This window comes from Methylobacterium sp. AC690 (assembly GCF_979256535.1).
Map to the genome: position 1 here is coordinate 171431 of NZ_CEEDOX010000009.1, position 49873 is coordinate 221303.

The following is a 49873-nucleotide window of genomic DNA, read 5'->3' on the forward strand; positions in this document are numbered from 1 at the left end:
CACGCGGCGCCATGATGGGGGCATGCTGAACCTCTCCCCGCCACGAGCTATCACGTTCCTTGTTTCGCTCGTTCTGATCGGGCTCGCTGTCGCCAGCCTCTACCTGCGCATCCCGACGATCGGCCTCACGGTTGTGAAGTTTCGGACGTGGTTCTTCATCGGCGCGTACGTGGTGCTGGCGCTCGGGGTTGTTTCGAGGAGCCTTTGATCACCCCGCATGCATCCGATCCTTTCGGAGATGGATCACTGCTGCGCAGAAGCCGGCACTGCGCGCTGAACCCGTTCCTGGATGTCGCTGTCGTAGGTCCCAGGCTATCGAAGTCAAATGTGTGAAGTTGTGCCGGTCTGATGCCAAAAGTGTTTCTGGACTGCGATGGCGTCCTCGCCGACTTTGATGCCGGCGCATCCAAAGCCTTTGGGATGCCACCGGAGGATTTTGAGCGCCGCTTTGGCCTCAAACGCTTCTGGGGCAAGCTCGCCTCGCTCGACAGCTTTTTCGGCGAGCTTCCGCTGCTGCCAGACGCAATGGAGCTGTACCAGGCCGTCCGGCACCTCAAGCCGATCATTTTGACCGGTCTGCCGCGCGGGAACTGGGCTGAGCCACAGAAGCGTCTATGGGCGGAACGTCACTTCCCTGGTGTCGATGTGATCACCACCACCGCCGCGTTGAAGCGGGAGCATTGTCGCCCTGGTGACGCGCTCGTGGACGACCGGGAGAAGTACCGGCACCTGTGGGAGCAGGCAGGCGGTCTCTTCATTCATCACCGCAGTGCGCAAGAATCGATTGAGGAATTGCACAAACACGCGTTTATCTAGCGCGAGGGCCGCATCTGTGTTGAAGTGTGACTAGACACAGATAGCTTTCACACCATATGATGTGCTTCCGCTGCTGGCGCGCTTTGCGCCGCTGAGCGGATAATTTTCAGGATCTTGTCATACATGAAGCGCCGTAGCGCGCGACCGTTCACGGTCGAAATCAAGCATACCCGTACATCCCGCGTTTCGCTCATCGATGCCACGGCCCGTACTCGGACAAGCCAGAATGTCTGGGGTGCAGAGCTGACCGCTGCGGCGAACGCGACCGCTGAAGTTGAACCTACGTACGTGCCGCGTGCCGAACCTGTTCGTGCCGAAACGCCGGCACGACGAGTGCTGCCGAGTCTTGTGCCGATGTTCGCTATGCCCGTTGAGCCAGAAGGCTTTGAGGTGCGCGAGACCCCTGCTGAGGAGCGGTTGCCGCGGGTACGCCGGGTAAAGCCGGCCGCCGAACGTACGAAGACCTCGGGGACCGCCGATAGAGCCACGCCGGTTTCTGATGAGGCCCAGGCTCAACGACAGATCGCCCCTCCGGCTGTTAATGCTATCGCTGAAGCCGATCCCGCCGTAATCGCCTTGCCCGTCGTGGCGCAGGTGCGTTTCGCGAGGCGGACGCAGCAGGTCGCCACCTTGAAGCCGGGCGAGCGCTGGAAGCGCCGGCTTCCTCGGGCCCTCTGGTGACCCCTGGTTTCCGTGATACCTGATCCTCGTGAGGTTCAGGTCCCAAGGAGCGCGGATGGCCATCGAAGCTGGCAAAACGGACGATCTGGTGGAACTCACCACGCAGATCGTCACCGCCTACGCCGCAGGCAATCATCTCCCGGCCGCCGAACTGCCAGGGTTGATCCGAGGCGTTCACGCGAGCCTTCAGGGGCTCACATCTAAGAACGCCCAGCCCGTTGAGAAGCAACGCGTGCTGACGCCCGCTGAGATCCGGCGCTCGATACAGCCTGACGGTCTGATCAGCTTTGAGGATGGCAAAGCGTACAAGACGCTGCGCCGGCACCTCGCCAGGCTCGGCCTCACACCGGAGGCCTACCGGGCCAAGTGGGGTCTTCCTGTCGCTTACCCGATGACCGCCTCGGCCTACTCAGCCCAGCGCTCGCAGCTCGCACGCGATCTCGGCTTGGGCAAGTCGCGGGGTGCTGCGCCCGAGGCGCCCTTCTCTGCGGCGGACGACGGGTCCACAGACAGAGATGATTCCTCGGCTGACGCAGAGCAATCAGTGACGCAGGACTCGATCCCAGAGCCTGAGCAGGAAGATATAGCCGATGCTTTCGAGGAAGAGATTACCCGCGAGCCGTTCGACGAGGATGGCGTAGAGCCCTGAGGCTGCCTTCATAGGTCACGGCTTCAGGAGGACGCCTGCTGAAGGTGCTGTCCAAGGAAGTGTGCGACCCGTGCCGCGGCATCGAATTGCGCGGCACCCGTAAAGCGGTGACCCTGCCCCTCGTAGATCTTGATCTCATATGGGGTGCTCTGCTCCCGCAGAAGACGCTCTATCGCGTGAGCATGGGAGACCGGCACGATGCGATCCGAAGCACCGTGCAGGATTAGAGTGGGTGGTAGCCGAGGACGCTGGCCGGCGAGCTCATCCGGCAGCGGGCCCGAGTAGTCAACAATCGCTCGCACACGTGGCTCCTCCGCCGCTGTCGCGAAGGCCAGCGCCGCTCCAAGCGATAGGCCCACGATGCCAAGCCTCTGTGCGTCGACACCAGCCTGGCGCGCCAGCCAGCTCACCGCATCGCGAATGGTGTCCCTCCAAAAGGGGAAGTCCTGCCGCAGCCGGGCATAGGCCACGCGCTGGTCACCAGTCCGGTCGAGGTAGTGCACGAAGGCCACGTGGTAACCTGATGCTGCGATGGTGCGAGCGGCGAGGCGATATCCGTCAGCGAATGTGAGACCGTCCGCACCATGCAGGAGCAGAACTGCCGGTCTTCCTGATGACGGTCCCTCCCCTGCGCTCATGACGCTGGACGCAGCAAACCATTCCACGGCGATCTGCTGCCCACCGCTCCTAAAGCTCTGCATGCCTGGATCTTCGTTTCTGCGCTCTGCTGTACGGCCATGCTCGCCACGCGTGAGCCCATGCCTGCTCTACGAAGTTGGGAAGCAGGTTTGCGCAGAGGAATATGGCAATCCGTACCCCAGCCTATTTAGTCTGCCTTACCCTGCTACATCGATTTGAACGACGAGATGATGGGTGCCGCGGTGGAGGTGCTCTAACCGTGTGAATCCACCCTCAGACTTCACGACTTTTCAATTAAGTGGCGCCACGATCGCTTCCTCTCGATCCCCTCATTGGGATGAGAGCCGGTAGTGTTTGAATCAGACGAAGGTTATTCGACCTTAGGTTGGTAGGGGTAGTGTAGCATGGTGCTAAGCATGAGTGATGAAGCCGACACCTGCGAGCTATGGGCGAACAATTCATGGACGCCGGTCGACGTATCGAGCGTACTTCAAAAATACACGGGGCGTAAGCTGCGCTGTCGGGAATGCTACGGGGCAGTACGAGCTCATAGTGCCAGCAAGGATGGCATGCGTCCGCATTTTGAGCATCTTATCGGCCACCCAGGGTGCTCTCTCGGCCACTATTTCGATGGTGCGAAGACCCGTCATCACAAAGCCCTGGCGTGATTGCTTTCTGCGCTTCCCGGATCCCAGCCGGGTCACAGTCAGATCCGAAGCCCACGCGATGCATGTCAGTACGAAGGCTGAAGCGCCGGAAGCGCAGGCTTCCACGCGTGCTCTGATGACTTGACCTAGGCTGCCGCGGCGATAGCGCAGCGGCGCGCAGGTCTGGCTATCGAAGGGCATGGATGGCTGCTCAAGCGAACTTGCGTCGCTTGAGACTGAGCACATAGAGTCTGTCCAACGGGGGGGCAGACGTGCAGGACGACATCATCCAAATTACGTGCGAGACGACCGAGCACGTCAGCCTCGCCTATCACGAGAATGCGGTCCCAGTGATCCGCGAGATCGTCATTCGCAACGGCTCCGAGGCAGACATTCGTGATGTCGAGCTCAAGATCGAGAGCCGTCCTTCTGTCGTTCAGCCCCTAACACTTCGAATTGACCGCGTTCCAGCAGGCGGCACCCATCATATCGAGACACTCGATGTTCGCCTCGATGCGGCGTTGCTCGCTGGCTTCACCGAGGCCAGCCGGCTCGAAGTGACGGTGACTCTCGCCGATCTTAGCGGCGAACGCGTCCGTACTGTTGCTGAACTGCGCCTGCTGCCTCCCTCGCATTGGGGCGGCGGTCGGAGCGCACCAGAACTCCTGGCGGCTTTCGTCCGGCCGAACGACCCAGCCGTTGACGTCATTCTTCGCGATGCTGCGACGAAGCTTGGAGAAGCCGGCCGCGAGACTGCACTGAATGGGTACACGACAGCCAAGAAGTCGCGTGTCTGGGAGCTTGCAGAGGCGATCTGGGCTGCCATCGCCGATCGGCGGATCGCCTATGTGCTGCCGCCCGCAAGCTTTGAGCAAGCGGGCCAAAAGGTTCGCGGTCCGAGCGACGTGATCGACCGCAAGGTTGGCACCTGCCTCGATCTCTCACTGCTCTACGCGGCCTGTCTCGAGCAGGCCGGGCTTAACCCTGTGCTGGTTCTGACAGTTGGGCATGCCTTCGTCGGGCTTTGGCTCAAGGACGAGGATTTCTCAAACGCCGCCGTCGACGACATGCAGCTCCTGCGCAAGCGGCGTGACCTGCAAGACATGATCTTGGTCGAGACGACGCTTCTGACCCACAATCCGCCGGCATCCTTCACTGCGGCAGTCGGTCAGGGCAGCAGTCAAGTCGAGGAAGCCGCTCCGGCTGCCCTCGAAGTCGCTATTGATGTGCGTCGCTGTCGGCTTCGCAAGATACGGCCAATGGACCTCGGCGGGCCGAAACCAACTATCCTATCAACGCCTGAGACAGCCCCATTGAACCAGGGCCTGTCGGCTCCTCCGGTATTCCAAGAGGAAGAGAAACAACAGACGGATGAAGTCGCAGACGGGCCTGTCGACCGGCTTGATTCGTGGAAGAGAAAACTTCTCGATCTGACGCTGAAGAATAAGTTGTTGAACTTCAAGCCGGGCAAAGGCTCGGTCCAGCTCGAATGTGCCGATGCGGGGGGCCTGGAGGATCGCCTCGCCGCTGGCCGCACCTTCCGGTTAATGCCCGTCTCTGACGTGCTCGACGGATCGGATGCGCGCAGCGCAGAACTCTACGCTCGGCGTCATCATGACGATGGACGCCGCAGCTATCTCGCGGCGGCCTTGGGGCGCGATGAGATCTACACGACTTCGACCGAGATTGATCTCGACCGGCGCTTGCTCGATCTCTACCGCTTAGCCCGTAATGGCTTCGAGGAGGGCGGAGCCAATATTCTGTTCCTCGCCATCGGATTCCTTTCATGGACCCGCAAGGACGAGGAGGCCGCCCATCGAGCGCCACTTCTTCTGGTCCCCGTTGCTCTTAAGCGCTCGAGCGTGCGTGCCGGCTTCCGCCTTGCTCTTCATGACGACGAGATCCGCATTAATCCAACACTTCTGGAACTGCTCCGCGAGGACTTCCGCTTACGCATGCCGGAGCTCGAGGGTGAGTTGCCGCGGGATAGCTCTGGGATCGACGTCGACGGCATTTTCCGGATCATCCGGAGCCACGTGCGTGACCTAAAAGGCTGGGAGGTGGTGCCCGACGTAGTCCTCTCAGCCTTTTCTTTTACCAAATACTTGATGTGGAAGGACCTCGTTGATCGAGCCGAGCTCCTTAAGCGCAACCCAGTCGTACGCCATCTACTCGACACGCCAAAGCATGCCTATGGCGATGGAACGGCCTTCCCGGAACCCTTCCGGCTCGACATAGAACATCCGCCCGCGACGGTGTTCGCGCCGCTGTCCGCGGACTCCTCGCAGCTCTCGGCCGTCATCGCGGCTGCGAACGGCAAGGACTTCGTGTTGTTCGGACCACCCGGAACCGGCAAGAGCCAGACTATTGGCAACATGATCGCGCAGTGTCTTGCACAGGGCCGTACTGTCCTCTTCGTCTCGCAGAAAACGGCTGCGCTCGAGGTGGTCCAACGCCGTCTGCAAGAGATCGGCCTCGGCGACTACTGCCTTGAGGTGCATTCGACCAAGGCGCAGAAGTCGAGCGTACTCGCCCAACTCCGGCGCGCTTGGCACGAGCGGGCTACCCCGACCCAAGATGACTGGGACCGAGCAACAAGCGAATTGACCCAGGTTCGTGACGAACTTAACGCCCTTGTCGCTGCTCTGCATTGCCGGCGAGAAAATGGCCTGACGGCCTACGAAGCGTTCGGACACGTGGTTGCGTCTGGAGATGCCGAACCGCCCATTACCCTGACGTGGCCGGACCATCGAGCACATGACGAAGCCATGCTCTCGGTGTTCCGTGCGGCCTGTCGCGAGCTGCGCCCGGTTCTCGCCGCCGTCGGCTCGCTAATCGATCATCCCCTGCAAGGGGTTGAGGCGACGCAGTGGTCACCGGTCTGGCGCGGCGACATGGTCGCAGCGATCAAGGCACACGAGGACGCCCTCAACGCCCTTCGCACCAGCGGCCGTGCGTTTGCGGAGGCCGTTGGTCTTTCGGGATTGCTGTCCACATGGTCGGGGACCCGCGGTCTTCTCGTACTCGGAGCCTATCTCGTTCGTCCGGAAGCGCGCTGTGGAGCGGCCTTTCTCGCCGATCAGTCGGGAGACTTACACCTTGCCGTCGCTGCACGTGAGCGGTTCCAGACCATCAAGGCCGAGCGCATGGGACGGCTTTCCGGGCGCTACCGTGCCGGCATCCTGGACCAGGATCTGCCCACACTACTTTCTGAATGGATTACGGCGCAGGGCGCGAACTTTCTTGTCCGAGGTGGCCGGATCCGGCGTGTTCAGCTTCAAGTGCAGCCCTACGTCGAGGGTGAACTGCCTTCCGATCTCGGCGCGGACCTCACCGGTTTGATCGAGATCGTCAAGCATGTCCGGGCTGGTTGCGCCGAGGAAGTTCAACTCGCTGCCCTTGGTGCTCCGTGGGACGCGCCTGAGACGCTTGCCGACGCATTTCAGCCGCCGATCGAGTGGGCTGAGAAGGTTGAGCAGTTGCTCGAGATCCTGGGACCACAGAAAGGGGGGGCAACCGCGTTGCGCACCCATGTCGTGCAGCTGATCCGACAAGAAAGCCGAGCGCTGGCCGTCGGTGGACGCATTGCGCAGGCTTACCAGGTCTTCAGCCAGGATCGCGCGTCGGTGGTCGCGTCGATGAAGCAGCTCAAACAACTCGCTGGACGAGCCGACCTCGATGAACCGCTCGCCTCCAGCGTGAGCTGGATCGAGGACAGCCTGGCTCAAACTCGGCGGTGGACCTCCGGGCTTGGACGAGCCCAGGGCTGGTGTGCCTGGCAAGCAGCCGCTCAAAACGCGAGAAAGGCAGGTCTCTCACCGCTGATTGAGGGGCTTGAACACGGCAGCGTCCCGCTGAACGGTGCCGAAGCAGCCTTCGAACTCGCCTATGCTCGCTGGTGGATCGACCGGGTGGTCAGTGACGATCCCGTGCTGCGCGGATTTCTCCCTGAACGCCATGAGGACGCGATCGAGCGCTTTCGTGCTGCGGACATCCGGGTCGGTGAGTTGTCAAAGCGTGTCGTCCGTTCACGACTGGGCGGCGGCATCCCGCAGCCAACCGCGTTCGGAGCCGATCCCGAATGGGGTACGCTGTCGCGCGAGCTCACCAAAAAGGCGGCACACATGCCGTTGCGTAAGCTGTTCGGCAACATGCCAACGGCGCTGACCCGGCTCACCCCTTGTGTGATGATGAGCCCGCTCTCGATTGCGCAGTACCTGCCGCCCGAGAAGGAGCCCTTCGACGTCGTCATCTTCGACGAGGCCTCGCAGATTTCGCCTTGGGACGCAGTCGGTGCGATCGCCCGCGGCAAGCAGGTCGTAATCGTCGGTGACCCTGAGCAGTTGCCGCCGACCAATGTCGGTGACCGTGGCGTCGACGACATCGAGGACGGATCTGACGTCAGCGATCAGGAGTCGATCCTCAACGAGTGCCTTGCCGCCAACATTCCTCGCCGCAACCTCGATTGGCATTACCGTAGCCGCCACGAAAGCCTGATCGCCTTCTCGAATGCGCGCTATTACGGCGGGCGCCTCGTCACGTTCCCGTCGCCGGTTACCGATGACAGAGCTGTGCGTTTAACCTTGGTTCCTGATGGCCTCTACGAGCGCGGGACAGGGCGTGTAAACCGGCCGGAGGCGCGTGCCGTCGTCGCCGAGGTCGTCCGCAGACTGCGTGAGCCTGCCTTTGCAAGCGAGCGGCGCTCGCTTGGAATCGTTACCTTCAACGGTGAACAGCAGCGATTGATCGAGAACCTCCTCGACGAGCAGCGGCGTTCGTATCCCGAACTGGAGCCGTTCTTCGATCGCGAGCGCTGGCACGAGCCAGTCTTTATCAAGAACCTCGAGAACGTGCAGGGTGACGAGCGCGACGTCATCATCTTCTCCGTCGCGGTCGGCCCTGATCAGACAGGACGGCCCGTCAGCACGGTGTCGTCGCTCAACAAGGAGGGCGGCTACCGCCGCCTCAACGTCGCGATCACCCGTGCGCGGCGCGAACTCATCGTCTTCGCTTCCCTCCGGCCTGAACAAATCGACCTTGGGCGCACAGGCTCACGAGGCGTGCGCGACTTCAAGCACTTCCTAGAGTTTGCAGAGCGCGGACCGCGCGCACTGGCCGAGGCGTTTGCTCCGACGGGCGGTGATGTGGAATCTCCGTTCGAAGCTGCCGTCATGGATGCTCTGCACGCCAAGGGCTGGACGGTTCACACCCAGATCGGTGTCTCCGGTTTTCGGGTCGATCTCGGGATCGTCCATCCCGATGCACCCGGCCGCTACCTTGCCGGTGTCGAATGCGATGGTGCGACGTACCATAGCTCTGCGACAGCTCGAGATCGCGACCGCCTGCGCGAGCATGTGCTGACGGATCTCGGTTGGCGCATCCGCCGGGTCTGGAGCACCGAATGGTGGATGGATGCAAGGTCCGCGCTGGCGAAGCTCGATCAACGTCTCCATGAGGATCTTGAGGCAGACCGCCAGCGCGTGAGTGCCGCGACAGTGACACCCGAGCTGTTGACCGATGCTACGACAGCAGAAGCAGAGAGCTCTCAGGCTCTGGATGAAGCCCTATCCGTCGTATCGCCCGAGGATGTTGAGCAGGAGCCTGCGAACGATCCACATCCTCCGGCAGACAACATCGAACCGCCACGTCTCTACGCAGATCAGGCCGTGTCTCAGTTAACCCCGGTGCCGCCGCAAGTTGCACTTAATGCAGAAGCCAGTTACCGCATTGCCGATCTAACGAAGCTGCCGTTACCCGTTGAACCGGAGCGGTTCTACGACGCCTCCTATCGGCAGGCCTTGACCGAGATGATCGCGCACGTGCTGGCAGTCGAAGCTCCAATTTACGAGGAGGTTCTCGTGCGCCGCATCGCGCGGGCACACGGCATTCAGCGCGTGGGTCATCTTGTGCGCGAAGCGATCCTGGATCAGGTCGATTCAGCTATTGCACGTACGGATGATGACGGACGAGCCCTTCTCTGGCCGCCTGGACAGGAACCATCGGAGAGTTCGTCCTATCGTCCAGCTGATCCCAGCGTTCGAGGCCACGCTGATACGCCGATGCCCGAACTTGTCGGCTTGGCCGGCACATTGCGACCGGGAGCATCTGAAGCCGAGCGTGTTCGCCTCATAGCCCAGAAGCTTGGGCTGTCGCGCGTTGAAACCTCAACACGAGTAAGACTCGAGCGCGCCAGTGAACTTGCGCGACAAGCCGCGACCTTTTAAGGCGGCGGCCGACCCCTGGCTTCAGAGGCGGCCGGTGCCGCCTCCGAACAACGTCCCACGCCTCACCAGACAGTTGGCTTGGGATTGCGCTCGTCGAACCCCTTCTGGTGCCAGTAGGGATAGATCGGCGTTTCTTGGCTCGCCGCGTCGAGACGGGCGACCTCGGGCGCCAGGGTCCAGCCGATCGTAGCGATATTCTGTTTCAGCTGCTCCTCCGTGCGGGCGCCGACCACGATCCTCAGGGCAAGCACGACTTCAGCAGTGTCGAGCACCAGAGCACACGCCACTTCTGGAAAATCGATTACTTCGACCTGCAGCTCGCTATGCACTCGCTGGATGCCGCCAACCCGGCGGTCTCCGTCCAGATGCTGACCGCAGTGCGCGCCGACCAGTCTAGCCCACTACGCCTTCCCGGCCGCCCTCCGGGGCGGCCCCCACGTCATTCGCGCGCTTCAGCATACCGTCCTTCACAGCGTCGATTGCCTTCCGGTTGCGCCGGATGAACCGGAAGAGATGCTTAAAGGTTGTGGCGCTTGAACGGGCATCCATGAAACGTGACTGCCATTCCGGCAGGGTCTCGAAAGTCGCCAGGGAGTCGATGATCTTTTCCCGCATGATCTCACGGGAATGTTTCCCTAGTAGATTGCCATGCAGCGCCAGGGTCTGCAGCTCAAGGTAGTTCACAAACTCCAAGAAGGCCGCCTCATGGGAAGCGGGCGTATCGCTCGCCTGCAGTAGGGCCTGCTCGCGTTCCGTCACGGTGCGATACATCTCCTGCAGGCACTGTAGATCTGCGGTCTTACGTCCTGCTCTAAGTTGGGCCCCGACGTAGATCAGGGCGAGCAGCGCAATGAGTGCTTGCAGCACCGTGCCAACCGTGGACAGGGCCGCCCACTGCTTCTCGTCAAACAGCGCGTAGATCGTGCTGACCGTCTGCCTGAGTGGGTCGAGGACCGGGTTCACTCCTCGGGCTTACCCTTGGCAGGCTGCGGCGGCTGCGCCGGTGCCTGCGGCCTGTCAGCTTGTGGCGGGGCCACCAGCGCCGCCTGCAGGAGGCGCTGCGGTAGACTGCGCCGCAGGTTGTCGGAGGTCATGCCGCCGTTGAACTTCAAATGCTGGTTGAGCAGGTCATTCAGGTGCGGCACGCTAAGGTTCGGCAACTTGGGGATCATGGCTGGCCCTTATTTCTTCGGCCCGACAGGGGTGGGTGCCGACGCAGCCGGTGCCGTGGCGGGAGAAACTGACGGCGCCGGTGCCGGCCGTAGGGCGCCGCTTAGGTTGGCCGACGTCAGCCCACGCTGGAGGATCGACGATGTCATGCCGTCGTTGGCATGGGTCGGCTGAGGCGGGGGAGAACTGCCGCTGCGCTCCTTGGTCATACAAAGTTCTCCTACTCACGGATGAATCGGCTAATGTCGAAGAACCTTAGCGGAAAATGTTCGCGGAACAAACTGGCAACACGCTACTTTGCTCGTCAACGAAGCAGTAAGGGGGTTAAACCGTGAAAGTGGGGGTTAGCGGACATCAAGCAAGGCCAGGTATCGACTGGGCATGGGTTGATGCGACGGTCCGTGATGAACTGGCCAAGCTCGCAGGCGTCACCCAGGCACTGACGTCGCTTGCCGTAGGCAGCGACCAAGTGTTCGCACACTGCGCGATGGCGCAAGGCATTCCTGTGCTCGCTGTCATTCCTATCCCCAACTATGACCGGTTCTTCGAGGGCGAGGGCCTGACTCGCTATCATGCGCTGCTCGCGCAGTGCGAGCGCCTGAACTTGGCAATCGTGGCGGACCCGGAAGAAGCGTTCTTTGCCGCAGGCCGATACATCGTCGACCATTGCGACCTCCTAATTGCCATCTGGGATGGCAAGCCCGCGGCGGGTCTCGGCGGCACCGGCGACGCTGTCTCCTACGCCACGCGGCAGGGCAAGGACAGCATCATTATCGATCCAATCGAGCGTAGCATTCATCGTACCAAGGATGAAATTTAATATGGCCAAGAAGCGAGTATTCGTGAGTTTTGACTACGACCACGACGAATTCCTCAAGACGGCAATCGTCGGACAAGCCAAGAACGCCGACAGCCCCTTCGAACTGGCAGACTGGTCGATCAAGGAGCATCTGACTGGCGATTGGAAGGCAAAGGCGAGGACGCGCATCCGCAGCGTCGATACTGTCATTGTTATGTGCGGTGAGCACACGCATGCCGCGGCAGGTGTCAACGCTGAGATGAAGATCGCGCAGGAAGAAGCCGTGACTTACTTTCTCCTGAAAGGTTATTCGGGCAAGACATGTACCAAGCCGTTGTGCGCAACCAGTGGTGACAAGATGTACAATTGGACCTGGGATAACTTAAAGTTGCTCATCGGAGGAGCACGCTAAGTGATGAAGAAGGCTCTTGTCGTCGGGATCGACGATTATCATGGGGCCCCGCTCCAGGGTTGCGTGAACGATGCCGCCGCGGTCGCCCAGCTCCTGGAGCGGAACGGCGACGGGGCACCCAACTTCTCCGTGCGGCTACTGACCAGTGACAAATTCGACGTGAGCGCCGAGCTGCTGCTGCAAGCTATCACCGACCTTTTCACGGGTGACGCAGATACGGCGCTGCTTTTTTTTGCCGGCCACGGCATCATCAACCCGGAGACCAATGCAGGCTATATCGTCAGCCAGGATGGGAAGAAGCCGAGCTGGGGGGTGACCCTCGCTGACATTCTTCAACTCGCCAACCAAGCCTATCCGCGCGTCAAATCGAGCGTAATAATTCTGGACAGTTGCCAGTCCGGCTACGCCGGCGAGGTCCAAGGACTGGGCCCGGGCACCCATCAGGCTTCGGTTATCGGCAATGGCGTAACCATCCTGACCGCCTCCCACCGTGAGGGGACGGCTGCGGAACACGACGGTCATGGGCTGTTTACCGGCATTTTGCTCGATGGGCTGAGCGGCGGGTCTGCCGATGTGATCGGACGGATCACGCCGGCGTCGGTCTACGCGCATATCGACCAGACCTTGGGACCATGGGAACAGCGCCCCGTTTATAAGGCCAACGTCCAGACGTTCGTGACCCTGCGCAACGTTGCGCCGAAGATCCCACACGAAGTGCTGCGGCGTCTGCCCGAGTACTTTTCCGACGCGGCCATGATCTTCAAACTCGATCCGTCGTATGAGCCGGACCGGGAGAATGTACCGCAGTGGCTCAAGGGTATTCCTGTTAACCAGAAGAACGCCAGTATATTTAAAGAGCTTCAACTGTGTAACCGGCACAGTCTAGTTGTGCCGGTAGATGCTGAGCACATGTACTACGCCGCGATCAATTCGACGGGCTGCCGTTTGTCCGCGCTTGGGGCGCATTACCGTAAGCTCGCGCAGATGGGTAGGATTTAAGCTGGGACGTTGCCCCCGGTTGCAGTCAAAAGGTGTCCCCAGCCTTCGGCGAGTGCCTGCAGGTTGGGTGCTGCCCTACCCTGTGATCTCCGCCACCCCGGGTCTCGCCGACCGGCAGAAGGTCACTCGCTAAACAGGTTTCCGATTCCCATCCAACCGAGACGTAGAGCGGACGGACGGGTCCCGACCTGTTCCGGTCGTCCGGTTCGGTCTTCTCATGGGCCTGAGAGCAGATGTTCCCAGGGCACGCTATGGGTCACCTTCGGACCTCAATCAGGCCCGTGTCCATTCCGGCCGGAGGCGATCCACAACGCGTTCAAGCCGTACTTGGCCATAATGCTTGTCGATCATCACCAGCGATGTCCGGCAGTTGCGGGCCACATCCATGATCTCAGCTCCGCTGGCCCGGTGTTCGCTGATGTAAAAGTGGCGCAGCGAGTACGGCGTGTGTTTGATGCCCCTGTGGTGCCGCTTCAAGCCCGCGGCCTTGATGGGCTCCCATCGCTGAGTACGCACCTATCTAGACCGGCGCTGCAGTCCGGTAGGGCGAACTCCTGTCCAAGCGGCGAGTTGTCTGGCCTCCATCCAAAGGAGCTCTCATGAAAACGCGCAAGCTCGGAAACTCAGGCCTGGAGGTCTCTGCCCTGGGCCTCGGCTGCATGGGAATGTCAGACTTCTACGCCGGTCGCGACGATGCAGAGTCCATGGCGACGCTGCATTGCGCGTTCGATCTTGGCGTGAACTTCCTTGATACCGCGGACATGTACGGCGTTGGCCGCAACGAGGAGCTCGTTGGCCGTGTTGTGCGGGAGCGCTCCGAGTGGGTGATCGTCGCCACCAAGTTCGGCAACGTGCGTGGCGCCGACGGCAGCTTCCAGGGTGTGAACGGCCGGCCGGAGTACGTGCGCCAAGCCTGTGAGGCCAGCCTGAAGCGGCTCGGCATCGAGGTGATTGACCTCTATTACCAACACCGGGTCGACCCAAACACGCCGATCGAAGACACGGTCGGCGCGATGGCTGAGCTCGTGCGCGAGGGCAAGGTCAAACATTTGGGTCTCTCGGAGGCGGCTCCTGAGACGATCCGGCGAGCACACGCCGTGCACCCGATCGCAGCGCTTCAGACTGAGTACTCGCTTTGGAGCCGCGACCCTGAAGACGGGATACTGCCCACCGTGCGCGAGTTGGGGATCGGGTTCGTTCCCTACAGCCCCCTCGGCCGTGGCTTCCTCACCGGGCAGATCCAACGGCCTGAGGATCTCGCCGAGGACGACTACCGCCGTAGCTCACCGCGCTTTCAGGGCGAGAACTTTCAGAAGAACCTCGATCTGGTCGCAGAAATCCGAGCGATTGCCGTCGACAAGGGCTGCACGCCGGCGCAACTGGCCTTGGCCTGGGTGCTCGCGCAAGGCGAGGACATTGTACCGATCCCGGGCACCAAGCGGCGCAAATACCTGGAGGAAAACCTGGGCGCGCTCGACGTGTCGCTCACCGCCGACGATCTGGCACGGATCAACGCGGCTGTTCCATCGGGCGCGGCGGCCGGCACACGCTATGCAGCCCCGCAAATGCAGGCTCTGAACCGCTGAGGCTTTGGCCGAGGTTGTTTATCAGCGCGACAAAACCGGAGGTGAGTATGTCCGCTGAGAGCCGCTTCGAGCAGGATCAGTTCTTCGCACTGGAGGAGGCGGAGCAGGTGGAGTTCGAAGGAGAAGGCCCCTTCCTGCTCCCACTCTGTGAAGCCAGGGCTGGGATCCTCATGGGTGAAGATGTTGGCATCATCATCCTGAAAACCGCTGAAGGACACCGCTTCGGTGTCCCCCTCGGGCATGAGGCCCTTTCGACCCTCTACCAAGTGATAGGCGAGGCTCTGCGTGATCTGAAGCCCGACGGTGAGACCGTGCAATGAAGGCACGTCAGAAAATCGCTTCCACCGAGCGACGGAGATCGGCATGGCCGACCACAAGCCCTTCCGACCTACGAGTGCTGAGAAAGCATTTCCTGAACCCATCGAGGGAGATTTCATGCTGCCCTTCTGTGTGCCAGGCGCTGAGATATTGATGGGTGAGGACCTCGCCGTGATCGTTGTGCCAACGCAGGAGCGTCAGCGCGTCGGCATTCCTATGGACTTGCAGACGGTCTCCGACCTTCATGCTTTGCTCGGCGAAGCGCTCCGCATGCTGCAGGCTCCAGTGGGTGGATTGGTGCAGTAAGCCTCATCGGATCTCAGCGGGTCAGATCTAACACTCTGGGTCGTCCCTGTGGTTTGCCGCCGTCAGCTGCTGAGGATCAGGCGCGGGTCCATTCCGGGCGCAGTCGGTCCACCACACGCTCAAGCCGCACCTGCCCGTAGTGCTTGTCGACCATCACAAGGGACGTGCGACAGTTCCAGGCCACATGCATCGCCTCTGAGCCATTCGCGTGCTGCTCGCTGATGTCGAGGTGCGCAGCAAATACGGCGTGCGCCTGATGCCGCGGTGATCCCGCTCCAGACCAGCAGCCTTGAGGAGCTCCGTAAAGCCATTACCGACCCAGGTGATGCGCTTGCCCTGCTCCCTCGCGAAGACCGGATCCTTTTGTGACGGAACACTTTCGATGCTCTCTCAGCGGTGACGGCGGCTCATTGCAGTATGTTGCCTGAACGCACCACTTATTAGCTTCCCGCTCACCTCCTCGAAAGTTGGGGAACCTCACCGACAACGCACGGTATACCTCTGCACTGGCTGCTTAAGAACAGGGCATCGCTGCCTGCAGGCAACGCAACATAGTGCCGGAGCGTTAAGCAACATCGGACGAGCGGCTCCGATCCTGGCAAGCCGGAAGGGATGACCCGTATGCTGTACCTGATGCGTGACGCCTGCGATCTGATGCTCATGCCCGCGCGCATGGCAGCCAGCGTTGCCAAGACAGCTTGTCAGAACCCCTTCAACCCGCTTGCCTACACCTCGAGCAGCCGCGCCATGGCTGCCTCTTGCGAGATGTTCGAGCGCACGACCCGCAGCTACGCCAAGCCCAGCTTCAACCTGCCTGCGGCCGAGCGCGTCGTCTGGGAGAAACCCTTCTGCCGCGTCATCGCCTTCGGTGAGCCTTCAAACAAGCCGAAGCTGCTCCTGGTGGCCCCACTCTCCGGCCATTACGCGACGCTGCTCCGAGGCACCGTAAGCGCGTTCCTCGACACGCATCAGGTGTTCATCACCGATTGGGCTGACGCCAAGCAGGTGCCCCAGTCAGCCGGCGCCTTCGATCTAGACGACTACATCGATTACTGCATGGCCATGTTCGAGGCGCTCGGGCCTGACCTGAACGTGATGGCGGTGTGTCAGCCCTCGGTCCCGGTTCTTGCTGCCATCGCCCGCATGGAGGCGGACGATCACCCGTCGGTGCCCCGCTCGGCGGTGCTAGTCGGCGGACCTATCGACACCCGCCGCTCGCCAACCGCAGTGAACAAGCTCCCCCAGGAACACGCCATCGAATGGTTCGAGCAGCACTGCATCCATCCCGTTCCGTGGCCGCAGGTTGGCCACGGACGAAAGGTGTACCCTGGCTTTCTCCAGTTGGCCGGCTTCCTCAGCATGAACCTCGACCGGCATCGGACCGCGCATTGGGACATGTTCGATCATCTCGTGCAGGGCGATGGCGACTCGGCCGCAAAGCACCGCGAGTTCTACGACGAGTACCTTGCAGTGATGGACCTCACGGCGGAGTACTATCTCCAGACCATCGAGAGCGTGTTCATCGAGCATCGTCTGCCGAAGGGCGAGATGCTGCATCGTGGTCGACCGGCGGATCTCACCGCGATCCGCCGTTGTGCCTTAATGGCGATCGAGGGCGAGAAGGACGACATCACAGGCATCGGCCAGACGCGCGCGGCTCTGGAGCTGACGCCGAACCTTTCGCCTGCGAACAAAGCCTACCATCTCCAGATGGGAGCGGGTCACTACGGCATCTTCAACGGCTCGCGTTTCCGGGCCGAGATCGTCCCGAAGATCAGCGCGTTCATCGCGGCTCACAGCAACGGAGCAGAAAGCCGACCGGAGATCCGCCTCGTTTCGGTCGCAGAGGCGGTGCAGCGTAAGGGTGGTGCATTGCCGCTCGTCCCGGCCTTCGTTGCAGGTGCAGCGCACGCCTCCACCGGCGTGCCAGCAGCCCTGCACCTCTGATGAGGTACAGGCCCAAACCGCAGCCTCAGTGAACCGCATGGTCAGTGTAGCGACGTTGGTTGCGGCCAGAAAGCACGCATCCAGGCTGGCGCTGTCGACTGACCGGAAGCCATCACTTCAGTTGTGCGCTGCTGTAGCTGCTCCAGGTGTCGGTCCAGGGTCGCACGCCGCCGCTCGCGCTTCTGCTCAAGCTGATACAGGATCGTCCTCTTCTCAGCGGTAGGGCCGGTCCACTCCTCGAGGCGTTCGCAGTCCATGCGGTACTCGAACTCGACATCGGCCCGCGCGGCCAGGGTAGACTGGAGGTCCCGCGTTAGATCGTCCGCACCGGGTTCCTGCCCGTCCTCGCTAGGTTCGTCCGACTGGTTCTGCCGGCTTAGATTGGTGATCCGAATTAGCTGATTGGAGGCCGCCACCAAGGCTCCGAACGCGTCCCGCAGTGGGGTGGGATAGGGCATGAACGGAATACGTGTGCCATCCGGCCGCTCCAGCACAGCCTGAACGCCACGGACCAATCGCCCTTCCTTGATCGCCACAGCCATCGGGCACTGGTCGAGCGGCAGGGGAGCGCCATCGGTGGTGAAGATGCGCCAAGATCCGCACCAGCGGGTCTTACCGAGTTCCGGGTGGTAGCCCCAAAGCTCGGCCGCCGCATCGTTGTAGTAGGTTAGCCAGCCGTCCGCATCGGTCGTGTAAACAGGCGATTTGAAATGCTTGAACAATTCGGCGCGTGAGGGCTCGTAGTTCCAGCCGCGATCTGGACCAACGAACTCGAACTCGTCGTCATCAGGAAACATGGCGAACTCCTCGACCGGCGGGCACGAAATGCCCGCACCAAGCACTTCGGTCGCCCCCCTCTGTCGCGGGTGCCAGCGAGCCGTTTTGCCCTCATGAGAGCAAAGTGGCTCGTCGGTGACGCGCACTGCGTCGCACTCCAGATCGTCCAACGCTACGAGATTGTGCCTCAGAGCTCCCGGGGGCGGTCGCTCTTCGACGCCATGGCTGGCTCACACCAACCTGGGCTCTCCCGCATCGCTTTGCACGGACATTGCTTCGTTGCACAAACCAGATGCTGCGGCAACGGGAATGATGACGGAATTGTGAGCGATGCACCTTCAAGCATCATCCTTCCCGGCTGCAACAAACCTCATTTATCAATTTTTCGGAATACAATATTCGATTGAAACATCCTCCGAATGGAGGAGGTACTCCGCTCTGAGGTGGCTAGGTTCTTGTAAATCGTTTGACGGGGAGATCCCGATGCGAGACCAGGATCTATCCATTCTGCTTGTGACTACCTGGGGATTCTTCGCGGCAGTCGCGCTCTTCACCCAGTCTCAGATGCCGGCCATCGGATCAACGGTATCCGCTTTGGCCGATGCCGAAAGCCCGTTCGCGATCATTGAGGCAGCGACGCTTGAACGAGATCGTCAGGGCTCACTCGCAGTCTCTACATCTGCGATGACATTAAGATCAGCGCAGACCCAGGTGGGCTCTTCTAGCTCTAAGTAAATTGGCAAAAGTCAAGATACTGCTCAAATTTGAGAATATGATCGGTTTTATATTCAACTATCGTGAAGAGGATTGTCCGATGCGCAGGTCGACTCTGTTCGCAGCAGCGGTGTGTGTGGCTACCATTGCTTTCTGGTCTGTTATGTTCACAAGCCCCCCAATATCGGAAGCAGGAGCCATCCCGGGTATCGATGTTCGAAAACTAACTCTCGCCGCGCAGCCGGGAATGGCTGAAATATGTGACGCATTCTAGCTGTAGATCAGGTTTGCTGGGGCTTCGCTGCTGTCCTGGTCAGGCGCGCGTCCACTCCGGACGAAGCCGGTCCGCCACACGTTCCAGCCGCACCTGCCCATAATGTTTGTCGATCATCACGAGGGATGTGCGGCAGTTGCGGGCTACGTCCATCACCTCAGCGCCGTTCGCCAGCTGCTCGCTGATGTAGAAGTGGCGCAGTGAGTATGGTGTGCGCTTGATGCCCCTATGGTCCCGTTCCAAGCCCGCGGCCTTGAGGAGTTCGGTGAAGCCGTTGGCCACTGAGCTCACGCGCTTGCCCTGCTCACTCGCAAACACCGGATCGGTGTCCAAGGGCTCACGGCCGAGACTCCGCTCGAACAGCATCCACAGGGTGTCAAACCACGGGATCGCCGCCTTCTGCGGAATGGCCTTGCCGCTCTTGCCCTTGCCTCGCACCTGTAGCCGGATGTCCCGCTGATCCACCGGCTTGCCCCTGCCCGCTCGGTAGCCCAGCACGTCACCCCAGGTGAGATTGTACATCTCCGTGGGACGGAGACCCGAGTACGCGCCGATCATCACATATGCGTGCAGCAGTGTGCGATCGCGCCGGGTGTGGTCATCCAGCCGCTTGATACGCCAGCTGCGCCGGTCGGTGGCGTTCACCAGAGCGCCCGTGCCGTCCATGACGGGATCCACCAGCCGGCTCAGGCTCACCGCTTCCAGCCGGGCAAATTCATGGGGCTCAAAGCTGGGCCGCCGGTTATCGGGTGAGCGTCGCGCCTTGATGGTGATCTCCGGTGGTGTCTTCAGGTAGCCCTGCCGCGAGGCCCAGCGTAGCAGCGCACGCAGCACCACCGCCTCACCGCGCTGCCGGCTCAGGGATGGCGCTGAGCGCCGCACGGGCCGGCGCAGACGGTGCCCGTCACGCTCGTACTCGATATGCTCGATGAGCTTGCCGGGGCCCTCGGTCCAGTAAGTGCGCCGCCACTCCGCGTAGCGCTCCAGGTCCGTGTCCGTGATGGCATCAACCGGCTTGGAGCCAAAGAAGCCGATGAAGAACCGCCGAATCATCGCAGGCTCGCTCTTGCCCTGATCCGCTCGGCGCTCGCCCCGCTCCACCTCCCGCAGGATCTGCGCGATGAACTCCTCAGCTACGGCCTCAAAGCCGTGTGCACGGGCGGTGAGACCCTGCTTGGCCCTGTAGGTGGCCTCGTACCAGATGGCATCAGCGCGGCGCTCAGCCTCCCCACGGTCGTCCGTGTCTAGGGATCGCTTCAGCTGCCCCTGCCCTCGCACGCTGAAGCGCATCTGCCACTTCGTGCTGCCTGTGCGCTGGAACAGCTGGTAGCGCTCAGCTTGGGGGCTGCTGGGGGTGCTCACGATGCGCCCTGTCTGGTTACTGCGGTGCGGAGGACTGCGCTAGAAGTGCGCTAGGGTGCTTTCTGAGCCCCCAGCAAACCGTTACGCGCGCACGACAATTTTTTCGGCTGCGCTAGGGCCGCTCTAGGATTTATAGCCTTTTTCCCGCTGCTCAAAGAGCAAAGAAAAAGCCTGCTAAGTCATTGACCTAGCAGGCTTAAATCTTGGTAGCGAGGGACGGATTTGAACCGCCGACACAAGGATTATGATTCCTCTGCTCTAACCAGCTGAGCTACCCCGCCAGACCGCGGCCGCCGAAGAACGTGGCCGCGATGAGATCGGCGGTATAGGGAACCCCGCCGTGAGGTGTCAACGGGGTCCGCCCGGAGAAAATGGCCGGCCCCGTGGGAACGTCAGAGCCGGGTGCCGAGGATCTCGGCGACCTGGGGGATGTCCTTGTCGCCACGTCCGCAGAGGTTGACCACCAGGAGGTGATCCTGCGGCTTCTGCGGCGCCAGTTCCTGGACCTTGGCCAGGGCGTGGGCCGGCTCCAGGGCCGGGATGATGCCCTCCAGCATCGAGCACATCTTGAAGGCTTCCAGCGCCTCGTTGTCCGTGGCCGAGAGATAGGTGACGCGGCCGGCCTCGTGCAGCCAGGCGTGCTCGGGACCGATGCCCGGGTAGTCCAGGCCGGCCGAGATCGAGTGCGCGTCCGCGATCTGGCCGTCGCCATCCTGCAGCAGGTAGGTGCGGTTGCCGTGGAGCACGCCGGGCTTGCCGCCCGACAGCGAGGCCGCGTGCAGGCCGCTGGAGATGCCGTGACCCGCCGCCTCGACGCCGTACATCGCCACGTCGGGATCGTCGAGGAAGGGGTGGAACAGGCCCATGGCGTTGGACCCGCCGCCGATGCAGGCGACGAGGGAATCCGGCAGGCGGCCCTCCATCTCCAGCATCTGCTGCTTCGTCTCGCGGCCGATGATCGACTGGAAGTCGCGCACCATCGCCGGGTAGGGGTGCGGCCCCGCCACCGTGCCGATGCAGTAGAAGGTGTCGGCGACGTTGGTGACCCAGTCGCGCAGGGCCTCGTTCATCGCGTCCTTCAGGGTCTTGGTCCCGGACTGAACCGGCACCACCTCGGCGCCGAGCATCTTCATGCGGAACACGTTGGGCGCCTGGCGCGCCACATCGACGGCGCCCATGTAGACCACGCATTTCAGGCCGAAGCGGGCGCAGAGGGTGGCGGTGGCGACGCCGTGCTGGCCGGCGCCGGTCTCGGCGATGATGCGCGGCTTGCCCATGCGGCGCGCCAGCATGATCTGGCCGAGCACGTTGTTCACCTTGTGCGAGCCGGTGTGGTTCAGCTCGTCACGCTTGAAGAAGATCTTCGCGCCCTGCCCCGGGGCGGCCTGCGCGCGCAGGTGCTCCGTCATCCGCTCGGCGTAGTAGAGCGGGCTCGGCCGGCCGACATAGTGGGTCAGGTGGCTGTTCATCTCGGCCTGGAAGGCCGGGTCCGCCTTCGCGGCCGTGTAGGCCGCTTCCAGGTCCAGGATCAGCGGCATCAGCGTCTCGGCCACGAAGCGTCCGCCGAAGATGCCGAAGCGGCCGCGCTCGTCCGGGCCGTTGCGGAACGAGTTCGGAGGGGGAGCGATGGTCACGGGCATGGTCCTTGTCAGAGCTGCGTTTGTCGATAGGCCTAGACCCGCACGGGGGGCGCCGACAATGCGGCCAACGCGTCGAATCGCGAATTCAGGGCCTTTCGGCGCGGAAAGCAAGGCGCTCACGGGCGCGCGTCCCCTGCCCCCTCAGCCCCGCGCCGCCGCGATGAAGGCGGCGATCCGCGCCGCCGATTTCTCGCCCGGACCGGTCTCGACGCCCGACGAGACGTCGACGGCGCGCGCGCCGGTGCGGGCGAGCGCCGTCGCCACGGTGTCGGGGGTGAGGCCGCCCGAGAGCATGTAATCCGCCGGGAGAACGGCACCCCCCAGAAGGTCCCAGTCGAAGGCGTGGCCGTTGCCGCCGGGCAGCGCCGCACCCGGGGGCGCCTTGGCGTCGAGGAGGATGCGGTCGGCCCGGCCCGCGAAGGCGGTCACCGCGTCGAGATCCGCCGCGCCGGCGACCCCGATCGCCTTCATCACCCGGCGACCCGTCGCGGCGCGGATGGCCGCCACGCGCTCGGGCGTCTCGCGGCCGTGGAGCTGGATCCAGTCCGGGTCGAGGGCCTCGACGGCGGCCGCCACCGCAGCGTCGTCCGGGTCGACGAGGAGCACCACCCGCTCGGTCCGGCCCTTCGCGCGCGCCGAGAGGGCGCGGCCGGTCTCCAGGTCCACGTGGCGGGGGCTCCTGGGGAAGTGCACGAACCCGACGAGATCGGCACCGGCCTCCAGGGCGGCGTCGAGGGTCGCCGCCGTGCTGAGCCCGCAGATCTTGATCGCGATGGCGGACATGGGTTTCGAGGTCTGCGGTTTCGGAATCTGCGGTTTCCAAATCTGCGGTGTCGAGGCCCGCGGGTCGGCCGCCGCGCTCAGCGCGGCGCCGGCAGGGCGACGCGGTCGGAGGCGTTGCGGTAGATGCCGTTCGGCCCCTCATGGGTCGGGGCCGGCGCGTAGGTCTTGAGACGGGCGGTCTCGCCCTCCAGGCGGCGGATCTCGCGCCGGCGCTCGGCGCTGGTGCGGCGGGTGCGCGACTGCCCGAGCCAGGCCCCGCAGCCGCCGAGCAGCACCCCGAGGGCCACCGCGATGAACAGCAGCAGGTAGAGCGGCAGCGTCGCGCTGAAGACCGGCATGTCGGGCGAGAGGGGATCGAAGGAGACCCGCACCGCATCGCGGTTGGCCACCGCGAAGGCGACCACCAGGATCGCCACGGGAAGCAGCACCAAGCCCTTGAGGAAGCGGATCATCGAGTCGAACTCCGAGCAGCGTAGGAAACGGGGCGGATCAGGACGCGGCGGCCTCGCCGTCCCCGATGCCGGCCTCGTTGAGGCGCAGGCGCATCTCCTTGCCCGTCTTGAACACGGGGATGGCCTTCTCCGAGACGGCAACGGCCGCACCCGTCCGCGGGTTGCGCCCGCGCCGCGCATCGCGGCGCTTCACCGAGAAGGCGCCGAAGCCGCGCAACTCGACCCGGTCGCCGCGGGCCAGGGCATCCGCGATGGTGTCCAGGATCGCGTTCACCAGGGTCTCGACGTCCCGCTGGTAGAGATGCGGGTTCTGCTCGGCGATCTTGAGCACGAGCTCCGACTTGATCATGGGAGGGCCTTCACGAAGTCATCCACGAATGGGGTGGCGCGGACCCTCAGCGGGCGGCGTCCGCGGGACCGGGCCGCCAGAGGACCAGGAGTCCGCCCTGGGCCAGGCCCGACGTCTCGTCGCCGACCTGACGCAGGCGCGCCGCGACGCCGTCGAGCCCGACGAGGTCGGCCCCGAGGCCGAGGGCCGACCACAGGCGGAAATCGCTCTTGGCCTTCGGCTTCCAGTCCAGCACGGGCAGGTCCTTGGCGACGCCGCGCTCGGATTCGAGCCAGGCGATGGCCTGCCGCTCGCCGCCGAGGCCGTCCACCAGCTTGAGCGGGACGCTCTGGCGGCCGCTGAACACCCGGCCGTCGGAGACGGTGGCGAGTTCCTTCTCGGTCATCTTGCGCCGGTCGGCCACGAGGCCCTTGAACCACGCATAGGTGTCGCCGACGACGGCCGCGAGGGCGGCGCGGGCCTCGGGCGAGGTGGGCGTGAAACCCGACGGCTCGGCCTTGAGGGGCGCGGACTTCACGGACTCGACCTTGACCCCGACCTTGTCGAGGAGGCCTGACAGGTCCGGATACTGGAACAGGACGCCGATGGAGCCCACCAGGGCGGTCTCGCGCGCGACGATGTGGTCGGCGGCGATGGCCGCGATGTAGGCGCCGGAGGCGGCGGTGCCGTCGACGAAGGCCACCATGGGCTTCTTCTCGGCGAGCGCCCGCAGGTTGCGGTAGAGTTCCTCGGAGCCGGTGGTGGTGCCGCCCGGCGAGGAGATCGACACCACGACGCCCTGCACGGCGCTCGCGTCGCGGACGCGCTCGATCAGCTTGGTGGTGGATTCGCTGCCGGCGATGAAGCCGCCCACCGAGATCCGGGCGATCTGCGGACGGACACTGCCGAGACCGAGGGCCTCGCCGCCACTGCGAACCCGCAGGCCGACCGCCCCGACCGCGACCACGAGGCCGCCGATGCCGAGGACGCGCCAGAGGGAGAGCTTGCGGCGCAGGCGCCGGCGATCGATCAGAAGTTCGGCATCCGCGGCCATGCGCTGGTTACGCTCCCTCACGTGCCGGCTCGGCCGGCTGATGGTTTTCGGACGCCAGGGTCCCGGGCGTCGCGTTCCGGTCTCCCGGCCGGTGCGCGCCGGCCTCCGCCCGCGCGCCGAACCTTGTCCCACACTCCCCGCCCATTTGCATCAAGCCTTTGGGACTTATCGGCCTTTGGGACTTGTCGCCTTCGGGACGTGTCGGCCTTCGGGACTTATCGAACTTCGGGACGTGTCGGTCTTCGGCGGTTCTTGGCCTTTGGCGGTTCTCGGCCTTCGGCGCATCCCGGCCTCGGACGCATCGCACGCCCGCCGGCGTGACGCCGCGCCCGAGCCGTCACCGGGCCCGTGTTCTAGCCTTGCCGGATAGGGACCGACAAGGGGCTGACGGCCGGCCCACGCCGCCGCCGGGGTGGGGGCCCGCGCAACGAAAAACGCCCGCGCGGGAGGCGATCCCGCGCGGGCGTCGATGGCGAGGCGAGGCGCCCCGGTCCCGAGGGACCGGGGACGACGCGGGACGGATTAGTCCTGCGGCTCGTCCTTGTCGTCGCTGGTGCGGGCCTTCTTGAAGGCCGCGCCCAGGATCTCGCCGAGCGAGGCACCCGAATCGGTCGAACCGAACTGGGCCATCGCCTCCTTCTCTTCGGCCATCTCGAGGGCCTTGATCGAGAGCTGGACCCGGCGCGCCTTGCGGTCGAACTGGATCACGCGGGCATCGAACTTCTCGCCGGCGGCGAAGCGCTCGGGGCGCTGGTCGCCGCGGTCGCGGGCGAGCTCGGCCCGGCGGATGAAGGTCGTCAGGTCGGTGTCGACGATCTTCACGTCAACGCCCGAATCCTTCACGTCCACCACTTCGCAGGTCACGATCTGACCCTTCTTGAGGTCGCCGGCTTCCGTGAAGGGGTCGCCGCCGAGCTGCTTCACGCCGAGCGAGATGCGCTCCTTCTCGACGTCGACGTCGAGAACCTGGGCGCGCAGCATGTCGCCCTTCTTGAACTCCTCGATGACCTGCTCGCCGGGACGGTTCCAGTCGAGATCCGACAGGTGGACCATGCCGTCGACATCGCCGTCGAGGCCGATGAACAGGCCGAACTCGGTCTTGTTCTTGACCTCGCCCTCGACCTCGGAGCCCACCGGATGCTGCTGGGCGAACGCCTCCCAGGGGTTCTGGAGGGTCTGCTTGAGGCCGAGCGAGATGCGGCGCTTGACCGGATCGACCTCAAGGATCTGCACTTCCACTTCCTGCGAGGTGGAGACGATCTTGCCCGGGTGGACGTTCTTCTTCGTCCAGGACATCTCGGAGACGTGGATCAGGCCTTCGATGCCCGGCTCCAGTTCCACGAAGGCGCCGTAGTCGGTGATGTTGGTCACGCGGCCCTTGAGCTTGGCGTCGACCGGGTAGCGCTGGGCGATGCCCTCCCACGGATCGGCCAGCAGCTGCTTGATGCCGAGGGAGATGCGGTGGGTCTCGTGGTTGATCTTGATGATCTTGACCTTGACCGTCTGGCCGATGGTCACGACCTCCGACGGGTGGTTCACGCGGCGCCACGCCATGTCGGTGACGTGGAGCAGGCCGTCGATGCCGCCGAGATCGACGAAGGCGCCGTACTCGGTGATGTTCTTGACGACGCCGTCGATGACCTGGCCTTCCTCGAGGTTGGCCACCAGCTCGGAGCGCTGCTCGGCGCGGCTCTCCTCGAGGACGGTCCGGCGCGACACGACGATGTTGCCGCGGCGACGATCCATCTTGAGGATCTGGAACGGCTGCGGGGTGCCCAGCAGCGGGGTGACGTCGCGCACGGGGCGGATGTCGACTTGGGAGCGCGGCAGGAACGCCACGGCGCCGTCGAGGTCGACGGTGTAGCCGCCCTTGACCTGGTTGAAGATCGCGCCGGTGACGCGCTCGTTGGCCTCGAAGGCCTTCTCGAGCTTGACCCAGCTCTCCTCGCGGCGCGCCTTGTCGCGCGAGATGACGGCCTCGCCGAGCGCATTCTCGATGCGGTCGACATAGACCTCGACCTCGTCGCCGACGGCGAGCTCGCCTTCGCGGCCGGGGCCGTTGAATTCCTTGAGGGCGACACGGCCTTCCGTCTTGGCGCCGATGTCGATGACGGCCACGTCCTTCTCGATCGCGACGACGCGACCCTTGACGACGGACCCTTCGGTGATCTCGTGTTCGAGGAAGGACTCCTCGAGAAGAGCGGCGAAATCGTCGCGGCTCGGGCTACGCTGCAGGGCGTTACCAGCGGTCATTCTGTCTCCTGACAGGCCTCATCGGGAGGCCGGCATCGGCGGCTCGTGTGACGGGACACCCTCGACGTCGCCACCCGGGGTCACGGACCCGACGGGCTCAACCTCCCGGAGGAGGGCCGACGCATTCTCAAACGATGGTCGAGAGTGATCCTCCAAACGGGGCGGGGCCCGGCGGGACAGCCGAGCCTCGTGGAATCCCTTCGGAGAACGGCGGTTGCATAGCGGATTGCCGGACGTCCGGCAATGGGCCGGGTGCCCGGCCCGCTTCGGTCTCGCAAACGAAAAATCCCCGCGGCCAGGCTGCGGGGATCGGTCGGCGCGGCGCGTACGGGGCGGGTCAGTCCTCGTCGTCGTCCTCGGTGTTGCGCATGCCCTTGAGCTTCGCGAACACCGAATCGGCGTTGAGCTTCTCGTCGCGGGCGCTGCGGTGATGCTCGTCCGCCTCGGTGTAGTCGGTCGCCGTCGACACCTCGGTCGGCAGCAGCGTCGCGCCGCCGTCCACCGGCATGTTGGCCGGCCGGTCCTTGGCCGAGCGCTGAACCTCGAAATCCAGGTCGATCTGGGTGCAGAGACCGAGGGTCACCGGGTCCATCGGCTGCAGGGAGCCGGAATTCCAATGGGTGCGCTCGCGGATCTGCTGGATCGTCGACTTGGTGGTGCCGACGAGGCGGATGATCTGCGCGTCCTTGAGCTCGGGGTGGTTGCGCAGCAGCCAGAGGATGGCGTTCGGGCGGTCCTGGCGGCGGGAGAGGGGCGTGTAGCGCGGGCCCTTGGTGGTCCGCTTGACCTCGGGCAGCTTCACCTTCGAGACCGCGACCTTGAGCTTGTAGTTCGGGCTCTTCTGCGCCTTCTCGATCTCGTCGCGGGTGAGTTGGCCGGTGGTGATCGGATCGAGGCCCTTGATGCCCGCGGCGACCTCGCCGTCGGCGATGCCCTTCACCTCGAGGGGGTGCAGCTTGCAGAAATCGGCGATCTGCTCGAAGGCCAGCGAGGTGTTCTCCACCAGCCATACGGCGGTGGCCTTCGGCATCAGCGGGCCTTGCGACATCGGGTGACTCCAACAGGTTCGTGCGGGACGGGTCCGGGGCGCCGCCGACAGGGCGTCGCTCGCTCCGGCCTCGACTGGCCGGCAGCATCCCGTCTCAACGCTGCAATAGGGAAGCGCCGTCTATACAGGTTCCGATGGGGTCAACGCAATTGCGATCCGCTGGTCCCGGATGTCCGGGACGTGCGCCTCAGGTGAAGAGGCTCGAGACGCTGGATTCCGTCGCCGTCCGGCCGATGGCCTCGCCCAGGAGCGGCGCGATGGTGGCGACCCGGATGTTGCGCGCGAGCTTGACCGCCTGGGTCGGCTGGATCGAGTCGGTGATGACCAGTTCCTTCATCCGCGACGCGGCGATGCGCGAGACCGCGCCCCCCGAGAGCACCCCGTGGGTGATGTAGGCGGAGACGTCCTTGGCCCCGGCATTCAGCAGGGCCTCGGCGGCGTTCACCAGGGTGCCGCCGGAATCGACGATGTCGTCGACGAGGATGCAGGAGCGGCCCTCGACCTCGCCGATGATATTCATCACCTCGGACTCGCCGGGACGCTCGCGGCGCTTGTCGACGATGGCCAGGGTCGCGTCGATGCGCTTGGCGATGGCGCGGGCGCGGACGACGCCGCCGACATCCGGCGACACCACCATCCAGTCCCGCGGGTCGAGGCGCTCCTTGATGTCGCGCACCATCACGGGGGCGGCGAACAGGTTGTCGGTCGGAATGTCGAAGAAGCCCTGGATCTGCCCGGCATGGAGATCGAGGGTCATGACGCGGTCGGCGCCGGCCTCGGTGATGAGGTTGGCCACGAGCTTGGCGGAAATCGGGGTGCGGCCCGAGGTGCGCCGGTCCTGGCGGGCATACCCGAAATACGGGATCACGGCGGTGATGCGCCGCGCCGAGGAGCGCCGCGCGGCGTCGATCATGATGAGCAGTTCCATCAGGTGATCGTTGGCCGGGAACGAGGTCGACTGGACGATGAAGACGTCCTCGCCGCGCACGTTCTCCTGGAGTTCGACGAAGATCTCCATGTCGGCGAAGCGCCGGACCATGCATTTGGCCAGCGGCAATTCGAGGTAGGCCGCGATGGCCTCGGCCAGGGGGCGGCTCGCGTTGCCGGCGATGATCTTGATCGAGGACTTCATGCCGGGGTCTTCATCTCGCGATCCTGCAGGGCCGAGCCCGTGCCGAGGTTTGAGGCCTTGGTTGCGGCGCTCCATAACAGCCGCACCCCAGGCGTCACAATGCCTTCACCTGTGTTGCAGAGTCAGGTTTCGTACATCAGGGCTCGAGCAGCCGGTGCAGGTGCACGATGAAGTAGCGCGTCTGGGCGCTGTCAACCGTCGACTGCGCCTTGGCTTTCCAGGCGGTCTGGGCCGAGGCGTAGTCCGGAAAGATGCCGACGATGTCGAGATTCTTGACGTCGCGGAAATTCACGCCGTCGAGGCTCTCCAACTCGCCCCCGAAGACCAGGTGCAGCCTCTGTGCGCTGTCGATCGTCGTCGTCATTCCCGCATCTCCCTCCGTCCGGATCCGGCGCCATCCCGGAAGGCACGCGCCGTGCCGCGGGTGCGGTCGCAAACGCCGCCGGGTTCGTCAACCCGATCCGCGTGCCGCGGAACACGCAGGCCCCGTCCCGCACGGCACGGTGCACAGGCATCGCCGCCGGGCAACCGCTCCTCAGAGGTCGAACAGGCTTCCCTGCCGGGCCGCGGGCGCGGGCACGTCCGGCGGCTGCGCCGTCCGGGCGGCCGTCGTCGGGGCGGTCTTTTCCGGGGCGGTCTTTTTCGGGGGTGTCCGCTTCCGCGCGGTCTTCGGGGGGGGCGTCGCCTCGCCGGTCGGGCTGGCCCCATCCGCCGGGGTGTCGCGCGGCGCGACCTCGACGAAACCGTCCGTGAATTCCAGCGTCATGTGCGGGGCGACCTGCGCCGCGGCGCGGATCGCCCGCCCGTCCGAATCCCGGACCAGGGCGTAGCCGCGGGCCAGCACGGCGCGGTAGCTCAGGGACCCGAGCAGGCCGGAGAGCCCGGCGAGCCGGTCGGCGCGGCGCTCCGTCAGACGGACGCCGGCCCGGACCAGCCGCGTCTGCAGGGCGTCGAGGCGATCGCGGCTGCGCACCTGCTCCGCCCGTGCGCGGCTCACCGTCCCCTCCCGGGCGATGACGAGGCGGCGGCCGAGATAGGACAGCCCCTCCCCCTTGCGCGCCATGTCGTGGCGCAGGGCCGCGCCGGGACGGTCGCCGATGCGGGCGACCCGTCCGCGCGCCTGGGCCAGGGCCAGGGTCGGCGGATGTCGGGCGAAGCGCTCGACGAGGCGCGAGACGCGCAGCCGGAACACCCGGGCGTTGCCGGCCAGAGCCGGGCCGAGCCTCGCCTCGGCGAGGTCGAGGCGCTGGCGCTTGGCCGCCAGGAAGGCGTCGACGTCCGGCATCGCCCGCACCAGGGCGCGCAGGTCGCTGCACTCCCGGTCGAGACGGCGCTGGACCGCCTCACGCTGGCGCCGTGCGAGATCGGATACCTCGGAGACCAGGTCGGCCCGCACCGGAACGGCCATCTCGGCGGCCCCCGTCGGGGTCGGGGCTCGCCGGTCGGAGACGAAGTCGATCAGGGTGGTGTCGGTCTCATGGCCCACCGCGGAGATCAGCGGGATCGTCGAGTCCGCGGCCGCGCGCACCACGCATTCCTCGTTGAAGGCCCAGAGATCCTCGATGGAGCCGCCGCCGCGCGCCACGATGAGCACGTCGGGCCGCGCAATCGCGCCGCCGGGCGCCAGCGCATTGAAGCCCCGGATCGCCGCAGCGATCTCCTCGGCCGCCCCCTCCCCCTGGACCCGCACCGGCCAGACCAGGACGGGCCGGGCGAAGCGGTCCTCGAGCCGATGCAGGATGTCGCGGATGACGGCGCCGGTCGGCGAGGTCACCACGCCGACGACACGGGGCAGGTACGGGATCGGCCGCTTGCGCTCGGCCGCGAACAGGCCCTCGGCGGCGAGCACGCGCTTGCGCTCTTCCAGCAGGGCCATCCAGGCCCCGATGCCGGCGGGCTCGAGGGTCTCGATGACGATCTGGTACGAGGATTTGCCCGGGAAGGTCGTGATCCGCCCGGTGGCGACCACCTCGAGCCCTTCCTGAGGACGCTGGCGCAGGCGGTTGAAGGTGCCCTTCCAGACCACCGCATCGATCCGTGCGCTGCCGTCCTTGAGCGAGAAGTAGGCGTGACCGGAGCTGTGCTGGCCACGAAAGCCTGAAATCTCGCCCCGCAGGCGAACGTGGCCGAAGGCATCCTCCAGCGTCCGTTTCAGCGCGGAGGCGAGGTCTCCGACGGACCATTCCGGCACGTTGGAAACGGGCCCGGGTGCGGCGGCGGCTTTGGCGGGTGGGGGAGGAACGGCCATGGCGGCGGACGCTAGGGCCGGCGTCGCACTAGGTAAAGGGATTGACCGTGCCGCCCCGGGTCACACCCGTCGCATCACATCAGGCATCACATCAGGATGGAGAGGATGACCAGTGCAGACGCCACGGGCACGGCGCAGATCGCGAGAGCCATGCGCCAGATCGGGAGATTGCGGAGGTTGCCGTTGTCGTTGCAGGCGCGAACAGGCACGCGGCCGTGCGTCACGTAGTGGGAGAGGCTGACGCTCCGGAGGGGAGTCGGCGCCACCAAAAACGGAACGGATTTGCGACAGCCTGGCATAATCCTCACAACGTCGTCCGAAGTGGTTCGTTCCACGCGGAAAGTACGAGAACCCAAGAAAGCCGGACCCGGTTCGCGGAGCGCTTCCCGTGCACAGCGGGCGTATCGGCTTCGAATCGGACTTTTCAACGAGCGGCTTTTGGGGAACATCACCGCTCATGAACATCCTTCTCATCGGTTCAGGCGGGCGCGAGCACGCCCTCGCCTACGCCATCGCCAAGAGTCCGCTCTGCACCCGCCTGTTCACCGCACCGGGCAATCCCGGCACGGCCGCCTTCGGCGAGAACCGCCCCGAGCTCGACGTGTCCGACCATGCCGCGGTACGGACCTTCTGTTCGGGCGAACGCATCGGGCTCGTGGTGGTCGGTCCCGAGGCGCCCTTGGTGGCGGGCCTGGTCGACGCCTTGCAGGCCGCGGGCGTCCGGGTGTTCGGCCCAACGAAGGCCGCCGCCCAGCTTGAGGGCTCCAAGGGCTTCACCAAGGACCTGTGCGCCGCGGTCGGCATTCCCACCGCCGCCTTCGCGCGGTTCCAGGCCCTCGAACCCGCCCTGGCCTACTTGGCGGCGCAGGGGGCCCCCATCGTGGTGAAGGCCGATGGGCTCGCTGCCGGCAAGGGCGTGGTCGTGGCCGAGACCCGCGAGCAGGCGGAGAACGCCGTGCGAGCTCTGTTCGAGGAGCCCGGCGCCGAGATCGTCATCGAGGAGTGCCTGTTCGGAGAGGAAGCGAGCTTCTTCGCCCTGTGCGACGGCACCCGCGCGGTCCCGGTAGGCACGGCCCAGGACCACAAGCGGGTCTTCGACGGCGACCGCGGCCCCAACACGGGCGGCATGGGCGCTTACTCTCCGGCGACCATCCTGACCCCGGCCCTGGAGCGCGCGGTGATGGAGACCATCATCGCCCCGACCCTCGACGGCATGCGCGCGCGGGGCATCCCCTTCACCGGCATCCTCTATGCCGGGCTGATGCTCACTGCCGACGGGCCGAAGCTCATCGAGTACAACACCCGCTTCGGCGACCCGGAGGCCCAGGTGCTGATGCCGCGCCTCGCGTCCGACCTCGTGCCGGCCCTGCTGGCGGCCTGCGAGGGCGACGTGTCCGGGATCAGCCTAGAATTCGACGAGCGGCGCGCCGCGCTCACCGTGGTCATGGCGGCGGCCGGCTATCCTGGAGCGGTGCTGCGCGGTTCGGAGATCCGCGGCGTCGAGGCCGCGGGCGTGAGCGACGAGGTTCTGGTGTTCCAGGCCGGCACCCGCGCCGAGGGCGGACGCCTGCTCGCCGACGGGGGCCGGGTGCTCGCCGTCACGGCCCTCGGCGAGAGCATGATGGAGGCCCAGGCGCGCGCCTATGCGGCGGTGGCCCGGATCGACTGGCCGGAGGGTTTCTGCCGCCGCGATATCGGCCGCCGCGCCGTCGCCCGCGAGGTCGCGGGCGGCGGGATCTGACGCCAGACTGTCAGCGCCGCTTGTTGCCGCGGGGACCGGTGGGCACCACCGTGTTCCCCCGGTTCTCGGCCCGCAGGATGCGCCAGCGCGCCACCCGCTCCGCGTCGAGTCGGCCCTCGGCGACGGCGGCCTGCACGGCGCAGCCGGGCTCGTGGGCATGTGTGCAGTCGCGGAAGCGGCACTCGGGGGCGAGTTCGGTGATCTCTGCGAACAGGGTGTCGATCCCCTCGGCCGCATCTCCGAGCTGAAGCGAGCGGATTCCGGGCGTGTCGATCACCCAGCCGCCGCCCGCGATGGCGTGGAGCGATCGGCTCGTCGTGGTGTGCCGGCCCTTCGCATCGTGCTCCCGGATGCCTCCCGTCGCCTGAGGCGCCGCGTGGCTTGGGCCCGCCAAGGTGTTCACCAGGGTCGACTTGCCGACCCCCGAGGAGCCGACCACCGCCACGGTGCGGCCGGGGCCGCACCAGGGACCGAGCTGCGTCGCTGCCCCGGACTCCCTGGGATTCACCAAGGTGACGGCGAGGTCGCGCTGCAGCGCCCCGGCCTCGCGCCGGTAGCGCTCTGCATCCAACGCCGCGTCCGCCTTGGTCAGGACGATGACCGGTTCGGCGCCGCCCTGGTTGGCTAAGGCAAGGTAGCGCTCCAGCCGCGTCGGATTGAAGTCCGCGTTGCAGGAGGTGACGATGAAGAGGGTGTCGACATTGGCCGCCGCGAGCTGCGGGGCGACGCTGCCTTCCCGCCGCCGCTCCAGAACGGTGCGGCGATCCAGGCGTCGGCGCAGCATCTGGGTCTCGGCCTCGACCAGGACCCAGTCACCCACCGCGTAGTCGCCGGTGTTGGCGTGGACCGGCAGCATCAGCTTGACCGGTCCCGCCTCCGCGAGCGCACCCATGCGGGCGCGGTGCACGGTCGCGACGCGCTGGGGCACGAGGTCCGCCTCGTCGGGCCGGCACTGGTCCGCGAAGAAGGCGGACCAGCCGAGTTCGGCCAGGGTGTGGGCGACCGTCACGGCGCGCGACCCGCTCAAGCGGCGAGCCGCGCCAGCGCCTCCGTGATCTTCTCCAGGCGGGCGGCCTCTGCATCGCGACGCTCGCGCTGCTCGTCGACGACCTCGTCGGGGGCCCGGGCGAGGAAGTCGGCATTGCCCAGCTTGCCCTCGATCTTGGCGATCTCGGCACCGGCCTTCGCCGCTTCCTTCCTCAGGCGGGCGACCTCGGCGGCGAGGTCGACGATGCCCTCCAGCGGCAGGGCTGCCACCGAGCCGCGCACCAGGAGCTGCACCGAGTTCTTCGGCGCGGCCGCCTCGAAGCGGATCTCGGAGAGCCGCGCCAGCCGAACCAGGGTGTCGCCCCAGCGGGTCGCACGGGCCCGCAGGTCCGCATCGGCACCGACTACGACGAGGGGGATCTGCGCAGCCGCCGGCACGCTGGTCTCCGAGCGGGCCGAGCGGATCTCCGAGACGAGGTCGACGAGCCAGCCGATCTCGGCCTCCGAGTCTGAATCGTTCAGTGCGGCGAGGTCCGGCCAGGGTGCCAGGGCGAGCAGGCCCCGTTCCGGTAGGCCCTCGCCCTTGATCGCCCAGAGTTCTTCCGTGAGGAACGGCATGAACGGGTGCAGGAGCTTGGCGATCTGGTCGATCAGGAAGGCCACGGTGGCCTGCGTCTCGGCCTTGGCGGCGGCCTCGACACCTTCCCCCTGGAGCACGGGCTTCGCCAGTTCCAGGTACCAGTCGCAGAAGATGTTCCAGACGAACCGGTAAGCCGCTGCGGCCGCGTCGTTGAAGCGGTAGGCATCGAGCGCCGCCGTGACCTCGGCAACGGCCCGGGCGGCCTCGCCCAAGGCCCAGCGGTTCAGGGTCTCGCGGGCGTCCTCCGGCCGGTAGTCGGTCCGCAGGGTGCAGCCGTTCATCTCGGCGAAGCGCGAGGCGTTCCAGAGCTTCGTCGCGAAGTTACGGTAGCCCTCGACTCGGTTCACCGCGAGCTTGATGTCCCGTCCCTGGGCCGCCATGGCCGCGAGGGTGAAGCGCAGGGCATCGGCCCCGTACTGGTCGATGAGTCCGAGCGGATCGACGACGTTGCCCTTCGATTTCGACATCTTGGCGCCGGAGGCGTCGCGCACCAGCGTGTGCAGGTAGACCGTCGAGAACGGGACCCGGTCGGTGACGTGGAGCCCCAGCATCGTCATCCGGGCGACCCAGAAGAAGATGATGTCCTTGCCGGTCACCAGCGTGTCGGTCGGGTAGTAGCGCGCGAACTCCGGGGTTTCCTCCGGCCAGCCCAGCGTCGAGAACGGCCACAGGGCGGAGGAGAACCAGGTGTCGAGGACGTCCTCGTCCCGGCTGAGGGCCACGGGCGCCCCGCGCTTCGCATCGGCCTGGCCCTGTGCCTCCGCCTCGCTCATCGCCACGTAGATGCCGCCCACCTCGTCGTACCAGACCGGGATCTGGTGGCCCCACCAGAGCTGGCGCGAGATGCACCAGGGCTCGATGTTCTCAAGCCACTGGAAGAAGGTCCGCTCGTAATTCTCTGGCACGAAACGGGTTTTGCCATCGCGCACCGCCTGCAGGGCGCGCTCGGCCAAGGGCTTCACGTTCACGTACCACTGGTCCGTGAGATAGGGTTCGATGACGACGTTCGAGCGGTCGCCGTGCGGAACCGCGTGGGTGTTCGGCTCGGTCAGCCGTAGGCGCTCGCGCGCCTCCATCAGGGCGACGACGCGTCGGCGCGCCTCGAAACGGTCGAGGCCGTGCAGGGCCAGGGCCTCCGGCTCGGGGTTCGCGTCCGCCAGGAAAGCGGCGTTGCCGTCGAGACTTATGCGGGCTTCCGAATCCAGGATGTTGATTGGCGTGCAGCCGGCGCGACGGCCCACCTCGAAGTCGTTGAAGTCGTGCGCGGGCGTGATCTTGACGGCGCCGGTGCCCTTCTCCGGGTCGGAATAGCTGTCCGCGATGATCGGGATCAGACGCCCGACCAAGGGCAGGCGCACGCGCTTGCCGACGAGGTGGGTGTAGCGCTCATCCTCGGGATGGACCGCGACCGCGGTGTCGCCCAGCATGGTCTCGGGCCGGGTCGTGGCCACCGTGATGATCTCGCCGGTCTCGGCGCCGGCCGCGTCGACGACCGGGTAGTCGAAGTGCCAGAGATGGCCCTTCACCTCGACCTGCAGGACTTCGAGGTCCGAGATCGCCGTCTGGAACTTCGGATCCCAATTCACCAGGCGCTTGTCGCGGTAGATCAGGCCCTGGGCGTGGAGGTCGACGAAGGTGCGGGTGACGGCACGGACCATCTGGTCGTCCGGCGCGCCCGAGACGCCCATGGTGAAGCGCTCGCGCGACCAATCACAGGAAGCGCCCAGGCGCTTCAGCTGGTTGACGATCGCACCGCCCGATTCCGCCTTCCAGGCCCAGACTTTCTCGACGAACGCCGCGCGGCCGATCTCCCGCCGGCCCGGCTCCTTCGCCTCGGCGAGCCGACGCTCCACCACCATCTGGGTGGCGATGCCGGCATGGTCGGTCCCCGGCTGCCAGAGTACGTCGCGGCCGCGCATGCGCTCGAAGCGGCAGAGGATGTCCTGCAGCGTGTTGTTGAGGGCGTGGCCCATGTGGAGGCTGCCGGTCACGTTCGGCGGCGGGATCACCATGGTGAAGGGTTTCGCCCCGGCCCGCTCGGGGCGCCCAGCCTTGAAGGCCTCGCCCGATTCCCAGGCGGCGGCGATGCGCGCCTCGACGGCGGCGGGATCGAAGGTCTTGTCCATCATGGGCGGGGTCGGGTCACTGATCGGGGAAAGCGGAGGTTGGTTCGCTTTCAACCCGTCGGGCACCCTGCGTCAACACGCGAGCCCCGCGATTCGGCCATGCGATCGCGCTCAGGCCTCAACGGCCCCGGGCAACGCGCTCGATCTCGGCGCGAACCAGGCGCTCGACCATGCCGGGCAGGTTCTCGTCGAGCCAGCCCTTCAGCATGGGGCGGAGCATATCCTGCACGAGGTCTTCCAGGGTGCGGGCCTGGCTGCTCATGACCGTGTTCGAGAGCATGTGGAAGGCCTGGGCAACGCTCGCATCCGTGACGGCCGAGGTCAGGCGCTCGGTGGGCGTCGGCTCGGGATCCGGCTCGCGCGATGCGGGCTGAGGGACCGGCCGCGGCGGCTCGATGGGGGGCGCGGCACGGAGCGGCGGCAGCGGCTCCAAGTCCGGCTCATCGTCGTCGAAGGAGATCGCATCGAAGTCGATCTGTCCGTCCTCGATCGGCTCTTTCCGGAACGCGATCTCGGGCTCGTCGAGGGGGATGGGCTTGCGGACGGGCTGGGCGACCTCGGCGAGGTCCAGCACATCGTCGTTCTCGGGCATCGGCGGGGGGGCTCGCGGCGGAACCACCTCGGCCTTGGCGATCTGATCGTCGGCGATGATGCGCCGGATCGACGCCAGGATCTCCTCCATGGAGGGTTCCTGCGCCTTGTCCGACACCTTGGGGCTCGCTGCACTCATCCGGACGATGCTCGGGATCTGGGGGAAACGGTTGCGACGTGCAGCGAGTATTTCACGCTCCCGCCCCGACACAAGCGCTGGCCGCTGCACGGCGCGGGATAAGCTCGCGCCGCCGTGAGACTCCCGGGCGGGGCTGAGCCGTCCGGGACCGCGCCGCTCGCACTTCGGCGACCGCGCGGCCGCCGAACCTCAGCGGCCGTCGGGCGTGCGGACGCCGTACCAGAGGTCCTTGACCTGATCGAAGTGTTCCTTCGGGCTGTAGACCGCCACCGGCAGTGCCGTGAAGCGCACCGTCAGGCGCCCGATCGCCTGGACGACGCCGTAGGAGAAGATCACCCGGTTGCGCTGGGCGACGATCAGGTTGGTGCGGGCGTTCAGCAACTCCTGCTGCGCGTTCAGGACGTCGAGGGTGGTGCGCTGGCCCACGCGGGCTTCCTCGCGCACACCGTTCAGCGCCACCTCGTTGGCTTGCACCTGCGCCTGGGAGGCGATGACCTGTGCCTTGGAGGCCTCGAGCTGGCCCCAGGCCGTCACGATGGCTGAGCGGACCTGATCCCGTGTGTCCTCGGCATCGAGCCGGCGCTGGCCGACCGTCTCCTTGGCCTGGCGGATCTGCGAATAGGTCTGGCCGCCCTCGTAGAGGGGGATCGTCAGGCGCCCGACGATCGAGGCGCTGACGGCGTTGTCGCCCGGGAACTGGCTGTCGAAGCGCTGCTGGACCGAGCCCTGCAGGCCGGCGGTCGGATACAATGCGCCTTCCAGAACCTTCACCTGGGCCTCGGCCACATCGACGAGGTGCAGGGACGACAGAATCTGCGGGTGCTCCTTGAGGCCGATATTGACCGCGGCATCGAGGCTGCCCGGAACGTAGCGGTCGAGGGGCCGGCCCGGCGCGAGCTGGCGCGGTTCGACGCCGATGTAGCGGCGGTAGGTGCCGATGCTGGCGCGCAGGGTCGCCTCGGCGCCGCTGACGTCGGAGCGGGCGCCGGCGAGGCGGGCCTCGGCCTGGGCGACGTCAGTGCGGGTCACCTCACCGACGTTGAAGCGGTCGCGGGTCTGGCGAAGCTGCTCCTCGAGCACCTCGACGTTGTTGCGGCGCAGCTCCAGGTTTGCCGTGTCGCTCAGGACCGACATGTAGGACTGGGCAGCGTTGAACAGCGTGTTCATCTCGGTGGCGCGCAGCGCCTCCCGGACACGGAGCACGTCGGATTCCGCCTGACGGGTCTGGTTGTCGGTGCGAAAGCCGTTGAACAAGGTCTGGTTGACGGTGAGGCCCGCCCCGCCGGGCCTCGTGACCTGGTTGAGGCGAACCCGCGAGACTTGGCCGTCCGTCTGCGTCAGGCCGATATCGGCATCGAGGCTGACGGTGGGCCGGTAACCCGATTTCGCCTGCGCTACGTTCTCGTCGGTGGCGCGCACGCTGGCGCGGCCGGAATTCAAAGTCGGATTGGCGGCATACGCCCGCGAGAGCGCGCTCTCCAGCGTCTCGGCGCCGGCCGGGCTTGCCAGGGCAACCGCCAATACGGCGAGGCCGGCAGGCCGAAGCCTCGTGCGCATCGCAGGTTTCGAATCTCTCACGCTCATCAGCCCTTGCGGTTTCTCGATGAACCGGACGGCCTCGCAGAAGGCCGCCGCGCCTGAGCGCGATACCGGGTTGCCCGCCTCGATGCGGAGACTACCCGACCTTGGCCGGCAGAGCACCGGCCGCTTGCTGTGCATTGCGTGAATCAAGGAGGGGTGCCGCAAAAAAGCGACACTCCTTTCGGGCTAAGTCCGAGGCGTTCGGTGACCGAAACCGGGCTCCGTTCCAGGGTGCCGACGATGCGAAAGCGGTCCATTTCCCGGCGCGGAGGCCGTCAGAACGCGAAGTCGACCGCGTCCGCGAAGGCGCCCAGGGGCGGGAGAGCGGCATCGAAGAGGGGGCGCGCACCGAAGGCGTCGCCGGCTCGGACGAACAGGGTCGCCTTCGCGGCCCGGTCCCGGCCGATCACGCAGACGAGGCGACCGCCATCCGCCAGCTGGTTCAGGAGGGACTGCGGGCGCGTCTCCACCCGGCCGTTCACCAGGATCGCATCGTACGGTGCGCCCTGCGGGGCGCCGGACTCGAGCGGTCCCTCGACAACCGTGAGGCGGTCGAGGCCGGTCAGGCGCTCGCGGGCCCCCGCCGCAAGGTCGGTATCGGACTCGAGGGCGACAACTTCGGCGCCCAGGCGGGCCAGGATCGCGGCGCCGTAGCCGTAGCCCGTGCCCAGATCGAGGGCGGAGTCGCCCGGCTGGATCGCCAGGGCCTGGATCATGCGGGCCAAGAGCATCGGCGCCGGCATGGCGCGGCCCGGCCGGCCGAGCCGCAGGGACTGGTCGATATACGCGAAGTCCTCACGGCCCGCCGGCACGAAGCGCTCACGGGCGACCTCACCGAAAGCGTCGAGGACCGGGACGTCGTTCACGTCGAAGGTCCGCAACTGACAATCGACCATGAGGCGTCGTGCCTGCGCGTAATCGAGCATGGATGCCGTCTTCCCTCGACCCTGGGCCGGCGCCGGGCGCCGCTCTGTCCTTCCGGGCGGCCGGGCGGCCACGCCGAAGCTTGCGGGTTGTCGTGGATCGATGGCGAAAACGCAAGGTTCGCGGAGGCACCCCGCTGACAGGCAAGCGCAGGTCTCCCGGGCATCAGTCCAGGCGACGGCTCTGGTCTTATCCAGCGCGCCAACGACCTCAGCATGCCAACGACTTGGCGCGCCAACGACGTGGGGCGCCGGTACCGGCAGGATCTCGTTCACGAAATGGGGCGCCGGCCAAGCCGGCAATCAGAAAGTTGGAGGCCTCGGAGGGAATCGAACCCCCGTACAAGGATTTGCAGTCCTCTGCGTAACCACTCCGCCACGAGGCCTCTGTCGCACCGCCCCGAGGGGCTCGTTCGGCGACCCCCGTCCGGGCGGCCGGCTCGGGGAGAGCGGTCTCTAGCAGAGCCCCATGCGAAAGGGCAACGGCCTTTGGGCGATCTCGGAAAAAAGGATGGATGCGCGTGCTCCGCGTCTCGGACGCGCTCGACGGGCACGATGCCTCCGCAGGGGCGCCGGGCCAAAAAATGTGACGGAATCGTCAAATCACCGGCTCGGACACTCTTGCGTCTCGGCGAAGCGCTGTGTAGACCCCCGATCGCGGTCCCCGATAGCTCAGTTGGTAGAGCAAGCGACTGTTAATCGCTTTGTCGCAGGTTCGAGTCCTGCTCGGGGAGCCACTCTTCTTTCAAGATCTCTCTGTGGTCTGCAAACCTTCATCGTTTGTGTAGATCTCGCTGGGCTCGGAATGAGCCGGCATGAGCGGTAGGGCCGTCCATCGGTCGAGCGCCCAGTCCCAGGCGGCTTTGGTTTTTGAGCCCCGGCTAATCCCCCCTCCCGTTTCGAGATCGTGTGCCCCGCGATCGCCCGAAGTTCGCTTCGGGAGGCATTTCCTCCCGGTCGGCTGACCCATGACCGGAACGAACAAACCCGCCGACCTCGTGGGCGGCGGGTTCCGGCAGGGAGGCCCGTACGAGGCGAGCGGTCAGGCCAGCGGCCCGGGAATGGCGCTCTCGGCCTCGGCGAGGAGCCGGCTCTCGTGCTTGCGCACGAACAGCCACAGGGCGAGTCCCCCGAAGACCACCACCGCGAGGAGCGCCAGGCCGACGGGGCCGGCGATGTGCTCGATCGAGCGACCGCAGTAATACGAGCCCAGGCCCATGATCGTCGCCCAGGCGATGCCGCCGAGGCCGTTGAAGATCAGGAAGCGGCGCGCATCGAGCTTGTTCACGCCCGCGAGGACGGCCGCATAGGCGCGCAGCATCGCGGTGAAGCGACCGAAGAACACGATCTTTCCGCCATGCTCGCGAAAGAGGTACTGCCCGAGCTTGAGGCGGCCGTGATCCAGGGCGATCAGGTGGCCGTAGCGCAGCAGGAGCGGCATGCCCCAGCGGCGGCCGACCCAGTAACCGAGATTGTCGCCCAGGATCGCGGCGGCCGCGGCCGCCACGATGATCAGGCCGATGTTCAACTGGCCGGTGCTGCCGGCATAGACGGCCGACGAAATCAGGATCGTCTCGCCCGGTAGCGGGACGCCCGCACTTTCCAGAGCGATGACGACGAAGATCGCGATGTAGCCGTAGCTGGCGATCAGGTCGGCGATGGGCAGGTTCGTGAGGAAGGACATCAGCGTTCCCGTGTCGGCACTCCCGCGACACAGAGCGGGCGAACATGGCGGGAACGGGGCTCGTCTGTGGCTGAGCCGTGCCGGGCCATGGGGGCGCCGCCGGTCCGCGGTGCCGCAACGCCCTGCTGCCGGGCCGTCGCCGGGAGCGGGGCGCTCTCTGCTCAGGGATCAGCTGAAGGAGCCGAAGCCCTCGAAACTGTCGCTCTCGAATGTCGAGGCTGGCAGCGGATCGGGTGTCGGCTCCTAAGCGTCGTCGCCCGGGTGCTCCGGACCTTGCAATCGGCAGGGGTGGATCTCGTCGGAGACGGTTGCGAGCGGCGCGGCAGAGCGATCGTGCTGCACGTCTTGGGTCATCCAGGCTCCTCACAGGGCGTGCCCGTCTTACGGCACAGCTCGGGGTACCGGAACCGGATCGGCCCGGTAACCCCGCGAGGCTTCGAGGAGCACAGGTCTGGCATGCGGTGACTGGGAGACCTGTCACTCCACAGTCATCGCGCCGGCGTCGGGATATCGCCTGGTTGCGGAGGCCTGGGAGCCTCCGTCCCGGATCGCTCAGGCGTTCTTGCGCGGACGATGGTCCGGATCGACCCCGCCTTCCGGCGTCGTTTCGTTGTCGACATCGCCCTCGACGGTGGAGTCCGCCGCGACATCGTTCGGGTCGTGCCCGGTCATGCCCTTCGATTGGCCGATCCCCGGGTTACCCTTGAGGTCGGCGTCGCTCGGGACGTCGGTCTTCAGGTGCTTGTTGGACATGTCTGCTCCCGCCGATGTGGGCTTTATCGCGGGCGCTGAGAACCGCCCCGCGATACGCCTCGACCAACGGAACGGACCGGGCGCTGTTCCCGGTTGACCGGGTGTGCAGGTTCGTCGCGCCCGGAGCCGGAGCCTTCGCGGCCACGCACGAAAACGGCCGGGGAATCGCTCCCCCGGCCCCGATCGGCGACGACGCGCGCGGTGCTTACGGCTGCTCGTTGCCGGCGTAGTTGATCGAGCCGTCGGCGCCCTTCTTCCACATGTACATCACGTAGTCGGGGCGGGTGATGTCACCCTTCTTGTCGTAGGAGATGTCGCCGATCACCGTGTTGAAGGGCTTGCCCTCATGCATGTAGGCGGCGACCTTCTGGCCGTCGGTGGACTTCGTCGCCTTCATCGCGTCGGCGAGGATCTGCATGGCGGCGTAGGAGTAGAGGGTGTAGCCCTCGGGGTCGAAGTTCATCGCCTTGAAGGCGTCGACGGTTGCCTTCGACTTCGGGTTCTTGCGGGCATCCGGCGAGAACGTCATCAGGGTGCCGTCCGAGCCCGGGCCCGCCACTTGGGCGAACTCGCGATCGGCGATGCCATCGCCGCCCATCAGCGGCGCCTGCAGGCTCTGGTCGCGCATCTGGCGGATCAGCAGGCCAGCCTCGGTGTAGAGGCCGCCGAAATAGACCACGTCGACATTGGCCTGCTTCAGCTTCGAAACCAGGGCCGAGAAGTCCTTCTCGCCCGGGTTGATGCCCTCGAAGAGCACGTTGGTGGCGCCCTTGGCCTTCAGGGCCTTCAGCGTCTCGTCGGCCAGGCCCTTGCCGTAGGGGGTCTTGTCATGGACGAAGGCGATCTTCTTGCCCTTGAACTTGTCGGCGAGGTAGGCGCCCGCCACCGCGCCCTGCTGGTCGTCGCGGCCGCAGGTGCGGAAGGTGTTCCAGTTGCCGCGCTCGGTGTACTTGATCGCCGTGGAAGCCGGGCTGACCTCGACGATCCCGGCTTCCTGGAGCACGTCCGAGACCGGGATCGAGACGCCGGAGTTGAAGGCGCCGATGACGGCCTTCACGCCCTCCGAGGCGAACTTGTTGGCCACCGACACGCCCTGCTTCGGGTCGGAGGCGTCGTCCCCCACGGTCATGACGAGCTTCTCGCCGTTGACGCCGCCCGCCTTGTTGATGTCGGCGATGGCCTGCTGCGCGCCGGTCTTGATCTGCGCGCCGAAGGCGGCGTTCGGGCCGGTGACCGGGACCACCACGCCGATCTTGATCTCGGCCTGGGCGGCCGTCGCCGCCAGCATCAGGCCAAGCGCGACGCCGGCCGACAACAATGACTTCATGCCCGTTTCCCCTCTCGAAGCGCCGCGCCGGGCGGAACGTCCGGCGATGGTGGCGCATGACACGCGAAGTGGCCCCCTGCGGGGGTGGTCCAAACGCCGCGCCGTCACGGCGTCGGCGCGCTCGTCCGGTCCCGCCAGCTCAGCGGTCCGGTGCGCTCGTAGAGCCAGGCATATTGCCGGGTCATCTGTCCGGTGCGGGTGTAGCGGTAGGCCACGGCCCCGATGGCGAGGGCGACGGCGGCGTCGAGGCAGTAGGCGGGCAGCGACAGCAGCGCCTCCTCGAACAGCGCGTAGTGGAGGAAGCGCGTCACCGCCGCGATGAGGAGGAGCGCCAGCGCGCAGTGCCAGAACGGGCGCCAGCCGCGGGCGAGCCCGCTGCCGGTCATCCAGGCCGCACCGCCACCCATCGCCACGGTGATGAGGAGGAAGATCCCGAGGGTGCGCAGATCGAGGCTGAAACCGTCGGCCATGCTCAGTGCGATCCCCCCTCGAGGTAGGCGGCCTTCACCTGCGGGTCGTCGAGGAGCGCCTGGCCGGTGCCGCTCATCGTGACCGCCCCCGTGACCATGACGTAGCCGCGATGCGCGAGCTTGAGGGCATGATAGGCGTTCTGCTCGACGATGAACACGGTCAGGCCCTCGCGGGCGTTGAGCTCGCGCACGGCGGAGAAGATCTGCTTGACCACCAGGGGGGCCAGCCCGAGCGAGGGCTCGTCGAGCATGAGCAGGCGCGGCCGGCTCATCAGCGCGCGGGCGATGGCCAGCATCTGCTGCTCGCCCCCCGACATGGTGCCGCCGCGCTGGTCGATGCGCTCGCGCAGGCGCGGGAACAGGGTGCACATCCGCTCGAGGTCCTCGGCGAAATGCTTCCCCCCGTTGACGGCCGCGCCCATCTGCAGGTTCTCGCGCACCGTCATGCGGGAGAAGATCCGCCGCCCCTCGGGTGACTGCGCCAGGTTGAGCCGGGCGATCTCGTGGGTCGGCAGCTTGGTGATGTCCTGACCCGCGAAGGTGATGGTGCCCTCGCGCGCCTGGGGCTGGCCGAAGATCGTCATCATCAGGGTCGACTTGCCGGCCCCGTTGGCGCCGATGAGGGCGACGATCTCACCCTCGTGCACGTCGACATTGACGCCCTTCAGGGCCTGGATGCTTCCGTAATAGGCCGAGACCCCGCGCACGCTGAGGAGCGGTCCCTTGCCGGTCTGCATGTCCGCCTGCGCCATCCGGGCGCGGGTCTCGTCCACCAGCACGTTGATGCCCGCGACGCTCATGCTGTGGTTCCCGCAGAGGTTCCGACGAGACCGACTTCCGCTTCCACGGCCGCCACCTCCTCGTCGTCGACGCCGAGATAGGCCGCGATCACCCGGGTGTCGTTGCGGATCTCCTCCGGCGTGCCGTCGGCGATCTTGATGCCGTAGTCGAGCACCACGATCCGGTCGGAGATCTTCATCACCACCGACATGTCGTGCTCGATGAGCAGCACCGAGGTGCCGTACTCGTCCCGGATCATCCGCAGCAGGGTATTGAGGTCGGCCGATTCCCGCGGGTTGAGGCCGGCGGCCGGCTCGTCGAGGCAGAGCAGCACCGGGTCCGTGCACATGGCGCGGGCGATCTCCAGGCGGCGCTGGTCGCCGTAGGGCAGGTCGCCTGCCGGCTCGTCGGCCCGGTGCGTGAGGCCGATGCGCGCGATCCAGCCGGCGGCCTTGGCGATCGCCTCCTCCTGTGCCCTGCGGTAGACCGGCAGGCCGAGGATGCCCGCCAGGGAGAAGCCCGAGGCCCGCATCAGGGGCTTGTGCATGGCGACCAGCAGGTTCTCCAGCACGGTCATCTGCGGGAACAGGCGGATGTTCTGAAAGGTGCGCGCGACCCGGGCGAGGCGGTTGACGTCGTGGCCGGGCAGGCGCTCGAGCAGGTAGGTCTCGCCGCCGGCCTGCGCCAAGCGGATCATGCCCTCGGTCGGCTTGTAGAAGCCGGTGATGCAGTTGAAGACCGTGGTCTTGCCGGCGCCATTGGGACCGATGAGCGCCGTGATGTCGCCGCGCCCGACCTTGAAAGAGAGGTCGCCGACGGCGGTGAGGCCGCCGAAGCGCATGGTCAGGTGGTCGACCACCAGGATCGGGTCGGCAGGGCCGCCCGGTGAGGCGGCCGGGGGCTCGTCCTGCAGCGTGGCCAGGCGGGTGGTTCCGGTGGCGAGCGTCATGCGCCGCGCCCCTTGAGGCGGACCGAGGGCGAGCGCTCGGAGATCAGCCCGCGCGGGCGCCAGACCATCATGCAGACCATGGCGAGACCGAACAGCAGCAGGCGGTACTCGTTCGGGTCGAAGCCTTCGCCGAACACCGCCTTGAGGAAGGACAGGTTGCGCAGCAGTTCCGGGGCGCCGACCATGACGATCGCCGCGATGGCGACGCCGACCTGGCTGCCCATGCCGCCGAGCACCACGATGGCGAGGATGATCGCGCTCTCGAGGAAGTTGAAGCTCTCCGGCGAGACGAAGCCCTGGCGCACCGCGAAGAACGAGCCGGCAAAGCCCGCGAACATCGCGCCGAGCGCGAAGGCGGTGAGCTTGGTCATCGTGGTGTCGATACCGAGCGAGCGACAGGCGATCTCGTCTTCGCGCAGGGCCTCCCAGGCGCGCCCCAGCGGCAGGCGGCGCATGCGCAGGGTCACGAGGTTGGTGACCAGCGCCAGCACCAGGATCAGGTAATAAAGGAAGATGATGCGGTGGATCGGGTTGAAGGTCAGCCCGAAGGTCTGGGCGAACCCGCCCTCCCCGGCCGTGAACGGGATGCCGAAGAAACTCGCCCGCGGGATCGAGGAGAGGCCGGCGGCGCCGCCGGAGAAATCGACCCAGTTGATCAGCACGAGGCGGATGATCTCGCCGAAGGCCAGGGTGACGATGGCGAGATAGTCGCCGCGCAGGCGCAGCACGGGGAAGCCGAGGAGCACGCCGAAGGCGGCGGCGAACAGGCCCGCCAGCGGCAGGCAGATCCAGAACGACAGCCCGAAGCCGGTGGAGAGCAGCGCGTAGGAATAGGCCCCGACCGCGTAGAAGGCGACGTAGCCGAGGTCGAGGAGCCCGGCGAGACCGACGACGATGTTCAGGCCCCAGCCGAGCATGACGTAGGTGAGGATGAGGATGCCGAGATCGATCCAGTAGCGCCCCTCGGACAGGCCGCCCGAGCCGAGGGCGGCGAGCAGCGGCAGGGTGAGGGCGACGATCAGGGTCAGCGGACCCAGGACGCGGCCCGCGCGGGCCACCACGGGGGGCGCCCCCGCCGTGGCGATCCGGTGCGCCTCGCGCCGGCGCGAGACCTCCCCGAGGATCAGCCGCTGGCCGAGGCGCAGCACGAACACCGCGAGGCAGAGGCCCGCGACGACGCCCCAGCGGCCGGTGAGTTCGAGGCCGGTGCCCTGCCCGAGATCGGTCCGGTAGGCCACCACCGGAATGCTCAGGCCCAGCGTCACTAGGGCAAAGAGCGCCGAATCCTTGAGCATCTCCGCGAATGCCGCGCCGGAGCGGCGGCCGACGGTGGGGGCCACCGCGCCGATGGTCGATCCTGTCGCCATGGTCAGACCTTCTCGACTTCGGGGCGTCCGAGGATGCCGGATGGTTTGAAGATGAGCACCACGATGAGGATCAGGAACGCGGCCACGTCCTTGTACTCGATCGAGAAGTAGGCCGACCAGAAGGTCTCGATCAGGCCGATGATCAGGCCGCCGAGGACCGCGCCGGGCAGCGAGCCGATGCCGCCGAGGACCGCCGCCGTGAAGGCCTTCACGCCGGGCACGAACCCGTCCGAGAACGAGACCACGCCGTAATAGAGGAGGTAGAGGGTGCCGGCCACCGCCGCGAGCGCCGCGCCGAGGACGAAGGTCAGCGAGATCGTCCGGTCGACGTTGATGCCGAGCAAAGCCGCCATGCGCCGGTCCTGCTCGCAGGCCCTCTGGGCGCGCCCGAACGAGGTGCGCTGCACCAGGTACCAGAAGCCGGCGAGCAGCAGCGCCGTCGTCGTCATGATGATCGCCTGCTTGTAGGACAGGGTCACGGTGTACTGCTCGTTCTGGTAGAGCACGATGACGTCGCGGACGAGGGGCGGCACCGGCTTGTTGCGCGCGCCCTGCACCACCTGGACGAAGTTCGACAGGAAGATCGACACGCCGATGGCCGAGATCAGCGGCGCAAGGCGGAACGAGCCGCGCAGCGGCCGGTAGGCGACCCGCTCGATCGCCCACCCCCACAGGGCCGTGAGGATCATGGCGAGCACCAGCACGATCAGGAACACCAGGGCGACCGAGGTCAGCCCGAGCCAGGACGTGAGGATGAGGAAGAAGATCAGGGCAATGAAGGAAGAGAGCATGAACACGTCGCCATGGGCGAAGTTCACCATCCCGATGATGCCGAAGACCATGGTGTAGCCCAGGGCAATCAACCCATAGATCGACCCGAGCGTCAGGCCGTTGATGAACTGCTGGGCGAAAAATTCCATGAACCGGCCTTCGTTTCGACGGCGCAGCCATCGGCAAACGCAGGGTGCGAATGGCATGCCAGCCTGGAATGTTCTGAACTCCCGCCTCCGGTCAATCCTTGCCGCAAATTCGAGCGTGAGCTTTCCCAGGCCCTGAAACGAGAAAGGCCCGGCGCTGGGAGCGCCGGGCCGTCTCGGGACGTGGGTCGGGGTCCGGTGCCCGAGGCACCGGCCGGCCTTACTTGAGAAGGGAGACCAGCGCCTTGCCGGCAGGGGTCTTCAGCTCCTTGGCGTCGAGGGTGCCGTCGTTGTCCGGATCGGCGGCCTTGAAGCGCGCCTCGACGAGGGCGAGGAACTCGGTCTTGTCGAGGGTGCCGTCCGAATCCGGGTCGGCGGCCTTGAGCGCCTTCTTGCTCACGCGGCCCTGGAGCTCCTTGGCGTCGACAGTGCCGTCCTTGTCGGATTCCAGCTTGTCGAAGAGGGCGCCGGCCACGGCCTGAGCCTCCTTGAGGTCGATGGTGCCATCGTTGTCGGTGTCGACCATCGAGATCACCTTCGACGCGCCCGGACCCTTGGCCGAGGCCGGGATCGCCAGGGGAAGCGCGAGGGCGGCGGCCCCCAGGACGACGGCGAGACGGGACAGATTGGACATGCGGAAGTCTCCTCGAAAGGCAATCACGAAGGAGCGCCTAGCACGTCCCCAGACCGGCGCGGAAGATGTATTGCGCAGGGCCGTCTCGCGTTGCGTGCCCCTGGTCAGGTTGCGACATCGTGCCCATTATCGGGGGTCAGCCGACCCGGGCGGCACTGTCCGCTACGGTCACCGCCTTGCGGATGACGCCCGCGAAGGTGACGTGCGCCGTATAAGAGATGCCGTCCTTGCGCGCGCGAACCTCGAAGTGCTTCGGCTTGCGCGCTGGCGCCCCGTCCACCTGATAACCCGCCTGACGGAGGGCCGCGAGGGCCGTGGCCGGATCGGCCGGCGCCGCGTCCTTGCCCGCGGGACCGGGTCGGACGATGGCACGGCGGATCCCGTCAGGCCCCGTGATCGCGGTGGCCCGGATCTCGGTGGGCTTGGTCTCGCCGGTGACCGCGACCGCGTCGCCGACGTTCAGGATCACCGACTGCCCGGCCAGCGCCGTGGCGCCGTCCGGGCCGAGATCGATCAGGATTCGGCCGTCCGGCCCCTCGAGGGCGAGGCGATGGCCGAACACGGCCCAGATCGTTCCGTGGGTGCTGTGCATCTCGGGCATGAGAGTCTCTCTGAGGATCGATGGAGGGGCTGCGGCGGCTCTGCGAGCCGACGCGTCTTGTTGATGCGCTTGGGCTCTGCGAGCCGACGCGCCCTGTTGGTGCGCCGGGGCTCTGCGAGCCGCCGAGTCCGGATCGGGCGCTGGAACTCAGCGCGCGTCGGGCCGGGGCGGCGCGTCCGGCCGGGGGGCGTCGGGCTTCGGCTGGTCCGGGAGCGCGGCGAGGCGGTCGAGCATCTGCAGGGCCAGGTCGGCGCAAGCCTTCATCGGCTCGTCGTCGGCGCATTTCACATCAAGGGCGGTTTCGCCCCGCTCCAGCCGGAAATGGGCGGCCTTGGCGGGCGGCGGGGGCGGCGGCGCCTCGGGGCCCCGGCGCGGGCCGCCCGGAGGCGGGGCACCGGCCTCTGG

The 49873-nt window shown here is 66.1% G+C and carries 47 protein-coding genes and 3 tRNA genes; 15 read left to right on the top strand and 35 right to left on the bottom strand.

What is annotated here, in order from left to right:
• The first annotated feature begins 22 nt into the window (after positions 1-22).
• The 4 genes from AC0IY1_RS12610 (at position 23) to AC0IY1_RS12625 (ending at position 2146) form a co-directional block, all read left to right on the top strand.
• Positions 23-208, top strand: coding sequence for a hypothetical protein (locus AC0IY1_RS12610; RefSeq protein WP_471769939.1), 186 nt, complete (start codon positions 23-25; stop codon positions 206-208).
• A gap of 140 nt (positions 209-348) precedes the next feature.
• A complete protein-coding gene (locus AC0IY1_RS12615; protein ID WP_471769940.1) occupies positions 349-816 on the top strand; it encodes a hypothetical protein in 468 nt (155 codons plus the stop codon).
• 123 nt (positions 817-939) lie between these two features.
• Positions 940-1497 carry a hypothetical protein gene (locus AC0IY1_RS12620; protein WP_471769942.1) on the top strand — a complete coding sequence of 186 codons (558 nt, stop codon included), beginning with the start codon at positions 940-942 and terminating at the stop codon, positions 1495-1497.
• Between the two features lie 55 nt (positions 1498-1552).
• Positions 1553-2146 (top strand): Ros/MucR family transcriptional regulator, encoded by a 594-nt coding sequence (locus AC0IY1_RS12625; protein WP_471769943.1) that lies wholly within the window; start codon positions 1553-1555, stop codon positions 2144-2146.
• 23 nt (positions 2147-2169) lie between these two features.
• Here the strand turns inward: AC0IY1_RS12625 and AC0IY1_RS12630 are convergent, their stop codons facing one another.
• Complete coding sequence (locus tag AC0IY1_RS12630) at positions 2170-2847, bottom strand: dienelactone hydrolase family protein (RefSeq protein WP_471769944.1); 678 nt, start codon at positions 2845-2847, stop codon at positions 2170-2172.
• 857 nt (positions 2848-3704) lie between these two features.
• Between AC0IY1_RS12630 and AC0IY1_RS12635 the strand changes: the two genes are divergently transcribed.
• A complete protein-coding gene (locus AC0IY1_RS12635) occupies positions 3705-9656 on the top strand; it encodes a DUF3320 domain-containing protein (protein ID WP_471769946.1) in 5952 nt (1983 codons plus the stop codon).
• Between the two features lie 62 nt (positions 9657-9718).
• Here the strand turns inward: AC0IY1_RS12635 and AC0IY1_RS12640 are convergent, their stop codons facing one another.
• Positions 9719-9928 carry a hypothetical protein gene (locus AC0IY1_RS12640; RefSeq protein WP_471770014.1) on the bottom strand — a complete coding sequence of 70 codons (210 nt, stop codon included), beginning with the start codon at positions 9926-9928 and terminating at the stop codon, positions 9719-9721.
• On the opposite strand from AC0IY1_RS12640, the gene AC0IY1_RS12645 reads away from it, so the two are divergent.
• The gene (locus AC0IY1_RS12645; protein WP_471770011.1) at positions 9863-10159 is read left to right on the top strand and encodes a DUF3768 domain-containing protein; all 297 of its coding nucleotides are present in this window, start codon (positions 9863-9865) and stop codon (positions 10157-10159) included. The genes AC0IY1_RS12640 and AC0IY1_RS12645 overlap by 66 nt on opposite strands.
• Here AC0IY1_RS12645 and AC0IY1_RS12650 read toward each other — a convergent pair.
• A complete protein-coding gene (locus AC0IY1_RS12650; RefSeq protein WP_471769948.1) occupies positions 10050-10619 on the bottom strand; it encodes a hypothetical protein in 570 nt (189 codons plus the stop codon). The two genes, AC0IY1_RS12645 and AC0IY1_RS12650, sit on opposite strands and share 110 nt — an antisense overlap.
• Positions 10616-10828: a hypothetical protein gene (locus AC0IY1_RS12655; protein ID WP_471769949.1), complete on the bottom strand. Its 213-nt coding sequence runs from the start codon at positions 10826-10828 to the stop codon at positions 10616-10618. Before AC0IY1_RS12655 ends, AC0IY1_RS12650 begins: the two co-directional genes overlap by 4 nt.
• A 329-nt stretch (positions 10829-11157) precedes the next feature.
• Between AC0IY1_RS12655 and AC0IY1_RS12660 the strand changes: the two genes are divergently transcribed.
• The 7 genes from AC0IY1_RS12660 to AC0IY1_RS12690 all read left to right on the top strand — a co-directional run bounded on the left by AC0IY1_RS12660 (position 11158) and on the right by AC0IY1_RS12690 (position 17193).
• Positions 11158-11646, top strand: coding sequence for a hypothetical protein (locus AC0IY1_RS12660; RefSeq protein WP_471769950.1), 489 nt, complete (start codon positions 11158-11160; stop codon positions 11644-11646).
• Between the two features lies 1 nt (position 11647).
• The gene (locus AC0IY1_RS12665) at positions 11648-12037 is read left to right on the top strand and encodes a TIR domain-containing protein (protein WP_471769952.1); all 390 of its coding nucleotides are present in this window, start codon (positions 11648-11650) and stop codon (positions 12035-12037) included.
• A gap of 3 nt (positions 12038-12040) precedes the next feature.
• Positions 12041-13036 (top strand): caspase family protein, encoded by a 996-nt coding sequence (locus tag AC0IY1_RS12670; protein ID WP_471769955.1) that lies wholly within the window; start codon positions 12041-12043, stop codon positions 13034-13036.
• Between the two features lie 599 nt (positions 13037-13635).
• On the top strand, positions 13636-14622 hold the full coding sequence (locus AC0IY1_RS12675) for an aldo/keto reductase (protein WP_471769956.1): 987 nt from the start codon (positions 13636-13638) through the stop codon (positions 14620-14622).
• Positions 14623-14669: 47 nt separating this feature from the next.
• On the top strand, positions 14670-14942 hold the full coding sequence (locus AC0IY1_RS12680) for a hypothetical protein (protein ID WP_471769958.1): 273 nt from the start codon (positions 14670-14672) through the stop codon (positions 14940-14942).
• 43 nt (positions 14943-14985) lie between these two features.
• On the top strand, positions 14986-15246 hold the full coding sequence (locus tag AC0IY1_RS12685; RefSeq protein WP_471769960.1) for a hypothetical protein: 261 nt from the start codon (positions 14986-14988) through the stop codon (positions 15244-15246).
• Between the two features lie 621 nt (positions 15247-15867).
• Positions 15868-17193 (top strand): polyhydroxyalkanoate depolymerase, encoded by a 1326-nt coding sequence (locus AC0IY1_RS12690; RefSeq protein WP_471769962.1) that lies wholly within the window; start codon positions 15868-15870, stop codon positions 17191-17193.
• A 41-nt stretch (positions 17194-17234) separates the two neighbouring features.
• Here the strand turns inward: AC0IY1_RS12690 and AC0IY1_RS12695 are convergent, their stop codons facing one another.
• From AC0IY1_RS12695 to AC0IY1_RS12760, 14 genes are all read right to left on the bottom strand, one after another.
• Positions 17235-17990 (bottom strand): histidine kinase, encoded by a 756-nt coding sequence (locus AC0IY1_RS12695; protein WP_471769964.1) that lies wholly within the window; start codon positions 17988-17990, stop codon positions 17235-17237.
• A 1007-nt stretch (positions 17991-18997) separates the two neighbouring features.
• Complete coding sequence (locus AC0IY1_RS12700) at positions 18998-20320, bottom strand: tyrosine-type recombinase/integrase (protein ID WP_471769966.1); 1323 nt, start codon at positions 20318-20320, stop codon at positions 18998-19000.
• Between the two features lie 204 nt (positions 20321-20524).
• Positions 20525-20601 (bottom strand) — tRNA-Met (locus tag AC0IY1_RS12705).
• A 111-nt stretch (positions 20602-20712) separates the two neighbouring features.
• A complete protein-coding gene (trpB, locus tag AC0IY1_RS12710) occupies positions 20713-21954 on the bottom strand; it encodes a tryptophan synthase subunit beta (protein WP_055959198.1) in 1242 nt (413 codons plus the stop codon).
• A gap of 147 nt (positions 21955-22101) precedes the next feature.
• On the bottom strand, positions 22102-22743 hold the full coding sequence (locus AC0IY1_RS12715) for a phosphoribosylanthranilate isomerase (protein WP_055959201.1): 642 nt from the start codon (positions 22741-22743) through the stop codon (positions 22102-22104).
• A 77-nt stretch (positions 22744-22820) separates the two neighbouring features.
• Positions 22821-23195: a LapA family protein gene (locus AC0IY1_RS12720; protein ID WP_055959105.1), complete on the bottom strand. Its 375-nt coding sequence runs from the start codon at positions 23193-23195 to the stop codon at positions 22821-22823.
• 37 nt (positions 23196-23232) lie between these two features.
• Positions 23233-23544 (bottom strand): integration host factor subunit beta, encoded by a 312-nt coding sequence (gene ihfB / locus AC0IY1_RS12725; RefSeq protein ID WP_055959108.1) that lies wholly within the window; start codon positions 23542-23544, stop codon positions 23233-23235.
• Positions 23545-23590: 46 nt separating this feature from the next.
• Entirely contained in the window at positions 23591-24577 is a 987-nt protein-coding gene (gene sppA / locus AC0IY1_RS12730; protein ID WP_055959110.1) for a signal peptide peptidase SppA, read from the bottom strand.
• Positions 24578-25099: 522 nt separating this feature from the next.
• Positions 25100-26830 (bottom strand): 30S ribosomal protein S1, encoded by a 1731-nt coding sequence (gene rpsA, locus AC0IY1_RS12735; RefSeq protein ID WP_055959112.1) that lies wholly within the window; start codon positions 26828-26830, stop codon positions 25100-25102.
• Positions 26831-27167: 337 nt separating this feature from the next.
• Positions 27168-27878, bottom strand: a complete 711-nt coding sequence (locus AC0IY1_RS12740) for a DUF1013 domain-containing protein (RefSeq protein ID WP_471769969.1) — start codon at positions 27876-27878, stop codon at positions 27168-27170.
• A gap of 187 nt (positions 27879-28065) precedes the next feature.
• Positions 28066-29010: a ribose-phosphate pyrophosphokinase gene (locus AC0IY1_RS12745; RefSeq protein WP_055959118.1), complete on the bottom strand. Its 945-nt coding sequence runs from the start codon at positions 29008-29010 to the stop codon at positions 28066-28068.
• Between the two features lie 136 nt (positions 29011-29146).
• Positions 29147-29374 (bottom strand): DUF4170 domain-containing protein, encoded by a 228-nt coding sequence (locus AC0IY1_RS12750; protein ID WP_055959121.1) that lies wholly within the window; start codon positions 29372-29374, stop codon positions 29147-29149.
• A gap of 171 nt (positions 29375-29545) precedes the next feature.
• The gene (gene xseA / locus AC0IY1_RS12755; RefSeq protein ID WP_471769971.1) at positions 29546-31258 is read right to left on the bottom strand and encodes an exodeoxyribonuclease VII large subunit; all 1713 of its coding nucleotides are present in this window, start codon (positions 31256-31258) and stop codon (positions 29546-29548) included.
• 86 nt (positions 31259-31344) lie between these two features.
• Positions 31345-31524, bottom strand: coding sequence for a hypothetical protein (locus AC0IY1_RS12760; protein WP_471769974.1), 180 nt, complete (start codon positions 31522-31524; stop codon positions 31345-31347).
• 191 nt (positions 31525-31715) lie between these two features.
• Between AC0IY1_RS12760 and purD the strand changes: the two genes are divergently transcribed.
• Positions 31716-32999, top strand: coding sequence for a phosphoribosylamine--glycine ligase (purD, locus tag AC0IY1_RS12765; protein ID WP_471769976.1), 1284 nt, complete (start codon positions 31716-31718; stop codon positions 32997-32999).
• A gap of 10 nt (positions 33000-33009) precedes the next feature.
• Here the strand turns inward: purD and rsgA are convergent, their stop codons facing one another.
• From rsgA to AC0IY1_RS12795, 6 genes are all read right to left on the bottom strand, one after another.
• Positions 33010-34026, bottom strand: a complete 1017-nt coding sequence (rsgA, locus tag AC0IY1_RS12770; protein WP_471769977.1) for a ribosome small subunit-dependent GTPase A — start codon at positions 34024-34026, stop codon at positions 33010-33012.
• Positions 34023-36755 carry a valine--tRNA ligase gene (locus AC0IY1_RS12775; protein WP_471769979.1) on the bottom strand — a complete coding sequence of 911 codons (2733 nt, stop codon included), beginning with the start codon at positions 36753-36755 and terminating at the stop codon, positions 34023-34025. The genes rsgA and AC0IY1_RS12775 overlap by 4 nt, the downstream gene beginning before the upstream one ends.
• 115 nt (positions 36756-36870) lie before the next feature.
• On the bottom strand, positions 36871-37482 hold the full coding sequence (locus AC0IY1_RS12780) for a PopZ family protein (protein WP_471769981.1): 612 nt from the start codon (positions 37480-37482) through the stop codon (positions 36871-36873).
• Between the two features lie 189 nt (positions 37483-37671).
• A complete protein-coding gene (locus AC0IY1_RS12785) occupies positions 37672-39039 on the bottom strand; it encodes a TolC family outer membrane protein (protein WP_055959145.1) in 1368 nt (455 codons plus the stop codon).
• Positions 39040-39338: 299 nt separating this feature from the next.
• Positions 39339-39989 (bottom strand): protein-L-isoaspartate O-methyltransferase family protein, encoded by a 651-nt coding sequence (locus tag AC0IY1_RS12790; RefSeq protein WP_471769983.1) that lies wholly within the window; start codon positions 39987-39989, stop codon positions 39339-39341.
• 309 nt (positions 39990-40298) lie between these two features.
• A tRNA-Cys gene (locus tag AC0IY1_RS12795) sits at positions 40299-40372 on the bottom strand.
• 275 nt (positions 40373-40647) lie between these two features.
• Between AC0IY1_RS12795 and AC0IY1_RS12800 the strand changes: the two genes are divergently transcribed.
• Positions 40648-40723: transfer RNA gene (locus tag AC0IY1_RS12800), tRNA-Asn, on the top strand.
• Between the two features lie 305 nt (positions 40724-41028).
• On the opposite strand, the gene AC0IY1_RS12805 is transcribed toward AC0IY1_RS12800, so the two are convergent.
• The 11 genes from AC0IY1_RS12805 to AC0IY1_RS12855 all read right to left on the bottom strand — a co-directional run.
• Positions 41029-41670 (bottom strand): DedA family protein, encoded by a 642-nt coding sequence (locus AC0IY1_RS12805; protein WP_471769985.1) that lies wholly within the window; start codon positions 41668-41670, stop codon positions 41029-41031.
• A gap of 552 nt (positions 41671-42222) precedes the next feature.
• Positions 42223-42423, bottom strand: coding sequence for a hypothetical protein (locus AC0IY1_RS12810; protein WP_055959157.1), 201 nt, complete (start codon positions 42421-42423; stop codon positions 42223-42225).
• A 205-nt stretch (positions 42424-42628) separates the two neighbouring features.
• On the bottom strand, positions 42629-43750 hold the full coding sequence (locus AC0IY1_RS12815; RefSeq protein WP_103711934.1) for a branched-chain amino acid ABC transporter substrate-binding protein: 1122 nt from the start codon (positions 43748-43750) through the stop codon (positions 42629-42631).
• Between the two features lie 104 nt (positions 43751-43854).
• Positions 43855-44220 carry a DUF6867 family protein gene (locus tag AC0IY1_RS12820; protein ID WP_471769987.1) on the bottom strand — a complete coding sequence of 122 codons (366 nt, stop codon included), beginning with the start codon at positions 44218-44220 and terminating at the stop codon, positions 43855-43857.
• 2 nt (positions 44221-44222) lie between these two features.
• On the bottom strand, positions 44223-45020 hold the full coding sequence (locus AC0IY1_RS12825) for an ABC transporter ATP-binding protein (RefSeq protein ID WP_471769989.1): 798 nt from the start codon (positions 45018-45020) through the stop codon (positions 44223-44225).
• The gene (locus tag AC0IY1_RS12830) at positions 45017-45949 is read right to left on the bottom strand and encodes an ABC transporter ATP-binding protein (protein ID WP_471769991.1); all 933 of its coding nucleotides are present in this window, start codon (positions 45947-45949) and stop codon (positions 45017-45019) included. Before AC0IY1_RS12830 ends, AC0IY1_RS12825 begins: the two co-directional genes overlap by 4 nt.
• Complete coding sequence (gene livM, locus AC0IY1_RS12835; protein ID WP_471769993.1) at positions 45946-47316, bottom strand: high-affinity branched-chain amino acid ABC transporter permease LivM; 1371 nt, start codon at positions 47314-47316, stop codon at positions 45946-45948. Before livM ends, AC0IY1_RS12830 begins: the two co-directional genes overlap by 4 nt.
• Positions 47317-47318: 2 nt before the next feature.
• A complete protein-coding gene (locus AC0IY1_RS12840) occupies positions 47319-48236 on the bottom strand; it encodes a branched-chain amino acid ABC transporter permease (protein WP_055959172.1) in 918 nt (305 codons plus the stop codon).
• Positions 48237-48453: 217 nt separating this feature from the next.
• Entirely contained in the window at positions 48454-48867 is a 414-nt protein-coding gene (locus AC0IY1_RS12845) for an EF-hand domain-containing protein (protein WP_055959175.1), read from the bottom strand.
• Positions 48868-49003: 136 nt separating this feature from the next.
• A complete protein-coding gene (locus tag AC0IY1_RS12850) occupies positions 49004-49468 on the bottom strand; it encodes a hypothetical protein (protein ID WP_471769996.1) in 465 nt (154 codons plus the stop codon).
• A gap of 147 nt (positions 49469-49615) precedes the next feature.
• Positions 49616-49873: hypothetical protein (locus AC0IY1_RS12855; protein WP_471769998.1), on the bottom strand; the 258-nt coding region annotated here is incomplete at its 5' end.

Excerpts from the sequence above, each read along its gene's own strand:
- AC0IY1_RS12610 (WP_471769939.1), top strand. The coding sequence starts at position 23 with ATGCTGAACCTCTCCCCGCCACGAGCTATCACGTTCCTTGTTTCGCTC.
- AC0IY1_RS12615 (WP_471769940.1), top strand. The coding sequence starts at position 349 with ATGCCAAAAGTGTTTCTGGACTGCGATGGCGTCCTCGCCGACTTTGAT.
- AC0IY1_RS12620 (WP_471769942.1), top strand. The coding sequence starts at position 940 with ATGAAGCGCCGTAGCGCGCGACCGTTCACGGTCGAAATCAAGCATACC.
- AC0IY1_RS12625 (WP_471769943.1), top strand. The coding sequence starts at position 1,553 with ATGGCCATCGAAGCTGGCAAAACGGACGATCTGGTGGAACTCACCACG.
- AC0IY1_RS12630 (WP_471769944.1), bottom strand. The coding sequence starts at position 2,847 with ATGCAGAGCTTTAGGAGCGGTGGGCAGCAGATCGCCGTGGAATGGTTT.
- AC0IY1_RS12655 (WP_471769949.1), bottom strand. The coding sequence starts at position 10,828 with ATGATCCCCAAGTTGCCGAACCTTAGCGTGCCGCACCTGAATGACCTG.
- AC0IY1_RS12665 (WP_471769952.1), top strand. The coding sequence starts at position 11,648 with ATGGCCAAGAAGCGAGTATTCGTGAGTTTTGACTACGACCACGACGAA.
- AC0IY1_RS12670 (WP_471769955.1), top strand. The coding sequence starts at position 12,041 with ATGAAGAAGGCTCTTGTCGTCGGGATCGACGATTATCATGGGGCCCCG.
- AC0IY1_RS12675 (WP_471769956.1), top strand. The coding sequence starts at position 13,636 with ATGAAAACGCGCAAGCTCGGAAACTCAGGCCTGGAGGTCTCTGCCCTG.
- AC0IY1_RS12680 (WP_471769958.1), top strand. The coding sequence starts at position 14,670 with ATGTCCGCTGAGAGCCGCTTCGAGCAGGATCAGTTCTTCGCACTGGAG.
- AC0IY1_RS12685 (WP_471769960.1), top strand. The coding sequence starts at position 14,986 with ATGGCCGACCACAAGCCCTTCCGACCTACGAGTGCTGAGAAAGCATTT.
- AC0IY1_RS12690 (WP_471769962.1), top strand. The coding sequence starts at position 15,868 with ATGCTGTACCTGATGCGTGACGCCTGCGATCTGATGCTCATGCCCGCG.
- AC0IY1_RS12695 (WP_471769964.1), bottom strand. The coding sequence starts at position 17,990 with ATGTTTCCTGATGACGACGAGTTCGAGTTCGTTGGTCCAGATCGCGGC.
- AC0IY1_RS12715 (WP_055959201.1), bottom strand. The coding sequence starts at position 22,743 with ATGTCCGCCATCGCGATCAAGATCTGCGGGCTCAGCACGGCGGCGACC.
- AC0IY1_RS12720 (WP_055959105.1), bottom strand. The coding sequence starts at position 23,195 with ATGATCCGCTTCCTCAAGGGCTTGGTGCTGCTTCCCGTGGCGATCCTG.
- ihfB (WP_055959108.1), bottom strand. The coding sequence starts at position 23,544 with ATGATCAAGTCGGAGCTCGTGCTCAAGATCGCCGAGCAGAACCCGCAT.
- sppA (WP_055959110.1), bottom strand. The coding sequence starts at position 24,577 with ATGGCCGCGGATGCCGAACTTCTGATCGATCGCCGGCGCCTGCGCCGC.
- rpsA (WP_055959112.1), bottom strand. The coding sequence starts at position 26,830 with ATGACCGCTGGTAACGCCCTGCAGCGTAGCCCGAGCCGCGACGATTTC.
- AC0IY1_RS12740 (WP_471769969.1), bottom strand. The coding sequence starts at position 27,878 with ATGTCGCAAGGCCCGCTGATGCCGAAGGCCACCGCCGTATGGCTGGTG.
- AC0IY1_RS12745 (WP_055959118.1), bottom strand. The coding sequence starts at position 29,010 with ATGAAGTCCTCGATCAAGATCATCGCCGGCAACGCGAGCCGCCCCCTG.
- AC0IY1_RS12750 (WP_055959121.1), bottom strand. The coding sequence starts at position 29,374 with ATGACGACGACGATCGACAGCGCACAGAGGCTGCACCTGGTCTTCGGG.
- xseA (WP_471769971.1), bottom strand. The coding sequence starts at position 31,258 with ATGGCCGTTCCTCCCCCACCCGCCAAAGCCGCCGCCGCACCCGGGCCC.
- purD (WP_471769976.1), top strand. The coding sequence starts at position 31,716 with ATGAACATCCTTCTCATCGGTTCAGGCGGGCGCGAGCACGCCCTCGCC.
- AC0IY1_RS12775 (WP_471769979.1), bottom strand. The coding sequence starts at position 36,755 with ATGATGGACAAGACCTTCGATCCCGCCGCCGTCGAGGCGCGCATCGCC.
- AC0IY1_RS12780 (WP_471769981.1), bottom strand. The coding sequence starts at position 37,482 with ATGAGTGCAGCGAGCCCCAAGGTGTCGGACAAGGCGCAGGAACCCTCC.
- AC0IY1_RS12785 (WP_055959145.1), bottom strand. The coding sequence starts at position 39,039 with ATGCGCACGAGGCTTCGGCCTGCCGGCCTCGCCGTATTGGCGGTTGCC.
- AC0IY1_RS12790 (WP_471769983.1), bottom strand. The coding sequence starts at position 39,989 with ATGCTCGATTACGCGCAGGCACGACGCCTCATGGTCGATTGTCAGTTG.
- AC0IY1_RS12805 (WP_471769985.1), bottom strand. The coding sequence starts at position 41,670 with ATGTCCTTCCTCACGAACCTGCCCATCGCCGACCTGATCGCCAGCTAC.
- AC0IY1_RS12810 (WP_055959157.1), bottom strand. The coding sequence starts at position 42,423 with ATGTCCAACAAGCACCTGAAGACCGACGTCCCGAGCGACGCCGACCTC.
- AC0IY1_RS12815 (WP_103711934.1), bottom strand. The coding sequence starts at position 43,750 with ATGAAGTCATTGTTGTCGGCCGGCGTCGCGCTTGGCCTGATGCTGGCG.
- AC0IY1_RS12820 (WP_471769987.1), bottom strand. The coding sequence starts at position 44,220 with ATGGCCGACGGTTTCAGCCTCGATCTGCGCACCCTCGGGATCTTCCTC.
- AC0IY1_RS12825 (WP_471769989.1), bottom strand. The coding sequence starts at position 45,020 with ATGAGCGTCGCGGGCATCAACGTGCTGGTGGACGAGACCCGCGCCCGG.
- AC0IY1_RS12830 (WP_471769991.1), bottom strand. The coding sequence starts at position 45,949 with ATGACGCTCGCCACCGGAACCACCCGCCTGGCCACGCTGCAGGACGAG.
- livM (WP_471769993.1), bottom strand. The coding sequence starts at position 47,316 with ATGGCGACAGGATCGACCATCGGCGCGGTGGCCCCCACCGTCGGCCGC.
- AC0IY1_RS12840 (WP_055959172.1), bottom strand. The coding sequence starts at position 48,236 with ATGGAATTTTTCGCCCAGCAGTTCATCAACGGCCTGACGCTCGGGTCG.
- AC0IY1_RS12845 (WP_055959175.1), bottom strand. The coding sequence starts at position 48,867 with ATGTCCAATCTGTCCCGTCTCGCCGTCGTCCTGGGGGCCGCCGCCCTC.
- AC0IY1_RS12850 (WP_471769996.1), bottom strand. The coding sequence starts at position 49,468 with ATGCCCGAGATGCACAGCACCCACGGAACGATCTGGGCCGTGTTCGGC.